The organism is Nocardioides pelophilus (assembly GCF_014180685.1).
Classification (GTDB): Bacteria; Actinomycetota; Actinomycetes; order Propionibacteriales; family Nocardioidaceae; genus Nocardioides; species Nocardioides pelophilus.
The window spans coordinates 1-40,508 of the sequence record NZ_JACEHF010000021.1 but is presented as its reverse complement, the minus strand read 5'-3'; the positions used below and the strand labels follow the sequence as shown (position 1 = coordinate 40,508).

Below are 40,508 nucleotides of genomic sequence, written 5' to 3'. Positions count from 1 at the left end.
GGTGATGTACGACGCCTCGTCGCTGGCGAGGAAGCAGACTGCGGCCGCGATGTCCTCGGGGAAGCCGACGCGGCGCACCGGGTTGGCCTCGGCGTTGAGGCGGCGGAACTCGTCGACGTCCATCTTGAGCCGGGCGGCCGTGGCGTCGGTCATCTCGGTGGCGATGAAGCCGGGCGCGACGGCGTTGGTGTTGATGCCGAACGGGCCGAGCTCGATGCCGAGGGTGCGGGTGAAGCCCTGCACGCCCATCTTGGCGGCCGAGTAGTTGGCCTGGCCGCGGTTGCCGAGGGCGGAGATGCTCGAGATGTTCACGATCTTGCCGTACTTCTGCTCGACGAAGTGCTTCTGAGCGGCCTTGGCCATCAGGAACGCACCCTTGAGGTGCACGTTCATGACCAGGTCCCAGTCCTCCTCGGTCATCTTGAAGAGCAGGTTGTCGCGGGTGATGCCGGCGTTGTTGACCAGCACGTGGATGCCGCCGAGGTCGGAGACGACCCGCTCGATGGCAGCGTCGACGGATCCGGCGTCGGCGACGTTGCAGCCCACCCCGATCGCCTTCGCGCCCGGGACCAGCGGCAGCTTGGCGGCGGCCTCTGAGGCGGCGGCCTCGTCGAGGTCGACGATCGCGACCGACGCGCCCTCCTCGGCGAACCGGGTGGCAGTGCCGAACCCGATCCCGCGCGCTGATCCGGTGATGACGGCGACCCGTCCATCGAAACGACCCATGGCTGTTCCTCGCTGTTCGTCTGCTCGCGGTGGCGACTCGACACCTTACGACCCCCGGCGGTCAGCCCCGAGCGAGGGTCCGGCGCAGCCGGTCGGCGTACTCGGTCGCCTCGCCGGCGGCGTACTTCGTGCGCGGCCAGAAGAAGCCCCGCAGGCCGTCGCCCTTCGTCCGGGGTACGACGTGGCAGTGCAGGTGGGGCACCGACTGGCTGACCACGTTGTTCATCGCCACGAAGCTGCCTTGCGCCCCCAGCCCGTCGACGACCGCGGACGCAAGCCGCTGGGCGGCCGCGAGGAAGCCGTCGCGCAGCTCCGCCGGCAGGTCGGGCAGGGTCACCACATGGGTGCGCGGCACCAGCAGCACGTGGCCCTTGAAGACCGGACGCCGGTCCAGGAACGCCATCAGGTCCGGCTCGACCAGCACGACGTCGGCCGGGGTGTCGCCCGCGACGATCTCGCAGAAGACACACCCGGCCATGTGCCGCACCCTAGTGGGAGGTCAGGACGCCCAGGCGTCGCGCGCGGCCACCGCGAGGTCGGGGTGGTCGCTGAACAACGCATCAACCCCTGCGTCGAGGAACGCCGTGATCTCGGCGGCCAGGTCGCCGTACGCGTTGGGGTCGGTGCCGATCCGGAAGTTGGTGGCCATGAACTGGTTCTCGGCTCGCAGGGTCCAGATCACGACCGGCAGCCCCGCGCGGTGCGCCCGGTCGACGACCTCGCTCGGCGCACCCGTCGCCCCGGTGGCGGCGTCGCGCGGCAGGATCCAGGACTTGTTCGGGGACAACCAGTCGGCGTACCTGGCGATCTGCTTGATGCCCTTCCGGGTGAGCATCGACGCGTAGGTGACGCCCTCGGCCCTGAGGTCCGCCGGACCACCCGACGCGTCGAGCAGCTGCACGAGCGGTGCCTCGGTGAGGCCGGCGAGCTCCTTCAGGTTGCCCACCTCGAACGACTGGATGGCGACCGCAGACCGGCGCTGGTCGAGGTCGAACTCCTCGAGTGTCGCGACCAGTGGCTCCTCCATCGAGAGGCCGATCGAGTCGAAGTACGTCGAGTGCTTGATCTCGGGCGCGACGCCGATCGTGCGCCCGGTCGCCGCCTCGAGCTCGTCGACCAACGTCAGCACCTCCTCGAGCGTCGGCACCTCGATTTGGCCGTCGAAGGCGGTGTTGTCCGGCCGGACCTGCGGTAGCCGTTCCTTCGCCCGCAGCGTCTTCAGCTCGGCGAGGGTGAAGTCCTCGGTGAACCAGCCCGTGACCTGGTTGCCGTCGATCGTCTTGGTCGTCCGGCGGTCGGCGAACTCCGGGTGGTCCGCGACGTCGGTGGTGCCGCTGATCTCGTTCTCGTGGCGGGCGACGAGGACACCGTCGCTGGTGGCGACCAGGTCGGGCTCGATGAAGTCGGCGCCCTGCTCGACAGCGAGCCGGTAGGCCGCCAGCGTGTGCTCGGGGCGGTAGCCGGATGCGCCGCGGTGCGCGAACACCAACGGCTCGTCGAGCTGCGCGATCGGGCGGGCGCCGAGCGGGGCCGATGCTGGGAAGGGAGTGGCGTCGGCGGGGATCGCTACCGGCGCGAGCGCCAGTGCGATGAGAGCGGAGGCGGCCACAAGGGCGCGCCGGGGCGAGGGACGGAGCCGAGATGTCATGGCGTCACCCGAGCACCTGCAGGTTGACCCTTGGCGAGCGCGGGATGAACGGCGACGAGCAGATACGGTGCGCTGTGCTGAAAATGATGACCGCTGCCGTGACGATGCTGGCGCTCGCCCTGACGGCGTGCTCGGACGACGGCGGTGGCGATCCAGGCTCGGAGCCCTCGACGATGGCCGACGGCGGCACCGATGACACCGCCAGCGCTCAGGAAGCGCTGACCGCTGCCGTCCGCGCGATGGATCAGGAGTCACTGGGGCTGCGTTACGAGATGCGCCTGGACGGAACGGCCGCGATCACCATCGACGGTGTCCAGGATCGCGACGGTGATTGGTCGGCGACGGCACGCTTCGACGACCCCTCCGACGCATCCGAACCGGCCGCGATGGACGCTCGATCTTCTGCCGGCTCGGTCTGGATGACGATGCGCTCGTGGCCCGCTCCCGACAACGGATGTTGGCTGGAGATCCCCAGGGGACAGACCCCGGTCGGCATCTCAGGTCTGCTGCCGGATGAGTTGGCCTACGCGCGCGTGCTCTCGGCACTTCACGCCCTCGACTTCGAGCCAGGTTCCACGACGGGGATCTCGGGTGAGATCGATCTGCGGGTGGCCCTATCGCTGGTCCAGAGCCAGGCCCTGGCAGAGGTCGAGATCGACCCCGCGCGCATCCGCGGCACCCGCGTGCCGGCCACCATCGAGCTCCGGGACGGACAGGTCGCGGAGGTGACGATGACGGGAGGCTCGCTTCTCGACACCTTCGGCCGGATACGCGCGCCATTGAGCGCGCAGGCTTACCAGGCGCTCAAGATCATCGACTACCAGGTCAGCTACACATCACCCGCAACCGACGCGGTCCTGCCTCCCCCCGCGGATGGCTTGGTCCTCACGCCCGCCGAGTCGGAGTCCCGGGCTGGCTGCCGGTAGGCGCACAACTTCTGCCGCACCCCGCTCCTGCTGCTCGACGTACGTTGGGTGCCATGCGCGTCGCGATCGTCGGAGGCCACGGCCAGATAGCCCGCCTGCTGCATCCGCTCCTCGTCGATGCCGGCCACTCACCCGTCGCGCTGGTGCGCAGCGAGCACTACCGCAACGACCTGGAGTCAGCCGGCGCAGAGATGCGGTTGCTCGACATCGAGCAGGAGGACGCGGCTGCGTTCGGTCGCGCGTTCGCCGGGTGCGACGCGGTGGTCTTCGCCGCGGGCGGCGGTCCGGACGGCAACAAGGAGCGCAAGCGGACCGTCGACCTCGAGGGGTCGCTGAAGTCCGCGGACGGCGCGCGACTCGCCGGGATCCGGCGATTCGTGCAGGTGTCGGCCATCGACGTCGACAACCCGCTCCCGCCGGACACGGGCGAGGTCTGGCAGGCGTACGTCGAGGCGAAGCGCGACGCCGATGCCGCGCTGCGCGCCACCGATCTCGACTGGACGATCATCCGGCCGGGCCGGCTCACCGACGAACCGCCGACCGGGCTGGTCGCCCTCGGGCCGGACGTCGCCCGCGCATCCGTGCCGCGGGCCGATGTCGCCGCGGTGCTCACGGCCGTGCTGGATCGCCCTGAGACCGTCGGCCGACAGTGGAACCTGGTGAGCGGCGACCTCACCGTCACCGAGGCGATCGACCGGGCCGTCGGCTAGTTCCGTCAGTTAGTTCTCCTCGAGCGGCTCGACCGAGCCGACCCGGAGCACCTTCACCTCGAGCTCCTCGATGACGAGCTTCTTGATCGTGCCCTCGCCCAGCGCCAGCCGCCCGATCGCGATCGCTCCGATGGCGACGGCACCGATGGCGAGGGCGCCGAGGGCGGCGGCACCGACCGCGCTCGCGCCGTACGCCGTCGCACCCATCGCGAGGCTGCCGCTGAACTTGGGCACGAGATCGATGTCGGGCTCCATGCGGCGATCCTTCCACGTCCGCCGGAAACGACAACGGAGCGGACTGCGTGAACCAGGTTCACGCAATCCGCTCCGGATTGCTGTGGAGCTGCGGGGAATCGAACCCCGGTCCTCGAGCGCCGAACCAGGTCTTCTCCGGGTGCAGTCAGCGATGTCGTCTTATCGGCCCCGGCGCTCGCACTGACACGTCGCCGACAGGCCTATTCGGGATTGAGTCCCGGCCGACCCTCCCGACGGAGGTCTGGCCAGCAAGTCTCCTAGTCGACGCCAGGATCAGGGACGGAGACGGATGCCCTGTCTGACGCTTCGATCACCGCTCAGGCGGCGAGAGCGAAGGACTGCTTGTTGTCGGCAGTTATTAGTTTCCAGCGATCGTTAACGAGATGACGCTGGCTCCTCGACCCGCTTCCCCTGGAACTAACGTCCCAAGTCGAAACCGATCAGCCCCTCTTGAGTTGTAGATCTCGAGACGGTGACCGGGTCTCGTGACGGTCGCTGCGCGACCTCCTCGACCACCGGCACTTCCTCGATCCCCGATGCTACCTGTGCAACCGCCAGAAGGCTCAATGGATTCCCAGCAGGCGCGCGCTGTTGTCCTAGCAGGCGGTGTCACTGGGTGATCGAGATCGTCCGGGTCGCCGGCGTACTGGTCCCCCCGTCGCCGTCGGTGAGGACGATCTGCACGGTCTTGGAGGAGGTCGGGGCGACCCCGTTGTGGCGGTAGGCGATGCTTCGCAGGATCCCCTCGACCTGGGGTCCGGTCGGGGCGTTGACGAAGAAGATCTCCAGCGGCTCGCTTCCACCGCCGCCGGCGAAGACACCGATGGTCACCGGGCCGTCCTTGATCGCGTTGCTGTTGACGGTGAGCTGACCCTGGCTGCGGACCGTCAGCTCGTCGGCGTCCTGGCCGCCGTCCACGACCGTCACCGTGAACGACCCGTTGCTGAAATCGGACGAGTCCGCGTCGAGGACCGTCCCCGTGGTCGTGAGGAACCGGTAGCCGGAGCCGATGGCGTACGACGCGGGATCGGTCTCGACCGAAGCGATCACCGGCGCGTTGTTGACCGGGACGACGGAGACCGCCCGGGTCGCGGGGAGGCTTGTGCCGCCATCGCCGTCGGCGAGGACGAACCGGATAGTGCGCGACGGACCGGGGTCGAGGCCGAGATGACGGAAGGTGACGTTGCGCAGGACCGCTTGGACGGCCGCGTCATCGGCGTTGCCGTTGAACGTGATGACCAGCGGCGTCGAGCCGTTGCCACCCGTGAAGAAGCCGACCGTCGTGCCCTGGTGGTCCACGGTGGAACCGACAGCGCCGACGATCTCCAGACGGTCGTCGGGCTCCGCACCGACCGGAAGGGAGACCGTCAACGAGCCTCCGTCGAAGTTGGGAGAGTCCGGGTCCCTCACGACCCCGTCCGCCGTGACGACTGCTGCGGGGTCGCCCTCGGTCCAGACGAGGGTCGTTTCCTCGACGTCGACGATCGCCGGAGCGTCGTTGCCGCGGATGATCGTGACCCCGCGGGTGACCGAGTCCCCGATCCCGCCGTCGCCGTCAGCCAGCAGGAATCGGACCGTCTTGGCGGCCTCGGGATCGTCCCCGACGTGACGGAACGTGATGTTGCGCAGCAGCGCCTGGACCGCGGCCGCGGTCGCATCGGCGTCGAGGGTGATCTCCAGGCCGACGAGGCCGTTGCCCCCCGAGAACGTCCCGATGACCACGCCGCCGAACGAGACGATGTTGCTGGACACCCCGATCTGACCCGCACCGGAGCCCTGGTCGCGGATCGACAGCTCGTCGTAATCCTGCCCGCCGCCCGGGATGTCGACCTGCAGGCTGCCGCCACCGAAGTCGGCCGAGTCGACGTCGGAGACGGTGCCGGTCGAGGTCACCACCACAGCCTCGCCGTTCTCGAAGTAGGAAAGACTGGTGCCCTCCAAGTCGGCGACGACCGGCGCGTCGTTGGCGCAGGTCACGGTCACCGCGACGGTCGCGGAGGCGCCTCCCGGGGTCAGCGCGTAGCTGAAGTCATCCGTGGGTGCCCCGTCGTTGCAGTACTCCGCGTCGGGCTCGTAGGTCACCGCTGCGCCACCGTCGGTGACCGTGACCGTCCCGCCGGCCGGCTGGGTGACCGACGCGACCGAAGGGGGCGTCGTCACATCGGCGTCGACGTCCGTGTCGTTGGCTCGGACGTCGATCGTGGTCGCCGAGCCGTCCTCCGCCACGGTCACGGCATCGTCGACGGCGACCGGCAGGTCGTCCTCGCACGTGACGGTCACGGTGACCGTCGCCGCGCTGCCGCCCGGGTAGAGCGTGTAGGTGAAGGTCTCGCGCGATGCCGGCGGTGACCCGTCGTTGCAGTAGTTGGCGTCCGGGCGGTAGGTGACCGACCCTGCCGACCGGACGACGGTGCCATCGGCTGGCTGCGTGACGGCGATGATCCGGATCGGCCCGCCATCGGCGTCGGTGTCGTTGGCAAGCACCGCGATGGTGGTGGCAGTCGCGTCCTCCTCGACGGTCGCGACGTCGTCCACGGCGACCGGGGACTCGCGATCGAGGACCCGTTCCCGTTCACAGTCGGGGTCGGCCACGTCGGGGAAGTCCACGTAGGCGAGCTCGTTGTCCCCGTCCCCGCAGGAGAGCGTGTCGACGAACACCGCACTGTCACGGTCGTTGAGGGTGTCGATGCCCGTGCCACCGAAGTGCTCGTCGTTCCCATCACCGCCGTAGGTCCTGTCGCTGTGCGCGTCGCCGTGCAGGTCATCGTCACCGGCCTCGCCGAAGAGGGTGTCGTTGCCGTCGCCGCCCCGAAGGACGTCGTTGCCGGCGCCGCCTACCAACCGGTCGTTGCCGCCCTGTCCCTGGATCGAGTCGGCGCCCGCCTGCCCCAACACCTCGTCCGGGCCGGTGCCCCCGGTCAGCACGTCGTTTCCGTCGCCACCGAGGATCCGGTCGAAACCGTCGCCTCCGCTGACGCTGTCCTTGCCGAGCCCACCGACCAGGAGGTCGTCGCCGCCGAGCCCGTTGATCTGGTCGTCACCGCCGAGACCGCAGATGACGTCGGCGCCGGACGTCCCGGTCAGGATGTTCGCGCCACCAGTGCCGATGATCGTGCAGGCACTCCCGTTCGGAGGCGGATCGGCGTGCGCGCCGCTTCCACCCACCCCAGCCAACAGCAGGGCCGCGGCGAGGACCTCGCCTGCCTTCAGCGCTCGTTGATACATCGCGGTGCTCCGCACGTCGGCCGCGCCGCCCCGAGTCGCCGGGGAATTCTCCAACCGATCGGACTCTGCCAGTCCGGAGGCGATCTCGTCCCCCGAATGGGCGAAAGAGCCGTCAGTCGGTCATCCCCTTCAAGCGCCGCCCGAGCTCGACCTGCTTCTCCCGGTCGAACTCTCGCTCGGAGAGCGCCTGCCGCTTGTCCCACGACTTCTTGCCCTTGGCGACGCCGATCTCGACCTTGGCCCGGCCCTTCACGAAGTAGAGGGACAGCGGGATGACGGTGTGCCCCTTCTCGCTGATCTTGCGCTCGATCTTGTCGATCTCGGCGCGGTTCAGCAGGAGCTTGCGCTTGCGGCGGGCGGCGTGGTTGGTCCAGGACCCTTGGGAGTACTCCGGGATGTGCACACCGTGGAGCCACGCCTCGCCCCCGTCGATGTCGACGAAGCCGTCGGTCAGGTTGGCGCGGCCGAGCCGCAGCGACTTCACCTCGGTGCCCTGCAGGACCAGGCCGGCCTCGTAGGTGTCCTCGACGTGGTAGTCGTGGCGCGCCTTCCTGTTGGACGCGACGATCTTGTGCTGCTCGCCCGCGTCCTTGGCAGCGTTCTTTCCCGACTTTCCGGCCATCCCGCCATTGTCCCAGGCCGCCGCAAGAGGTTTCCGGGGGTCTCGTGACGGTCGCTGCGCGACCTCCTCGACCAACGGCGGCGAGCCAGCTGCGCGACCACCTCGACCAACGGCGGGGAGCTAGCTGCGCGACCTCCTCGACCAACGGCGGCGAGCCTGGAGCGCGACCTCCTCGACCACCGGCGGCGAGCCAGCTGCGCGACCTCCTCGACCAACGACGGCGAGCTAGGGCTACAGGTAGTTCATGGGATCGACAGGCTCGCCGTTGCGCAGCACCGTGAAGTGCAGGTGGCAGCCGGTGGACCAGCCCGTGGAGCCGACGTACCCGACGACGTCGCCACGACCCACCCGCGCGCCCTCGGAGACGGCATAGGTGGAGAGGTGGTTGTAGACGAGGGTGAGGTTGGCGCCGTTGACCGTGCCGACCGAGAGGTAGAGGCGGTTGCCGTACACCTGGTCGTAGTAGGTGTTGATGACGGTGCCGGATCTCCCCGCCCACAGCGAGGCGCCGCAACCGGCGCCGAAGTCGGTGCCGTCGTGGAGGCCCCAGTAGCCGTAGATCGGGTGCGTGCGCCAGCCGTACGGCGAGGTGACGGGTCCGTTGACCGGCATTTGCAGGAGGCCACCGGTGGCACCGCTGTACGTCGGGCCGGGGTTCTGGTTGGCGAGCCTGATGATCTCGCGCCGGATGCGCGCCTCCCGCTGCTTGAGCCGCTGCAGGGCGGCCCGGTCGTGCTGGCGGGCGCGGACGGCTGCCTTGCGGGCGTCACGGGACCGGGCGACCAGCCGGGTCACCTCGGCCCGGGTGTTGCGAGCGTCGGTGTAGAGGCCGCGGACGGTCAGCAGGTTCTGGCGGGCCGCCTCCTTCTGGTCGGCGACGGCGTTGCGAGCCTCGCGGACCTCGTCCTTCCAGTCTGCGAGCGCGGCCTCGGCGGCCTCGAAGTCGACGAGCGCCTGGTCCTCGCGGCCGAGGATCATCGTCCCGGCGGTGCGGGCGACCAGCAGCTCCTGGATCGAGCCGGAGGAGGTGATCGCGTCCATCACCGCGAGATCGGTGTTGCCGCGCGTCTCCATGTCGAGGACCGTGTTGCGCAGCAGCTCGCGCTGCCGGTCGACCTCGTCCCGGGCGGCGCGGAGCTCGGCCGACACGCGGTCGAACCGGGCCTCGGCACGCACCAGCATGCGGGCGAGCCGGAGCCGCTCGGCACGCGCGTCCTGGAGGTCGGCGCGCACGCCCTGCAGCCGGCTGCGAGCGTCGTCGAGCCGCCCGACGGCGTGCTCCAGCCGCCGGACCGTGCGGGTGACCGCGCGGCTGGCCTCCTGGAGGTCGTCCTGGACCTGGTCGATCTGGTTCTCGACCTGGGCCTTCTGCTTCTTCAGGTCGTCCTCGTCGGCGTTCGCGAACGGGGCCGAGAAGCTCCCGATCGCGACGACGGCGACCGCCAGCGCGGCGACGCGCTGACTGCGGGAGGGGCGGAAGGATGGACGGGCAGGGTCGGAAGGGGCGCCGGGGAAGGAGCGCACGGTGCAACCAATCTTCGTTCGGGGAAGTGAACCCCTCGACCGTAGCCGCGCCAGATCAGACTTTGATGTATTTGCGGGTCAGCAGGAGTGTCGGAATCAGCGTGAGGGCCGGGCCCAGGATGGCGACGCCCGGCGGCACCGTGCCGATGAGCGACTCGACGTAGTCGTCCCACCCGATCCAGGGGAGGAACCCGATCGCGTCCGCGAGCCCGTCGAGGATCGCGAACTTGGTGAACGCGGCCAGCGCACCCGCTGCGAGCGCGACACCGACCGCGGCCGCGACCAACGCCTCGAGGAGGAACGGGAGCGCGATGTAGAGGGTCGACGCACCGACCAGGCGCATGATGCCGATCTCGCGCCGCCGGGCCATCGCGGCGAGCCGGATCGTGTTCGCCACCAGCAGCAGGGACGCGAACAGGAGCAGGCCGGAGCCGATCCACGAGCCGTACTTGAGGGAGTCGATGATCCCGAAGATCGGCTTGAGCTGCTCGCGCTGGTCCTGGATCGCGGCGACACCGTCGAGGCCCTTCACCGAGCTGATGACGCCCTCGGCCTCTTCCGGGTCCTTCAGCGTGATCCAGTACTGCGGCGGCCAGTCCTCGACGGTCAGGATCGGGTCCGGGCCTTCGAAGTACGGTTCGTACTGCGGGATCTCCTGGGCCTCCTCGAAGCCCTCGGCCTGCGACTGGAACTCGAACGACTCGACCTCCGAGCTGGCGTTCAGCGCCCGCTCGACCTCCTTGCGCTGCTCGTTCGTGACCGCGCCACTCCCGCAGTTGGCACTGCGGGAGGGGTCGTCGACAACGCAGAGGTTCAGCAGGATCTGGAGCTCGTTGCCGAGCGCCTCGGCCGTCTTGTCGGCCTGGCGCTGCAGGAGCATGCCGCAGCCGGCGAGCGTCAGCGACACGAAGAGGGTGAGGATCACGGCCACGTGCATCGACAGGTTGCGGCGCAGGCCGGAGCGAAGCTCGGTGAAGACGTAGCGGAGCTGCATGGCGGAAAGGGTCTCCTGGAGGTTCGGAGCGGGTGGCGGGCGGCGGGCGACGCTCGGGCTAGTGCTGGAAGCCGTAGCTTCCGGCCGCCTCGTCACGCACGACCTTGCCGTGCTCGAGCTCGACGACCCGCTTGCGGAACTGGTCGACGAGCCCGTGGTCGTGGGTCGCCATCACCACGGTCGTGCCCCGCTTGTTGATGTCCTCGAGCAGGTTCATGATCTCGACCGACGTCGACGGGTCGAGGTTGCCGGTCGGCTCGTCGGCGATGATGATCATTGGCCGGTTCACGAAGGCGCGCGCGATCGCGACCCGCTGCTGCTCACCGCCGGAGAGCTCGTCGGGCATCCGCGCACCCTTGTCCTTCAGCCCGACCACCTCGAGGGTCTCGGGGACCACCCGGTTGATCTCGCGGCGGGACTTGCCGATCACCTGGAGCGCGAACGCGACGTTCTCGGTCACGGTCTTGTTGGGGAGCAGCCGGAAGTCCTGGAACACGGTGCCGACCTGGCGGCGCAGCCTCGGGACCTTCCAACCGGCCATCCGGTTGATCTCCTTGCCTGCGACGTAGACCCGACCGCTGGTCGGGCGCAACTCGCGGAGCACGAGCCGGAGCGCGGTCGACTTGCCCGAACCGGACTGACCGACGAGGTAGACGAACTCACCCTTGTCGATGTCGACCGTCACCTGGTCGAGCGCCGGCCGACCGGGGCCGGGGTAGTTCTTGGTGACCTTCTCGAAGCGAATCACTGACCAGACGGTACGCGAGCGCGGCAACCCGGGATCGGACGGCACCCCGCCTCGGTGCGTCGGGCCCGGTCTATCGTGGCCGGGTGCTGGGGTCCCTGCGATGGTTGCTGCTCGCCATCGTGCTGACCGCACTGCCCGTCGCGGCGGGCGTCCTGGTGCTGGACGAGGAGGCACCGGTCGTGCCCGAGACCGCCGCGCCGCCGTCGTACACGTCGACCCCGCTCGCGGACTTCGACACCTCGGTGGTGGCGCTGGCCCGCGCCCCGTTCTGCGAACTGTTGCCGGAGGACGCTCTGTCCGAGGCGCTCGGCGGCGAGCCGGCGGCGATCACGACGTACGACAACGGCGAGCCGGCCGAGATCGCGCCCGGACTCACCGACGTGGCGCACGAGTACGGCTGCCGGATCGAGGGCCCCGGCACCGCCGAGGTGCGCGCCTGGTTGTTCGCCCCGCCGGTCCCCCGGTCCCGCGCCGTCGAGCTGGTCGAGGAGGCCGCGCAGCGACGGTCGTGCACCCGGCCGCCCCAGGCGCCGGCGTACGGCGCACCGAGCGTCACGCTGATGTGTCCCGCCGGCGACCGCCGGTGGGCGTCGTTCCGCGGCCTGTTCGGCGACGCCTGGCTGGCCTGCAGCCTGGCCGGTCCGGCGACCCTCAGCGACGTCGAGCTGCTGGACCGGGCCGGCCGCTGGTGCGTCGCCGTCGCCGAGGCCGCCACCGCGGGCTGACCCTCCCGGGGTCTCGTGACGGTTGCTGCGCAACCTCCTCGACCAACGGGGGTCGGTCGAGGGCCGCGGGCTGGCACTCGCGGGGTCTCGTGACGGTTGCTGCGCAACCTCCTCGACCAACGGGGGGGCGATTAGCGCGGGCTGGCACTCGCGGGGTCTCGTGACGGTTGCTGCGCAACCTCCTCGACCAACGGGGGGCGAGGACCGCGGGCTGACACTTCCGGGGTCTCGTGACGGTTGCTGCGCAACCTCCTCGACCAACGGGGGGGCGATTAGCGCGGGCTGGCACTCGCGGGGTCTCGTGACGGTTGCTGCGCAACCTCCTCGACCAACGGAGGTCGGTCGAGGACCGCGGGCTGACCCTCGGGGTCTCGTGACGGTTGCTGCGCAACCTCCTCGACCAACCGGGGGCGCGACCACGGTGGTCGAGGAAGTCGCGCAGCGACTGTCACGAGACCTCGGTCGCGAGCAGGGCGGCGAGCGCCCGGCAGCAGTGGCCGACCTCGTCCGCGAGGGGCGCCCGCTCGGGGGTGGGTGTGCCGGACCAGAGCAGCGCCCGGTCCTCGACGTACGCCGTCCATCCGTGCACGACCGGCACCGACGCCGGGTCGAGCGCGACGGCGTCGACCACCCTGCGGGCGACGGTCATCCGGTGCGACTCGACACCCTCTCCCCCGAGCGAGATCGCACCGCTGCCGAAGACCAGCGCGAGGTAGAACTCGCGACGCCGCTCGATCTGCGCGTAGAAGCGCTCGACGAACTGCCGCAGCGCGACGTCGGCCGCGGCGTCCGGGTCGGGCGAGATGTTGCGGAGCACCCGGCGCAGCGCGGCGCCGACGACGTGGTCGTAGTAGTCGGTCTTGGTCGGGAAGTAGTGGAAGAGCAGGCCGCGCGAGATGCCGGCCTCGGCGGCGACGGCGTCGAGGGAGAGGTCCTGGATCGGCTTCTCGACGAGCATCCGCAGGCCGATGCCGAGCAGCTGGCGACGCCGCTCGTCCTGGGACAGCCGGATGCGAGACACGTTATTGAGCATTGCTCAATAGTGTGCCATCGTCAACCCATGGACTTCGCACCCTCTCCCCGCGCAGCCGAGCTGACCGCGCTCGTCAAGGACTTCATCGAGACCGAGATCGAGCCGGTCGAGGTGGCCTACCACCAGGAGCTCCAGCGCCGGCGCGAGGCGGGCCAGGGCGAGCAGTGGCAGGAGCTCCCGCTGATGAAGGAGCTGCAGGCCAAGGCGCGCGAGCGCGGGCTGTGGAACCTCTTCCTCCCCGCCGGCCACGAGGGCCCGTACGCCGAGAGGTACGGCACCCTCGGCGGCGCCGGCCTCAGCAACGTCGACTACGCGCCGCTCGCCGAGCTGATGGGCCGCTCGTTCATCGCGCCGTACGTCTTCAACTGCAACGCGCCCGACACCGGCAACATGGAGGTGCTGCTCAAGTACGGCGACCAGGCGCAGCGCGACGAGTGGCTCGACCCGCTGCTCGACGGCCGGATCCGCAGCGCGTTCCTGATGACCGAGCCGGGCGTCGCCTCGTCCGACGCCACCAACATGGAGCTCACCGCGGTCGTCGACGGCGACGAGATCGTGCTCAACGGCCGCAAGTGGTTCTCCACCGGCGTCGGCCACCCGGACTGCGAGATCTACATCGTGATGGGCCTCACCGACCCCGAGGCCGACCGGCACCACCGGCACTCGATGGTGCTGGTCCCGCGCGACACCCCCGGGGTCAAGGTCGAGCGGATGCTCCCGACGATGGGGTTCCTCGACGAGCCGCACGGGCACGGCGAGGTCTCGCTGACCGACGTCCGGGTGCCGATCGGCAACTTCGTGTCCGGGCCCGGCGAAGCGTTCGCCATCGCGCAGGGACGGCTCGGCCCCGGCCGCGTCCACCACTGCATGCGGCTGATCGGCCTGGCCGAGAAGGCACTGGAGCTCGCCTGCCAGCGCGGCACCGACCGGGTCGCCTTCGGCAAGCCGCTGGTCAACCTCGGCGGCAACCGGGAGCGGGTCGCCCAGGCCCGGATCGCGATCGACTCCACCCGGCTGCTGGTGCTCAACGCGGCCTGGAAGCTCGACGTCGGCGGTCCGATGAACGCGATCAGCGAGGTCTCCCAGATCAAGGTGGCCGCGCCGCGGATGGCCCTCGACGTCATCGACTTCGCGATGCAGATCCACGGCGGCGGCGGCATGACCGACGACTTCCCGCTGGCTGCGGCGTGGACCGGCGCCCGGTCGCTGCGCTTCGCCGACGGTCCCGACGAGGTCCACCTCGGGCTCATCGCCCGCCTCGAGCTGATGAAGTACGGCGTCGCCCGATGACGCACCCCACGAAGAGCCGCCGGGTGCTGGTCACCGGCGGCGCCTCCGGGCTGGGCGCGGCGTTCGTCGCCGAGTTCCTGAAGCGCGGCGACCGGGTGCTGATCGGCGACCTGCAGCCGCCGGTCGATCCGGCGCTGGTCGCCGGCGCCGAGCAGGTCCGGCTCGACGTGACCTCGGACGAGGACTGGGCGTCCGCGCTGGCCTGGGTCGAGGAGGAGTGGGGCGGTCTCGACGTGCTCGTCAACAACGCCGGCATCGCCGCCGGCGGCCGGATCGACGTGATCGGCATCGACGAGTGGCAGCGGGTGATCGACATCAACCTGCTCGGCGTGGTCCGCGGCTGCCGTACCTTCGTGCCGATGATGAAGCAGCAGGGCAGCGGCCACATCGTCAACACGGCGTCGCTGGCCGGACTCGTGCACCCGCCGGTGATGGCGTCGTACACGGCGGTCAAGGCAGGCGTGGTCGCCCTCAGCGAGACCCTGTCCTACGAGCTCGGCCCGTACGGCATCAACGTCTCGGCCGTCTGCCCGGGCTTCGTCCGGACCCCGCTGGCCTCGTCGCTCGGCGGCAGTGACGCCGTGGCCGACAAGATCGCGGCCCGGCTGATCGCGAGGTCGCCGTACACCGCCGACCAGATCGCGACCGCGGTCATGGCCGGCATCGACAAGAAGATGATGGTGATCGTGCCCGACCGCGCGGCGCGGATCGCGGTGCGCACCAAGCGCTTGATGCGCCCCCTGTACGACCGTCAGCAGCGCGCCTTCGGCGCCCGTGTGTTCGCAATGACAGAAGGAAAAGCATGAGCAAGGGAACGATCCTGATCACCGGCGCCAGCTCGGGTCTCGGCGAGGAGATGGCGCGGCAGTTCGCGGCGCTGGGCTACGACCTCGCCCTCTGTGCGCGCCGCACCGAGCGGCTCGAGGCGCTGCGCGCCGAGCTCGCTGCCGAACACCCCGGGCAGACCGTGGCGATCAAGGCCCTGGACGTCACCGACGACGACGCGGTGTTCGCCGTGTTCAAGGAGTTCGCCGCCGAGCTCGGCACGATCGACCGCGTGATCATCAACGCCGGCCTGGGCAAGGGAGCGCCGATCGGCACCGGGCGGTACGACGCCAACCGGCAGACCGCGATGACCAACTTCGTCGCCGCGCTCGCCCAGTCCGAGGCCGCGATGGAGATCTTCCGCGCCCAGGGGCGGGGTCACCTGGTGATGATCTCGTCGGTCTCGGCCGTGCGCGGCATGCGCAAGACGCTCACGACGTACGCCGCCACCAAGGCGGGCGCCGCGGCCCTGGCCGAGGGCTTGCAGAACGAGAACGTGAAGGGCATCGACGTCTCGATCATCTATCCCGGCTACATCCGGTCGGAGATGAACGAGCAGGTCGCCCAGAAGACCAAGTTCATGGTCGACACCCGCACCGGGGTGAAGGCGATGGTCGCTGCGATCGAGAAGCGCAAGGCCAAGGCCTACGTGCCCGCCCTCCCCTGGGTCCCGCTCGGCCTGGCGATCAAGCACCTGCCGATGTCGGTGGTCCGGAGGCTCGTGTGACGGGGGCCGAGGTCACCGGCGCGCACGCGGTCCGCGAGGAGGACGCGTTCGACGTCGCCAGCGTCGAGGCGTGGCTGCAGGACAAGGTCCCGGGACGGATCGCGGAGGTCCGGCAGTTCAGCGGCGGCTCGTCGAACCTGACCTACCTGCTGCGCGTCGAGACCGACGGGTCGGGCGCGACGCGCGACCTGATCCTGCGCCGCCCGCCGGCCGGCACCAAGGCCGCGAGCGCGCACGACATGGGGCGCGAGCACCGGATCCAGGCGGCTCTCGCGCCGGTCTTCCCGTACGTCGCCTCGATGGTCGGCTACTGCGACGACCCTTCCGTGATCGGCTCGGAGTTCTACGTCATGGACCGCGTGGCAGGGCACATCCCGCGGCGCGAGCTGGGCCTCGACCTGCCGCCCGAGCAGGTGCGCCAGCTGTGCACCAACGTGCTCGACCTGCTCGTCGCCCTCCACTCCGTCGACCCCGCCGAGGCCGGCCTCGAGACGCTCGGCAAGGGCGAGGGGTACGTCGCGCGCCAGGTCGGTGGGTGGATCGCCCGCTTCGGCAAGGTGAAGACGTGGAACGTGCCGTCGTGGGGGCGGGTCATGAAGTGGCTGGACGAGAACCAGCCGGCCGACGTACGGACCTGTCTGATCCACAACGACTTCCGCCTCGATAACGTCGTCTTCGACGACGCTGACCCGACCAAGCCGGTCGCGCTGCTGGACTGGGAGATGGCCACGCTCGGCGACCCGCTGATGGACCTCGGCTCCGCGGTCTCGTACTGGGTCGAGGCGGGCGACGCCGGGCTCTACCAACGGTTCCGGATGCAGCCGTCGAACGAGCCGGGGATGCTCACCCGCAAGGAGGTCGTCGACTACTACTGCTCGCACACCGGGATCGAGCTGACCGACGAGGAGTGGGCGTTCTACGAGGTCTTCGGCCTGTTCCGGCTGGCGGTGATCCTGCAGCAGATCTACTACCGCTACGCGAAGAAGCAGACGACCAACCCGAAGTTCAAGAACTACTGGCTCGGGTCGCACGTGCTGCACCGTCGGGCCCGGGCGCTCATGCGAGAGGCCGGCGGACGGTGAACCAGTGAGGCTGATCTACCTGGTCCGGCACGGCCAGGCGTCGTTCGGGAAGCGCGACTACGACGCGCTCTCCGACCTCGGTCACGAGCAGTCGCGGCTCCTCGGCCGGGCGCTGGCCGTGCGCGAGATCGTGCCGGACGTCGTGATCCGCGGCGAGCTGAGGCGACACCGCGAGACCGCCGACGGGATCCTCGCCGGCATGTCGGACGTCGGGAACATCCGGCCGGTCCCGGTCGAGGTCGACCCGGGGTGGGACGAGTTCGACTTCGAGCACGTCGTCCAGGTGCACAAGCCGATGTACCGGTCGAGGGCGGTCATGCTGGCCGACCTGGTCCGCAGTCGCGCCCCCCGTGAGAAGTTCCAGGCGATCTTCGAGGACGCGACGGCGCGCTGGACGGGCGGCGAGTCCGACCACTCCTACCGCGAGTCGTTCCCGGCATTCACCGACCGGGTCCAGGCGGCCCTGCACGCGGCCGCCGCGCAGACGCCCGAGAAGGGCACCGCCGTCGTCGTCACCTCCGGCGGCCCGATCGGACTGGCGGTGTCGCACCTGCTGGCCGGCGACGCGTCCCTGTGGGTGCCGCTCAACAAGGCCGCGGTCAACTCGGCGGTCACGAAGGTGATCCACGGCCGGAGCGGGCTGACGCTGTCGTCGTACAACGACCACAGCCACGTCGAGCACGACCGCCGGCTGCTCAGCTATCGCTAACGGCCCCGGGGTCAGGGAGCGACGTTGAAGTTCCGGCGGAACACGTTGTCGGGATCCCAGGTGCGCTTGACCTGGCGCAGCCGCTCGAGGGTCTCGGTCGGCCAGATCGCGGCGATGTCGTCCTCGGTGTCGGAGCCCAGGAACCCGGCGTACGACCCGATGCCCTGATCGCCGATCGTCCGCCACACCGCGCGGGCATCGGCGATCTGGTCCTCCGGCGCGTCCGCGGGGAGGAAGCCCGCCGACACGACCAGCGCCTCGGCCCGGCGGTGGGCGAACGCGGTCTCGGCGGGGTCGACCCGGCCGAACGCGCCACCGAGGCTGCGCAGGAAGACGACGCGACCGCCCGCGGCGTACGCCGTCGCCATGGCATCGATGAGCGGCTCGTCGACCGTCTCGACCAGGGTGTTGCCGATGACCGGCAGCACGCCCTCCGGCGGGTGCGCCTCCTCGAGGATCTCGGCGTACGGCCGCTCGCTGACGTCGTCGGCGACCACCGTGCCGATCGATCGGAGCGGCTCGAGGGCAGTGGTGTCGCCGCCCGCCAGGCAGACGAACAGCATCGCGCCGGGCGGGAAGTCGCCGAACCCCGGCATCAGCACCAGCGTCGTGGTCAGCTCGTCGGGCGCCCCGGCCATGGCCGCGGCCCAGCCCTTCAGCAGCTGGGCCACGTCGTCGAGGGCGAACGCGATGGTGCCGAAGTGCACCGTCGCGACCGGCTGCGCCTGGAACTCGAACGCGGTGACCACCCCGAAGTTCCCCGCACCTCCGCGCAGCGCCCAGAACAGGTCGGCGTTCTCGGTCGGCGAGGCGCGGACGACGTCGCCGGCGGCAGTGACCACCTCGGCCGCGACCAGGCTGTCGATGGTCAGTCCGTGCTTGCGCACCATCCAGCCGATCCCGCCGGCCTGGGTCAGCCCGCCGACGCCGACCGAGACGGTGTCACCGGCCGTGATCGCGAGGCCGTGCTCCGCCAGCGCCGACGCGGCCGGGCCCCACTGCGCGCCCGCGCCGATCCGCACCCGGCCCTCGCCGATCAGCTCGACCCGGTCGAGCCCGGAGAGGTCGATGACGGCACCGCCGTCGATGTTGCCGAACCCCAGCGCGTTGTGGCCACCGCTGCGCACCGCCACCGGGAGTCCCTCGGCACGGGCGTGGCCGATGGACGCGGCCACCTCCGCGGGCGTCGTCGGACGCAGGACGACGGCAGGTTCCGCCACGCTGGTGATCGTGGTCCGCGCTTCGTCGTACCCGGCATCGCCAGGGTGGATGGCGATGTGCTCGATGCTCATTCCGGTCGTCCCTCCGTGTCACGTGGTGATGGCGGGTCGACCCTAGAACCTCAACCGCACTTGAGATCAAGCGGTTTTCCTCGAACCCCTGGCCTTTTGTCTACTTATTGACTAGACTTAGAAGATCAAGAGGTCAGGAGGCAGCGATGAGCGTCATGAACCACCACCGGGTCGGCCGCTGGCAGGACCGGTTCCCGCCCCGCGGGGCGTGGCGGGCGTCCGGGGCCCTGATCGCGTTCGCCTTGCTCGCCTCGCGCGACCTGGTGGGCGCCGTGGCCGTCATGGTCGCGTTCGCGGTCGCCGAGGTCGTCTACGACGCGGCGGACCGGAACCGCTGACGCCGAGCGGTCAGCTCAGCTCTCGGCCTTGTCCGCGCCGCGACGCCAGCGGATGCCGGCCTCGAGGAAGTCCTCGAGGTCACCGTCGAAGACGTTCTGCGGGTTGCCGCTCTCGTAGCCGGTGCGGAGGTCCTTGACGATCTGGTAGGGGTTCAGCACGTAGTTGCGCATCTGGTCGCCCCAGCTGGCCTGGACGTCGCCCTTGAGGTCCTTGATCTGGGCGGCCTCCTCGGCCTTCTTCAGCGCGAGCAGCTTGGCCTTGAGGACCACCATCGCGCTGGCCTTGTTCTGCAGCTGGCTCTTCTCGTTCTGGCAGCTGACGACCAGGCCGGTCGGGATGTGGGTCAGCCGGACCGCGGAGTCGGTGGTGTTGACCGACTGGCCGCCCGGGCCGCCCGAGCGGAACACGTCGACCCGGATGTCGTTCTCGTCGACCTCGATCTCGTCGGTCTGCTCGAGCACCGGGACGACCTCGACCGCGGCGAAGCTGGTCTGGCGGCGGCCCTGGTTGTCGAACGGGCTGATCCGCACCAGGCGGTGGGTGCCGGCCTCGACGGAGAGGGTGCCGTAGGCGTACGGCGCATGGATCGCGAACTCGGCCGACTTGATGCCCGCCTCCTCCGCGTAGGAGACGTCGAAGACCTCGACGGGATACTTGTTGCGCTCCGCCCAGCGGGTGTACATGCGCATCAGCATCTCGGCGAAGTCGGCGGCATCGACCCCGCCGGCGCCGGAGCGGATGGTCACGATGGCCTCGCGCTCGTCGTACTCACCGGAGAGCAGGGTGCGGATCTCGAGCGCCTCGACGGCCTTCTTGATCTTGCCGAGCTCCTTCTCGGACTCGGCGAGCGACTCCTGGTCGCCCTCCTCGTTGGCGAGCTCGACCATCAGCTCGAGGTCCTCGATGCGGGTCCGGAGCGCGTGGAACCGGTCGACCTCGCCCTGCAGCAGCGACAGCCGGCCCGTCACCCGGGCTGCGTTGGCCTGGTCGTCCCACAGGTCCGGAGCGGCCACCTGGACACCGAGATCGTCGATCTCACGCTGCATCGCGGGGATGTCGAGCACCTGCTCGATGGTGTGCATCGTCGCAGAGAGCTGCTTGATCTCGGTGTCGTACTCGGGGCCTGCCACAAGGACCAAGGTTACGGGGCGGACCGGGAGGCTGGCGAAACGCGACTCGGCGTCGGGCGCGGGATGACCAGCCCGAATCCGTCTCTCGGATGAAATCTGGAGATTTTGGTTTCTCCGGACCCCTCCACAAGGCATCCTGGGAGCCGACCCCGAGGTGAAAGATGACTCCCCGCCACCGCTTGCAGCCGGCAAAGGCCAGTAGCGCGGTGCGGCGCGCGGTCATCACGTCGGTCCTGTCGGCGCTCGCGGTCACCTCGGTGACCATCACCGCCGCTGCCGTCACGCTCGCCGACGAGGAGCCGAAGCGCAGGGCGCCGGTGGCGGCGCCGCCGGCCACGTCGACCACGACCGCCTCGGCCGAGGACGAGCTGCCCCTCGCCCCGCCTGCCGAGATCATCGACGCCCCGGTCGGGATCCCGGACATAGCGCTGGTGGCGGCCGACGGCCCGGTCCTCGGCGACATCCCGACGCCCGCGCTGGCGGCCTACCAGAAGGCCGAGGCCGTGCTGGCCAAGGCCGACAAGGCGTGCCGCCTCGACTGGACGCTGATCGCGGCTGTCGGCCAGGTCGTGACCGGCCACGGGGGCAAGGACGGCGGCGAGCTGACCCTGCGCGGCGTGATGAAGCCCCGGTACGCCGGCAAGCCGCTGCGCGGGCCGCAGGGCAAGCGACTCCCCGACAGCGACGCCGGACGGGTCGACGGCGACGAGCGGTTCGACCGTCCGGTCGGGCCGATGCAGCTGGCACCCTCCACCTGGGCGATCGTCGGGGTCGACGGCGACGGCGACGGCAGGCGCAACCCGCACGACGTCGACGACGCGGCGCTCGCCGTGTCCGTGCTCCTCTGCTCGGGCGACGGCGACCTGCGCAAGCGGGCCGGCCGGGTCGACGGCGTACGCCGGATCAACGACGACCGGAGCTTCATCGAGACCGTGCTCGCGGTCGACCGGGCCTACCGGACCCAGCTGACCGAGGCGTACGACGACGGCGCCACCGTCGTGCTCAACGTGCCGACCGACGTCCCGACCGACCTGCCCACGGACCTGCCCACGGATCTCCCGACGGACCTGGCCACCGACCTGCCGACCGAGCCGGGCGACCCGGCGACGATGCCGACCGATCCGGTCACCTGGGACCCGACGGAGCCGACGGACCCGACCGACCCGACCGACCCGACCGATCCGACCGATCCGACGGACCCGACCGATCCGACCGACCCGTGCCCGACCGATCCGCCCACGGATCCCGCGGACCCCACGGAGCCGTCGGACTCGCCCGACGCGAGCACGACACCCGACCCGAGCCCGAGCGACGCGCCCTCCGACGGACCGACCGAGGGCCCGGACGACGACGGGACCAGCGACCCGGGCGACCCCGGGTGCACCGACTCCTCGACCGTGACTCCCGAGCCGACCCTCGACGGGAACTAGAACACGTTCTATCGTGCGGGCATGGATCTCGCCGCGATCGAAGCCATCCGTCAGCTCAAGTACCGCTACTTCCGGGCGCTCGACCTCAAGGAGTGGGACGACTTCGGCGCATGCCTCGCGCCGAACATCACGGCCCGCTACGGCACCCAGGCGATGGGCGAGCCGCTGCACTTCGACACCCGCGACGAGGTCGTCGACTACATGTCGAAGAACCTCGGCCCCGGCATCATCACGGTCCACATCGCCAACCACCCCGTGATCGATGTCAGCGGCACCACCGCGACCGGCTCCTGGGCGTTCGAGGACACCGTGATCGTCCCCGACTTCAAGGTGATGATCCGCGGCGCCGGCTACTACCACGACGACTACACCCAGGACGCCGACGGCGGCTGGCAGATCTCCGGCACCCGCTACGAGCGGATCTACGAGGCGATGACCTCGCTCGACGACACCCCGAGCTTCAAGCTCCTCGCCAACCGCTGGGACCCGACCCTGAAGTAGGCGTCGCGCACGGTCCGTCGGCTGGTGGTCTAGTCCTGAAGGGCTAGGCCGACGCGCCGACCGGTGCAAAATGGAGCGATAGCCCTCAAACGCCCGTTCCGGGCATGAGACTGAGGCAGTCAATCGACCTCGCCCGGGGAAGTGTCGAAATGCCCAGAGTTCCAGCGCACCTGCGGACGTCCGCCGGGTGGTTGTTCGACATGGCTGTGTGCTGTGTCGGCCTCACCCTGTTCGCGGTCACCCTCGCCGGCGTGCACCCGGACGGGCTGTCGTTCTCGCTGCCGGTGCTGCTCGGCGTCCCGCTGATCGTGGTCGTCGCCCGGTTCCCGATGGTCGTCGACAACCGCGACGGTGGCATCGAGGTCGGCTTCGACTCGAGCATCCTGATGTTCCTGCTGTGCACCCTCGACCCCGAGGTCGCACTGTTCATCTGGTCGCTCGGCGTGCTGGTCACCCAGCTGACGACCAGCAAGCGGTGGACGTCGAAGGCGTTCAACATCGGCGTCGGCATCACGGCGGGCGCAGTGGCCGAGGGAGTCCTGCTCCTGGTCCGCGGCGACGGCACCGGCACGCCGCGCGAGCTCGTCGCGGTGATGCTCGCAGCGGTGGCCTACTTCGCGACCGACTACGTGACCTCGGCCGTGTCGGTGGCGATCGACTCCGGCACCGGCGTACGGCGTCACCTGTGGCAGCGGGGCACGCTGCTCGCGGTCGCCTGCTTCGTCCCCTTCGACACCCTCGGCTACCTCGCTGCGGTGGTGTACCGGTCCGAGCCGGCGTGGACGCTCATCCTCCTCGCCGTACCGCTGGTGACGCTGCTGATCGCCACCCGCGCGGTGACCCGGGGCCGCGAGAACGCGCGTCGGCTGACGGTCCTGTTCGCGGCCGCGGTGCGGGCGCAGACACTGCCCGACCGCGAGGCGGTCCTGGAGGCGCTGATCGACGACTCCCGCGAGCTGTTGCACCTCAAGCGGGTGGCCCTCCGCTCGACGCCGCCGGGCCGCTTGGAGATCGGCGCGGAGGTCAACGACGGTGACGCGACGCACTGGTTGGTGGCCAGGGCGATGGAGCGCGCGCGCTCGACGATCGCGGCGGACGAGGAGGCGCTGAAGGCGTTGGCAGCCGTCGCGTCCGACGCGTTCGCGCGGCTCGCCCTGACCGAGGAGACGGTGCACCTCGCCCGGCACGACCCCCTGACCGACCTGCCCAACCGCGGCATCCTGCTGGACCGCCTGACCCACGCCCAGACCCTCGCCCGTCGGCACGGCTCGCGCGTCGCGCTGCTCTTCATCGACCTCGACGGGTTCAAGCCCGTGAACGACCGCTACGGCCACGCCGCCGGCGACGCGGTGCTGGTCGGGCTGGCCAGCCGGCTGCAGTCGTGCGTGCGCGAGGCCGACACGGTCGCCCGCCTCGGCGGTGACGAGTTCGCGGTGCTGTTCGAGGACGCCGACGCCGTGGTGGTCGAGCTCGTCTGGGAGCGGATCCTCAGCGCGCTGGAGCAGGGGGTCGCCGTGACCGGACAGCTGCTCCGCCTGAGCGCCAGCGCGGGCATCGCGTGGGGTGGGGCGGACGACAACGCCGAGTCCCTGCTGCGCAAGGCCGACCTGGCCATGTACGAAGCCAAGGCGCGCGGCAAGGGTGCGGTCGTCGTCTACGAGGACTCGATCGGTCGCTCGCGGCTCGATCGCCTGATCATGGCCGACGACCTGAGACGTGCGGTCGCCAACCGCGAGATCGAGGTGGCCTACCAGCCGATCGTGGCCACGGGCACGGGAAGGATCGTCGGCGCCGAGGCCCTCGCCCGCTGGCGCCACAACGGCTCCCCGGTGTCACCGGAGCTGTTCATCGGCATCGCGGAGGACTCGGGGCTGATCGTCGAGCTGGGCGAGGTCATCCTCGCCAAGGTCGCAGCCGACGCCGCGGCGCTCCGCGCACTGGCCGGCAGCTCGGTCGGGATCGCGGTCAACATCTCCGCCCGACAGCTCCGCTCGCCCGGCTTCGTGGACAGCGTCGCGGCGACGGTGAAGGCGATGGGTGGCAGCGAGCTGACCCTGGAGATCACCGAACGCCAGGGCATCGACCTCGACACGGTGGTGCTCGAGCGGATGCGGGAGATCTCGTCCCTGGGCGTCCGGTTCGCCATCGACGACTTCGGGGTCGGGTTCTCCTCCATCAGCTATCTCGCCGACCTGCCGGTCCACGTCATCAAGGTCGACGCGTCGCTGTCGCAGTTCATCGACGCCGACGAGCGGTCGAAGGCGCTGCTCCGATCGGTCACCCTCATCGGCCAGTCCCTCGGACTGGAGGTGGTGGTCGAGGGGATCGAGCGCCAGACCCAGCTGGACGTGCTCCGCGAGCACACCGACGCCCAGTACGTGCAGGGCTACCTGCTCTACCGTCCGATGCCCCTGCCCGGTCTGCTGGCGGCGGTGCGCGACGACCGGGCAGCAGCCGGGCTCGCCCCGGTCTCCTAGGCGCTTCCGGCCGCGCGGGGTCGGCTCACTCCTCCTTGGTGCGGAGGGCTGCGTCCCGCTCCTCCTTGGTGCGCGTCGGGTCGACCCGCTCCTCCTTGGTGCGGCCGTCGTCGACGACCCGCTGCTGCTCGACCGTGGTGGACGAGGCGACGTCGGCGTCGGCTGCGTGCGCACCGGTCGCGGTCAGCGATGCGAGGCCGAACGCGACCACTGCGATCGACCGGGTGATCCGTCGTTGCATGCTCATGTGAGTCCCTCCAGGTGTTGCGTCGTGCCCGAAGGGCACGGGGACCCCTCCCGAGTCCACCTCAACACGATAGTGCGCGAGCGCCCCCGCGTCCCCGGTTCGGCTCAGGAGGGCGCATCCCCCCGCTCGAAGCGCCCACCCGGCCACCAGCGCCGAAACCGACACGTTCCTCTCCAAGGTGCGCTCCGCTGGCATCAGGTGCCGGTGGAGCGCCCCTTTAGGGCTGGGCTGTCCTACCTCACCTCCGGCCGTACGACGGCCGAGCCCGTCGCCCTCACGGTCGGTCGCTCGGGGCCGCCGGGCAGCGTGAGCGGCAGGTCGACCGGAGCGACGATCTCGACCAGGACCGCGTCGGCGCGGACGTCGACGGAGACGCGCAGGCCGGGGTGCGCGTCGTACGCACCGCCGGCGCGGAGGTAGGCGCGCACGGCGGCACGGGCGACGTCGGCGCTCAGGTGCAGGTCGCGCTCACCGAGCCCGCCGCGGTAGGCCTCGCCGCCCTCGGCCGCGGCGTCGGCGGCGTACAGGGCGGCGCCGTCGGCGAGCGAGTCAAGGCTCTGCCGCTTCAGGTAGGCCGCGCCGGCGTCGACGACGACCACGACCAGCAGCAGGACGACGACGGCGAAGCCGATGATGATCACGCTCGTCTGGCCGCGCTCGTCGCGGCGCCGGTCAGCTCTGCGGCCGGCTCCGCGGTCAGTCACCGCCGACCTCCTGGTAGCGGCCGATCGGCACCGTGTGCGTGGCGCTCAGCGCGAAGCGGGGCTCGCCGCCGCCGAGCACGTCCGGCAGCAGCGGCAGCTCGACGCTGGAGCGGATCCTGACGGTGATCACCGAGGTGCCGTTGTGGCAGTCGTGGGGGTACGGCGTGCACGTGACGGTCACCTGCAACGGCGCGTCGGCGAGGCCCTGGTCGGCGAGCGCGCGGCGGGCGACGTCCTCGGCGGCCCGGTGTCCGGACGCGTCGTCGGGCGCCAGGGCGTAGGCCCGTCCGGCAGCCCGGGCGGCCGCGGTCACGCCGAACGCACCCTGCTGCACCTGGGAGACCGACAGCACGATCCAGAGCAACGGCACGAGCAGCAGGATCCCGAGCCAGACCAGCTCGACGATCGCGCTGCCGCGGTCGTCCCGGCGGGTCACCCCGGGGCCTCCTCCACAGCCCGACCGGACACCGAGAACCGCACGCCGGGGCCGGCGAGCCCGAGCGCCGGCACCTCGGCGGTGACGGTGATGACGACGCCCGGCAGCCCGTCCACCGACGCCTGCGCGACCGACACCTGCTCCGCGAACCTGCCCGCGATCGCGTCGGCGATCTGGGACCGGGTGCGCGCGACACCGTCGGCCGGTCCGCGATCGGCCGTTGCGGCATAGCGGGCGCCCTCCGAGGCCGCCGCCGCCAACGTGGCCCGGACGTGGAGCACCAGCGCGACCTGCAGCAGGCCGACCACCAACGGCGTCAGCACGACGACCACCAGCACGAAGTCGACGCCGGCCGCCCCGCGCTGTGGCCGCGCGGGTCGGGTCATTGCACCGAGCCGAGTGCGTTGCGCAGCATCCGGCCGAGCTGGTCCTCGGCGACTGCCCAGATGACGCCGACGATGCCGACCGACATCACCGTCACGAGCACCCAACCGGGCACGTCGCCCCGGTCGTCACGCGGCTGCAGCCGCACCGAGCACCACACCCAGAGGTGGAGGAGTGGGTCCATGAGAGTTCCTTCCCGAGCGGAATCAGCGGTGGGGTCAGGGGGCCGTCAGCGACAGGCCGATCAGTCCGGGCCAGAAGGCGAAGAGCACGGTCACCGGGAGCACGATGAAGACGACGGGCACCATCATCAGGATCTCCCGCCGCGAGGCCTGCTCGATGAGCTCGCGCCGACCGGCTTCGCGGACGTCGCCGGCCTGCGCGTGCAGCACCTCGGTGAGCGGGGTGCCGCGCTCGACGGCGACCGCGACCCCGTGCGCGAAGCGGGCGACGATCGGCACGCCGGTGGTCGCTGCCAGCCGGTCGAACGCGTCGGCGACCGGCTCCCCGGTGCGGATCCTCGCGAGCACGGCGCCGAGGTCGGTCGACAGCGCTCCCTGCGACCGGCGGACGACCCGGTCGAGCGCCGACACCGGCCCCTCCCCCGCCGCGACAGCGAGCGCCAGCAGCTCGGCGATGGTCGGGAACTCGGCGACGATCGCGCGTTCGCGCTTGCGCACCTGGGCGGTCAGGTGCTGGTCGCGGGCGAGCACCCCCGACCCGAAGCCGGCCGCACAGAGCAGGACCAGGGGCAGCGGGTTGCCGGGATTCGCGACCGCGCTGAGGACGCCGTACGCAGCGGTCAGGGCGAAGCCGGTCAGTCCCCACAGCACCTGCTCCACCCGGAAGTCGTGCAGGGTCTGGTCGAGGCCGGCCCGGGACAGGCGACGGCGCACCGAGGGCGCGCCGCCCAGCACCCGCTCGACCACGTCGGCAGCGGACCGCAGCAGCGGAGCCAGCAGCGCGACCAGCGCGGAGCGAGGAGCGTCGGGAGCAGAGGAGTGACCGGGGTACGACGTCGTCAGGTCGCGCACGTAGGGCAGCACCCGGGCCTCGAGCTGCGGCCGGCGCAGGACCAGCACGCGGGCCACCACCAGGGCCAGCCCGACCGCTGCCGTGCCGCCGAGCACCCCGCCCCAGACCGCGGCGGTCACGACAGGATCCGCCGCTCGGTGGGAAGCCGGCCGATCCGCATCATCACGCGGTACGCGAACACGCACGCGGCGGCGCCGCACACCAGCACGATCGCCCCGGTGGCGGACCGGTAGCGGGTGATCACCTCGGTCTGGAACGACATCAGGAGCAGCACCAGCCACGGCGCGGCGACCGCGAGCCGGGCGCCGTTGACGGTCCAGGACTGCCGCGCCTCGAGCTCGGAGCGGGTGCGCAGGTCGTCGCGCAGGTAGGCGGACAGGTTGCGCAGCAGGCGCCCGAGCTCGCCGCCGCCGACCTCGCGGGCGACCCGCAGCCCCTCGACCACGCGATCGCCGACCGGGTCGGCGAGCCGCGCCTTCAACCGGTCCAGGCAGTCGCCGAACCGTCCGGACACCTGGTAGTCGAGGGCGAACGCATCGAACGCCGGTCGGAGCGGCTCCGGACCGCGCACCGCGAGCGCCGCCACCGCATCCGGGAGCGACATGCCCGCGCGTACGGCGGACGCGAGGTCGTCGACCGCCTCCGGCCACACCTCGGCGAACTCCCGGCGCCGGCGCCGCCCACGACCGGACACCACCGCGATCGGGAGGTACGCCGCCAGCGCCCCGACGACGATCGCCAGCGGCGCCGTACGCGAGATGGCCAGCACCACCGCGCAGGCGCCGACGCCCGTCGCGCCGCACAGCAGCAGCATCGAGCGGGGCGAGACCCCGCTCATGCCTGCTTCTGCCAGCATCCGCTCGAGCCGGCCGGGTGACGACGCCGGCGCCGGAGCGCGCGGCGTCGCGAACGCCGACCAGATCAGGAGGGCGCCGAGCCCGACCCCGAGACCGACGAGCGCGCCCACGTCACTCGGCTTCCTGCAGGAGCCGGCGTACGTCGACGCCGACCCGTTCGTACTGCGCGACTCTCGGCGGCATCCCGATCCCCCGTCGCAACCGGCCGTCACGGAGCTCGAAGACGGGCTCGGTCTCGATGATGTCCTGCTCGATCCGTCCGGGCACGGCGACGATCTCGGTGACCCGGCGGGTCCCGCGGTGGTCGACCTCGAGGTGGACGACCAGGTCGACGGACGACGCAACCGTCGGCACGACGAACCGGGCGGAGATGTTCTCGCCCGCCAGCAGCGGGAGCGTGCACGCCTTGGTGAGCGCCTCTCGAGCGCTGTTGGCGTGGATGGTGCACAGCCCCGGCAGCCCGCTGTTGAGCGCCAGGAGCAGGTCGAGCGCCTCCTCGGCCCGGACCTCGCCGACGATGATCCGGCTCGGCCGCATCCGCAGCGACTCCTTGATCAGGTCGCGCAGCCGGATCTCGCCGGTGCCCTCGAGGCCGACCTGGCGGGTCTGCAGCGCGACCCAGTCGGGGTGCGGGAACCGGATCTCGAAGACCTCCTCGACCGAGATCACCCGCTCTCCGCCCGGGATCGCCGCCGCCAGGCAGTTGAGCATCGTGGTCTTGCCGGCCTGGGTGCCGCCGCTGACCAAGACGTTGAGGCCCGCCCGGATCGAGGCCTCGAGGAAGAGCGCCGCCGACGGGGTGAGGCTCTGCAGGTCGACCAGCTCCGAGAGCCGCGACGCCCGCACCACGAACTTGCGGATGTTGACGGCCGAGAAGCCGCGGCTGATGCCGTGCAGGACCACGTGGAGGCGGTGGCCCTGCGGGAGCATGGCGTCGACGAAAGGGCGGCTCAGGTCGACCCGGCGGCCGGTGGTCTTGAGCATCCGCTCGACCAGCTCGGACACCTGGGCATCGGTCAGCATCAGGTTGGTCAGCTCGTGGCGACCGTTGCGCGCGACGAACACCCGGTCGGGGCTGTTGATCCACACCTCCTCGACGGTCGGGTCGTCGAGCAGCGGCTGCAGCGGGCCGAAGCCCGAGACCCGGGCGACCAGGTCGGCGACCACGCCGTCGGCGTCGGCGACCGGCGCGACGACGCCGGTGAGGCTGCGGTCGTCGTGCTCGCGGACCAGGGTCTCGGCGAGCCGGCGTACGGCGGCCACCTCGCGCTGCGGGTCGAGCCCGTCACGGCGTACGGCGGCGCGGAGCGCCTCGTCGAGGTGGCCGACGACGTCGTCCTGCGTGCGCAGCACCGCAACGGGCGGCGGCTGGGCGGGCTGCAGCATGGCCATGGCGACTCTCCCGAGAATGAGATCCGGCGGCTCCCGAACAGTAGAGGAACCCGCCTGGCCTTGGCGAGAGTCGTTCCGCGGCGGCTGTGGAGAGCCGGTCTCAGGCCTCCGCGTCGGTGTCGCGCGCGGCAGGCTCGTCCGCCGCGGCGTCGACCTCGTCCCCACTGTCAGCAACGCGGTCGACCCCGCGGTCGACCCCGTGGTCATCCCACTCGTCGTCCCACTCGTCGGCCCACTGGTCAGCGGAGTGGCCGACGGGATGCAGGATCCGCGCGGGCGCGTGGGCGATGGTCGAACCGAGGTCGCCCAACGAGCGCCACAGCCGGTCGCCGTTGCCACGCAGGACCGCCTCCTCGCGGGCGAGGAGCACGAGCGCGGCCGCCACCATGGCCGTGACGATCAGGGCGCCCGTCATCGCGCGCCTCCGTCGCGCACAGGACAGTTCATGGCCACCCCATCGGCAGGCCGGTGCGCCGACGTGAGCGAAACCCGCCTTCGATCTCGCGGGGCGATCTCGCGGGCGCCTTGCGGAGCCTAGGAAGCGCGGTCCGAGACCCCCGGCATGCTCACCCGGCCGTGGCGCACGACCCGCTGCTCGCCGCGGGCGACGACCTTGTAGAACTCCCGGGCCGGGCCGCGCATCAGCGGCGACGCGCTGAAGAACGGCAGCCGCTGGTGCGCCGTGCGGCTCGCGAGCGTGATCGCCTGGTAGCGCGCCTCGTCGATCAGCGACCACTCGAGCTCGAACAGGTCGCGGACCTTCGGCGGCAGGCCGCCGATCACGATCGTGTGCAACGTGGAGAAGACCGGGCGGACCGGCAGCGGAGCGGGGTTGGGGACCTTGCCGCCGGAGAGGTACTGGCCGACCAGCTTGGCCTCCTCGGTGACGTAGGGCTCGTCCGAGGCGAGGAAGCCGTCGAACCGGGCCCGGAAGTCGGCGTAGTCGCGCGGCGCGGCGGAGCTCGGCATCCCGAACAGCTCGGCCCAGGTCACGAAGTCCTCGAAGAGCGCCTGCCGCTCGCGGTCCTTGAGCCGCCGGACCAGGCGGTCGTGCTGCACCTCGACCGCATCGAGCGTGAAGGCGGCCGTCCACCACATCAGCCCCGGGTCGTAGGCGTCGTACGGCGCCCCGGCCGGGTGTCGCGGGCCGGCGGACTCCTCGATCGTGCCGTTGACCGTGTCGTGCCGCTTGCGGGTGAAGGCGAGCGCCCGGTCCGCCTCGGCCTTGGTGCCGAGGAACACGGTCTCGAACAGCCGCGCCGTCAGCGCCAGCCGGGTGAACGGGAGGTCGCGGCTCATCGTGCTCTGCGCCGTCCCCTGGAACAGCCGCGGATGGGTCGCCCCGATGGTCAGCGCCCGCTGACCGTAGGTCAGCGACACCGCCCGCTGGTTGAGAACCCGATAGGCCATCGAGCTCTTCGGGAAGTAGCCGGTCATGTCACCGAGTATGGGCCAGCACCCCATCGGTCGGTCACGCCGCGCCCCGGCCGCAAGGTTCAGCGCGCGAGCGCGGCCTCCCACTGGGCGGGGCTCTCGACCGTCAGGCCGATCTCGCCGCGCGTGGTCTCGACGACGAGCACGGGCTGGCCGTTCCACTGCCCCTTGAACCCCCGCTGCATCCGGGTGCCGGTGACGTCGGCGACCGGCAACGAGATCGCCTTGCCGAGGAGAGGGCGGACGGCGAGCGCGTGCGGCGTCAGCACGATCCAGCTGGTGTTGCGGGTGCTGGGGAACGAACCGGTGCCGCCGCGGTACTGGCCGAGCTCCGGTCCGACCACCGCGTCCGGGAACGAGGCCCGGACGTCGGCGCCGGCGTTCTGGGCGTGGCGCCGGAACGCCCAGATGGCGACCACGATGGTCGCGATGATCGACGCGCCCCCGACGACGACGAGGGCGACCACCAGGGCGATGTCCACGGAGGCATTGTGCACCGGGTGAGGGGCCGCGCGTTGTGGGGACGCGCGACCCCTCGGCACGGGGCCCGAGCCGTCACGGCTGGTCGCTCCCGATCGTCCTGGACGCGGTTCGACGGCGCAGGAGAATCCGGAGTCCGCTCGGACAAATTCCGTCGCCGGCGGCCGGGTTCAGAGCAGACGTCGTACGGCGTCGCGCAGCGCCTGCTCCGGGTCGACGCCGCTCGCGCGGGCCTCGGCGACGACCGCGAGCAGACGGTCCCCGATCACGTCGCTCGCCGCTGATCGAGGCGCGACCGGCTCGCTCGCCGCTGATCCAGGCACGACCGGCTCACTCGCCGCTGGCCGAGGCGCGACCGGCTCACTCGCCGCTGATCCAGGCACGACCGGCTCGCTCGCCGCTGGCCGAGGCGCGACCGGCTCTCTCGCCGCTGGCCGAGGCACGACCGGCTCTCTCGCCGCTGGTTGAGGTGCGAGCGAAGCGAGCCTCGAAACCAAGGCCTCGGAGTCAGCCCGGCCCAGCCGGTCGAGCACCTTGTCGGCGTACAACAGCGCGGGCAGCCCTGGCGGCAGTCCGTCGGTGATCCGGTCGCGCTTCTTCTCCGTCGCCTTGATCGACTCCCAGACCTCGGTGACCGAGGCCGCATCGGGCGGCGTGTCGGCCGAGCCGGCGTCGGGTCCGTAGACGTGCGGGTTGCGGCGCCGCATCTTGGCGGTGATGTCGCGGGCGACGTCACCGAGGTCGAACTCCCCCGCCTGCTCGGCGATCACGGCGTGGAAGACGACCTGGAGGAGCAGGTCGCCGAGCTCCTCGCGAAGGTGGGCCCAGTCACCGGTGCGGTCACCGATGTCGATGGCCTCGAGCGTCTCGTGCGTCTCCTCGAGCAGGTAGCGCGCGAGTGACCGGTGGGTCTGCTCCTGCTTCCACGGGCACTCCGCCCGCAGCCGTCGCATGACCGCGACGAACTCGGCGAGCGCGTCGTCGGCAGGCGTCTCCATGACCGCGTCGGGTCAGCCCACGGGGATCGGGGGCGGCGCGGCCTCCGGGTCCGGACGCTGTCCGCAGATCTCGTCGTCCGGGAGGTCCTGGAGCGTCTCCGCCGTCGGAGCAGCGTCATCGAGCGCGGCCTCGTCGCTCACCGGGACCGACAGCTGGCCGCCGGCCGGGACGAACTCGGCGCCGTCGAGCCGTACGTCGAACCGCGGGTTGATCGTGATGTCGTAGTCGCCGGGGTCGGGGGCCTCCCCCTCGAGCGCCTCGGCGAGCGCTGAGGAGTAGACGAAGGCGTCGACGTAGGCCCGGAGCGGGTCGCGGTCGTCCTCGTCGACGTCGTCCCAGCCGGGCGCGAGCTCGAGACCGGCGTCGGGCGCGTTCACGTCGACGTCGCGGTCCTCGGCGAACTCCGCCTCCAGCAGCGAGGACACCCACGCCTGGAGGATCTGCGCCTGCGCGAACTCACGGCTGGTCGCCGACGCGTTCGGGTCGGCCGCCTGGAGCGTGCACAGCCCGTCGGTGACCGCGGTCAGGTCGTCGAGCGTGATCTCGGCGTCCTCGACCTGCGCTGCGAGGCCCGGGTGCGGTCCGTCGGCACCGATGACGGTGTTGGCGCAACCGGTGGCCGCCACGGCCAGACCGAGCGTCACCGCGGTGGCCGACAGGGTCCGTCCGACCTTGTTCACACTCGACTCCCCATCTACTCAACTCGTCGGGTCGATCACGGCGTCGATCACACCGCGGGCCCATTCAAGCAGGGCGACGCCTTCGATCGGGCGCCCGGTGGCCCCCGGAGTGCCGGGACGCGGGACGAGCAGGGTGTCGACCTGCGACTTGACGATCGACTTGGGGTAGAGCCGCCCCAGCCGGACCACCCGCGAGTCCGGAAGGACGACCGGCGCGAACCTGAGGTTCTTGCCCATGGTGGTGATCTCCTTGAGCCCCGCCTGGCGTGCGCGGGCCCGGAACCGCGCGACCAGCATCAGCGCGACGACGGGCATCGGCGGTTCGCCGTACCGGTCGAGGAGCTCTTCGTTGATCTCGTCGACGTCGGCGTCGGAGCGGACCTCGGCCAACCGTCGGTACATCTCCAGTCGGAGCCGCTCGCTCGGGATGTAGTCGTGGGGCAGGTGGGCGTCGATCGGGAGCTCGATCCGGATCTCGTCGAGCTGCTCGGGGCCCTCGTCGTCGCGGAAGTCGCGCACCGCCTCGCCCACGAGCCGGACGTAGAGGTCGAAGCCGACGTCGGCGATGTGTCCGGACTGCTCGCCCCCGAGCAGGTTGCCGGCGCCGCGGATCTCGAGGTCCTTCATCGCGATCGCCATGCCGCCGCCCAGGTCGGAGTGCTGGGCCAGCGTCGCCAACCGCTCGTGCGCGGTCTCGGTGAGGGGCTTCTCGGTCGGGTAGAGGAAGTAGGCGTAGGCCCGCTCCCGGCTCCGGCCGACCCGGCCGCGCAGCTGGTGCAGCTGGCTCAGGCCCAGGGTGTCGGCGCGCTCGATGATCATCGTGTTGGCGTTGGACACGTCGAGACCGGACTCGACGATGGTGGTGCACACCAGGACGTCGAACCGCTTCTCCCAGAAGTCGAGCATCACCTGCTCCAGCTGGTGCTCCCCCATCTGGCCGTGGGCGGTGGCGACCCGCGCCTCCGGCACCAGCTCGCGCAGCTTGGCGGCCGCCTTATCGATCGACTGCACCCGGTTGTGGATGTAGAAGACCTGGCCGTCGCGCAGCAGCTCGCGGCGTACGGCGGCGACGACCTGCCGGTCCTCGTAGCCGCCGACGTAGGTGAGCACCGGGTGTCGCTCCTCCGGCGGGGTGGTGATCGTCGACATCTCGCGGATGCCGGTGATCGCCATCTCGAGCGTCCGCGGGATCGGCGTGGCGCTCATGCTGAGCACGTCGACCGACGTGCGCATCCGCTTCATCTGCTCCTTGTGCTCGACGCCGAACCGCTGCTCCTCGTCGACGATGATCAGCCCGAGGTCCTTGAACCGGATGTCCGGGTTGAGCAGGCGGTGGGTGCCGACGACGATGTCGACGGTGCCGTCGAGCATGCCCTCGGCGACCTCGGCCGCCTCCTTGTCGGTCTGGAAGCGGCTGAGCGCCCGGATCTTCAGCGGGAAGCCGCTCATCCGCTCGGTGAACGTCGACAGGTGCTGGCTCACCAGCAGCGTGGTCGGCACCAGCACGGCGACCTGCTTGCCGTCCTGCACCGCCTTGAACGCCGCGCGGACGGCGATCTCGGTCTTGCCATAGCCGACGTCGCCGCAGACCAGTCGGTCCATCGGGACGGTGCGCTCCATGTCGCCCTTGACCTCGTCGACGGTCGTGAGCTGGTCGGGCGTCTCGTGGAACGGGAACGCGTCCTCGAGCTCGCGCTGCCACGGGCTGTCCGGCCCGAACGCGTGGCCCTTCGTGGCCTGGCGTGCGGCGTACAGCTTGATCAGCTCGGCCGCGATCTCGCGGACCGCCTTGCGGGCGCGGTTCTTGCGCTTGGTCCAGTCGCCACCGCCGAGCCGGTCGAGGCTGGGCTGCTCGCCACCGACGTACCTGGTGACCTGGTCGAGGGTGTCGGCGGGCACGAACAACCGGTCGGGTGGCGCGCCCCGCTTGCTCGCGCCGTACTCGAGGACGAGGTACTCCCTCGTCGCACCGTGGACCTCGCGCTGCTTCATCTCCACGAAGCGCCCGACGCCGTGCTGCTCGTGGACGACGTAGTCGCCGGCCTTGAGCTCGAGCGGGTCGATCTGTCGCTTGCGGCGGGTCGGCATCGCGCGCATGTCGCGGGTCGAGGCCTTCTGGCCGACGATGTCCTCGCCGGTCAGGAGCACCAGCCGTGCGGCGTCGGCCGTGTCCATGGCGAGCCCGTGGGCCAGGTTGCCGCAGGTCACGGTGACCACGTCGGGGTCCGGCGCGCTGCCGGCCGGCAGGTCGTCGACCAGCCGTCCCGGGACGTCGCGCTCCCCCAGCGCCTCGACCATCCGCTGCGCCGGGCCGTGACCGGAGTGGACGACCACCACCGTGTGTCCGTCGGCCCGCCACCGCGCGATGTCGGCGAACGCCTTCTCGACATCACCCCGGTAGGGCTCGGTGGCGCGCGCCGCGATGCGTCGTACCTGAACTTCCGGCCCTGATTGGTCCGAATTCGGGGCCGAAAGTTCAGGTACGTCGGCCTCCCCGAGGCCGAACGGGGAGAACGTCCACCAGGACTGGTCGCGGCCGAGGGCGTGGGAACGGACGTCGGCCAGCTCGCGGTACGACGCCGCCTGCAGGTCGATCGGGGCCTGGCCGCCGCCCGCGGCTGCTGCCCAGGAGGCGACCAGGAACTCCTCGCTGGTCGCCACCAGGTCGTGGGCACGGGCGCGGGCGCGCTCCGGGTCGAGCACCAGCACCTGGGTGTCGTCGGGCATCAGGTCGACGAGCAGCTCGAGCTCGTCGACGAGCGCCGGGATCAGCGCCTCCATGCCCTCGACCGCGATGCCCTCGGCCAGCTTGTCGGTGATCTCGCGCAGCTCGGGATGGTCGCGGCCCAGGTCGGCGGCGCGGGCGCGCACCTCGTCGGTGAGCAGCAGCTCGCGGCACGGCGGCGCCCACAGCCGCTCCTGGGTCTTGATGGTCCGCTGGTCGGCGACTGCGAACGACCGGATCTCCTCGACCTCGTCGCCCCAGAACTCCACCCGCAGCGGGTGTTCTTCGGTCGGCGGGAAGACGTCGACGATGCCGCCGCGCACCGCGAACTCGCCGCGCCGCTCGACCAGGTCGACCCGGGAGTACGCCGCACCCACCAGACCGGCGACCACCTCCTCGAGGTCGGCCGCCTCGCCAGCGGCGAGCTCGACGGGCGTCAGGTCGCCCAGGCCCTTGACCTGGGGCTGCAGGATCGACCGCACCGGGGCCACCACGACCGACAAGGGGCCTGTGCCGGACTCGCTGCCCGGGTGGCACAGCCGTCGCAGCACCGCCAGCCGGCGCCCGACGGTGTCGCTGCCGGGGCTCAGCCGTTCGTGCGGGAGGGTCTCCCAGCTCGGGTAGTAGCCGATCGTCTCGGGGTCCAGCAGGTCTCCCAGCTCGGCCACCAGCTGCTCGGCCTCGCGGGTCGTGGCCGTGACCGCGAGCACCGGCCGCCCGGCGCGGGCCAGACCCGTCACCAGGAACGGTCGCAGCGGCTCCGGGCCGGTCAGCTCGTGGGTGGCGACGCGACCGTCGGCTGCATCGGCCATCGCGGCCGCGAGCCCGGGATCGGCGAGGACGACGTCGGCAAGGCCGGCGAGGACGGTAGTCACGGGGCAGGGGGCCTCACTTCCAGGCGAGGGACAGCACGATTGCCCCCGGTGCACACAGCACCGGGGGTACGGCGTACGAGGCTACCCGGGGCCGACGACAGCGCTCACGCCGTGGGGTCGAGCACCCGCCCGAGGAAGAGCGGCGTGCCGTGCTCGACGTCGTGGATGACGTAGAGGAACGGCCGGTCGACGTGGAACGGCTCGGTCTGCGGCAGCGAGGTCAGGTGCGCCACGACGGCCGTCGCCGCGGCGGCCTCCGTGCCCTCCTCGTCGACGGCGATGAAGCCCTGGTGGAGCACGGCCGCGATCGAGAGGTCGAGGTCCTCGTCGGTCATCGGCCGGAAGTCGGCGGCCACCGGGTCGAACGCGGTCGGCATGCCGAGCTCCTTGAGCGGGTCTGCGAGCGCGGCGCTGGTGCGGTAGCTCCACCTCGGCAGCCGTACGTCGAGCTTGGTGCTGCGGCCGTCGGCCACGAGGTCCGGCAGCCCGCCGGCCGCGACCAGCTCCTCGACGGCGGCGAGCCGCCCCTCGTCGGGCAGCACGATGGTCATCGCCAACCGGCGACCGGCGTACAGCAGCCGGGCCGCCCGCCAGCCGTCCCCGCTCGACAGCCGGCCGTCGACCTCCGGGCCGCTCATGAGGTCGACCTCGACGGCGCTGCCGTCAGCGAGGTGGAACTGCCCGGGCGCGGTCAGCTGCTTCTCGAACGGCACTTCCCACGGCGCCTTCAGGTAGATCGCGTTGACGAGCACCAGCCTGGTCATCGCATCCAGCACGCCCTCGGGGATCAGGTCCTCGATCCGGTCGTGGGTCTGCTCCTCGACCCAGGTGTTGATGAGCTCGCGCGCGTCCTCGAACGCGGTCGCGAAGTCGACGGTGCGCATGCCGGCGCCGTACTGCTCGGCGAGCAGGTCGAGGAACGCCTGCTCCCAGCCCACGTCGCGCTGCCCGAACAGCTGGTTGGCCGCATCGAGCGCCACGTCGGCCGAGCTGCCGTCGGCTCGCTCCTGCCGGCCGGCCAGACCTTCGACGTACGACGAGAGCGCGTTGATCCCGGCGTGGAACCGGTCGTCGGCGCCGAGCACGGTGCGCATCTCCTCGGCGGTGGTGCCGCCGGCGCCGGCGAGGGTCATGCCGAGCGCGACCGCGATGGAGTACGGCGAGAGCACCAGGTTGTCGTCGGCCGGCAGGGCGCCGTACACGCCTCCCGCGAAGCGGTGCATCGCTGCGACCACGTCGGGAATCGCCTCCGGGTCGCCGGGCGTCCGTTCCGCGTCAGAGCCGACCAGATCGAGCTCGCCACCCTCGGTCACGTCACCACCTCCTCGCCCGTTGTCGTCCTCGCCACATGCGGCCAGCAGCGGTTGGGCCAGCGCAGCAAGCATGGCAAGGCGGATCGCGTCCCTGCGAGTGATCATGCCTGTGTGACGTCGTCGGACCTCCCCAGGTTCCCTCCGCGCAGTCCTACGACGCCGAGTCGGCGCTTGTCGACAAGAGCCGACTCGGCGAGGTGGACCTGGGTCAGTCGGACTCGGCGGCCGCGAGCTGGGCCTTCCACTCGCGGAAGGCCTCCTCGGTGCGGCCCTTGCGCCAGTAGCCGGAGATCGAGACGTCGTTGCGCGGCACGCCGCGCTCGCGGAAGAGGTAGGGCCGGATCTCGTGCATGACCGCCTGTGCCTCGCCGTGCACGAACGCGTGCACCCGCCCCGATCGCCACGGCAGCGCGCGGACCGCCTCGGCCAGGCCGGGTTGGGCCGGGTCGGACCGGTAGAGCCAGGTGACCTCGAGCCGGTCGGGCGCGGCGAGGGGCTGGACGTGGGTGGCGGCATCGACCTCGATCACGACGTATCCCTCGGCGTCGTCCGGCAGTGCCGCCAGCGACTGCCGGATCGCGGGGATCGCGGCCTCGTCGCCGGCGAAGAGATGCCAGTCGACCGTCGGGTCGGGCGAGTACGCGCCGTTCGGGCCGCGCACCGAGATGGTGTCGCCCGGCAGCGCGGTGGACGCCCACGGACCGGCGATCCCCTCGGTGCCGTGCACCACGAAGTCGATCGCGAGCGTGCCCTCGACCGGGTCCGGGTCGATCACCGTGTAGGTGCGCATGGTGGGTCGCTGCCCCTGCTCCAGGAGCGCGGGGTCGCCGAAGATCAGCTTGACGTAGCGGTCGGTGTGGTCGACGCCCACGAAGGCCGACAGGTCGTCACCGCGGAAGTGGAGCCGGACCATGCCGGGGCTCAGCTGTTGGCTGGCGGTCACGGTCAGGAGGGTGATCGGTTGGGCCACGCCGTCGAGCGTAGCTACGACCCGAACCGGCGCTCGCGGAGGGCGTAGGCACGGATCGCACGCAGGAAGTCGACCCGGCGGAAGTCGGGCCAGTAGGCCTCGCAGAAGTAGAACTCCGACTTCGCGCTCTGCCAGAGCAGGAAGCCACCCAGCCGCTGCTCGCCGGAGGTGCGGATCACCAGGTCCGGGTCCGGCTGGCCCTTCGTGTAGAGGTGGTCGGCGATGTGCTCGACGTCGATGATCCCGGCGAGCTCCTCGAGCGAGGTGCCCTTGGCGGCGTGCTCCTGGAGAAGGGACCGTACGGCGTCCGCGATCTCGCGGCGGGCGCCGTACCCGACGGCGACGNCGCGGCCGGCAGCAGGTCGAGCGCGCCGACCGGGTTCAGCCGCCAGCGGCGCTGGTCGGCGAGGCTGTCGACAGCCTCCTCGATGATCTCGAGCAGCTGCTCGAGCTCCTGCGGCGGGCGGTTGAGGTTGTCGGTCGACAGCAGCCACAGCGTGACCACCTCGATGCCGATCTCCTCGCACCAGGTCAGGAGCGGCTCGATGTTGGCCGCGCCCGCGCGGTGGCCGTGGGCGGTGTCGCGGCCGACGGCCTTGGCCCAACGACGGTTGCCGTCGAGCATGACGCCGACGTGCTTGGGAAGGTTGTCGGGCATCTTCCGGAGGACCCGACGCTCGTACGCGGGATAGAGCACCCGGCGCACGCCCCGCTTCCAGTCGACCACGCACCGATCGTAGCGATTGGAACGATTGGTTCGATGTTCTTCCTCCGCGGTTGGAGGGACTGACACGATGGGCCCTGCGGGGGAGGCAGACCTGACGCCGACCTGACGCAGAACAGACTCTGAGAGGAACCGACGATGACCGCCGCAGCCTGGCACCCGGACCCCACTGGCCGACACGAGCTCCGCTACTGGGATGGATCCCAGTGGACCGAGCATGTCTCCGACGGCGGCGTGCAGTCGGTCGCTCCGCTCGCCCCGCCGGAGGAGCCGACCGCCGGCGCCGGCGCCGGCGCCGGCTCCATGGCCGGCGGG

General features: G+C 71.1%; 41 protein-coding genes, 1 other RNA gene and 1 pseudogene. 13 read left to right on the top strand and 30 right to left on the bottom strand.

What is annotated here, in order from left to right; translation table 11 throughout:
* The 3 genes from H0488_RS06630 to H0488_RS06620 all read right to left on the bottom strand — a co-directional run.
* Positions 1-726: SDR family NAD(P)-dependent oxidoreductase (locus tag H0488_RS06630; protein ID WP_183098495.1), on the bottom strand; the 726-nt coding region annotated here is incomplete at its 3' end.
* 61 nt (positions 727-787) lie between these two features.
* Entirely contained in the window at positions 788-1,204 is a 417-nt protein-coding gene (locus H0488_RS06625; protein WP_183098494.1) for an HIT family protein, read from the bottom strand.
* 21 nt (positions 1,205-1,225) lie between these two features.
* The gene (locus H0488_RS06620) at positions 1,226-2,374 is read right to left on the bottom strand and encodes a glycerophosphodiester phosphodiesterase (protein WP_183098493.1); all 1,149 of its coding nucleotides are present in this window, start codon (positions 2,372-2,374) and stop codon (positions 1,226-1,228) included.
* Between the two features lie 44 nt (positions 2,375-2,418).
* On the opposite strand from H0488_RS06620, the gene H0488_RS06615 reads away from it, so the two are divergent.
* Complete coding sequence (locus H0488_RS06615; protein WP_183098492.1) at positions 2,419-3,300, top strand: hypothetical protein; 882 nt, start codon at positions 2,419-2,421, stop codon at positions 3,298-3,300.
* A gap of 53 nt (positions 3,301-3,353) precedes the next feature.
* Positions 3,354-4,010, top strand: coding sequence for an SDR family oxidoreductase (locus H0488_RS06610; protein WP_183098491.1), 657 nt, complete (start codon positions 3,354-3,356; stop codon positions 4,008-4,010).
* A 9-nt stretch (positions 4,011-4,019) separates the two neighbouring features.
* Here H0488_RS06610 and H0488_RS06605 read toward each other — a convergent pair whose 3' ends face one another.
* From H0488_RS06605 to ftsE, 7 genes are all read right to left on the bottom strand, one after another.
* Positions 4,020-4,265, bottom strand: coding sequence for a hypothetical protein (locus H0488_RS06605; RefSeq protein ID WP_183098490.1), 246 nt, complete (start codon positions 4,263-4,265; stop codon positions 4,020-4,022).
* 80 nt (positions 4,266-4,345) lie between these two features.
* Positions 4,346-4,713: a transfer-messenger RNA gene (gene ssrA / locus H0488_RS06600) on the bottom strand.
* A 161-nt stretch (positions 4,714-4,874) separates the two neighbouring features.
* Positions 4,875-7,490: a cadherin-like domain-containing protein gene (locus tag H0488_RS06595; RefSeq protein ID WP_183098489.1), complete on the bottom strand. Its 2,616-nt coding sequence runs from the start codon at positions 7,488-7,490 to the stop codon at positions 4,875-4,877.
* Positions 7,491-7,602: 112 nt separating this feature from the next.
* A complete protein-coding gene (gene smpB / locus H0488_RS06590) occupies positions 7,603-8,112 on the bottom strand; it encodes an SsrA-binding protein SmpB (protein ID WP_183098488.1) in 510 nt (169 codons plus the stop codon).
* 231 nt (positions 8,113-8,343) lie between these two features.
* Positions 8,344-9,636, bottom strand: a complete 1,293-nt coding sequence (locus tag H0488_RS24955) for a M23 family metallopeptidase (RefSeq protein WP_183098487.1) — start codon at positions 9,634-9,636, stop codon at positions 8,344-8,346.
* A 55-nt stretch (positions 9,637-9,691) separates the two neighbouring features.
* Positions 9,692-10,630 (bottom strand): permease-like cell division protein FtsX, encoded by a 939-nt coding sequence (gene ftsX, locus H0488_RS06580; RefSeq protein ID WP_183098486.1) that lies wholly within the window; start codon positions 10,628-10,630, stop codon positions 9,692-9,694.
* 58 nt (positions 10,631-10,688) lie between these two features.
* Positions 10,689-11,378, bottom strand: a complete 690-nt coding sequence (gene ftsE / locus H0488_RS06575) for a cell division ATP-binding protein FtsE (protein ID WP_183098485.1) — start codon at positions 11,376-11,378, stop codon at positions 10,689-10,691.
* A gap of 83 nt (positions 11,379-11,461) precedes the next feature.
* On the opposite strand from ftsE, the gene H0488_RS06570 reads away from it, so the two are divergent.
* Positions 11,462-12,103 carry a hypothetical protein gene (locus H0488_RS06570; RefSeq protein ID WP_183098484.1) on the top strand — a complete coding sequence of 214 codons (642 nt, stop codon included), beginning with the start codon at positions 11,462-11,464 and terminating at the stop codon, positions 12,101-12,103.
* 448 nt (positions 12,104-12,551) lie between these two features.
* Here H0488_RS06570 and H0488_RS06565 read toward each other — a convergent pair whose 3' ends face one another.
* Positions 12,552-13,124, bottom strand: coding sequence for a TetR/AcrR family transcriptional regulator (locus H0488_RS06565; RefSeq protein WP_220794265.1), 573 nt, complete (start codon positions 13,122-13,124; stop codon positions 12,552-12,554).
* A gap of 39 nt (positions 13,125-13,163) precedes the next feature.
* On the opposite strand from H0488_RS06565, the gene H0488_RS06560 reads away from it, so the two are divergent.
* From H0488_RS06560 to H0488_RS06540, 5 genes are read left to right on the top strand one after another with little or no spacing between them, the layout of a single operon-like run.
* A complete protein-coding gene (locus H0488_RS06560; RefSeq protein WP_183098483.1) occupies positions 13,164-14,426 on the top strand; it encodes an acyl-CoA dehydrogenase family protein in 1,263 nt (420 codons plus the stop codon).
* Positions 14,423-15,232, top strand: a complete 810-nt coding sequence (locus tag H0488_RS06555; RefSeq protein ID WP_183098482.1) for an SDR family NAD(P)-dependent oxidoreductase — start codon at positions 14,423-14,425, stop codon at positions 15,230-15,232. The genes H0488_RS06560 and H0488_RS06555 overlap by 4 nt, the downstream gene beginning before the upstream one ends.
* Positions 15,229-15,978, top strand: coding sequence for an SDR family oxidoreductase (locus H0488_RS06550; RefSeq protein WP_183098481.1), 750 nt, complete (start codon positions 15,229-15,231; stop codon positions 15,976-15,978). Before H0488_RS06555 ends, H0488_RS06550 begins: the two co-directional genes overlap by 4 nt.
* Positions 15,975-17,060, top strand: coding sequence for a phosphotransferase family protein (locus tag H0488_RS06545; protein WP_183098480.1), 1,086 nt, complete (start codon positions 15,975-15,977; stop codon positions 17,058-17,060). The genes H0488_RS06550 and H0488_RS06545 overlap by 4 nt, the downstream gene beginning before the upstream one ends.
* A 4-nt stretch (positions 17,061-17,064) precedes the next feature.
* Positions 17,065-17,769 (top strand): histidine phosphatase family protein, encoded by a 705-nt coding sequence (locus H0488_RS06540; RefSeq protein ID WP_183098479.1) that lies wholly within the window; start codon positions 17,065-17,067, stop codon positions 17,767-17,769.
* Positions 17,770-17,780: 11 nt separating this feature from the next.
* Here H0488_RS06540 and H0488_RS06535 read toward each other — a convergent pair whose 3' ends face one another.
* Complete coding sequence (locus tag H0488_RS06535) at positions 17,781-19,061, bottom strand: FAD-binding oxidoreductase (protein WP_183098498.1); 1,281 nt, start codon at positions 19,059-19,061, stop codon at positions 17,781-17,783.
* Between the two features lie 146 nt (positions 19,062-19,207).
* Here H0488_RS06535 and H0488_RS06530 point away from each other — a divergent pair, with 146 nt between their 5' ends.
* Positions 19,208-19,399, top strand: coding sequence for a hypothetical protein (locus H0488_RS06530; protein ID WP_183098478.1), 192 nt, complete (start codon positions 19,208-19,210; stop codon positions 19,397-19,399).
* Between the two features lie 15 nt (positions 19,400-19,414).
* Here the strand turns inward: H0488_RS06530 and prfB are convergent, their stop codons facing one another.
* Positions 19,415-20,530 carry a peptide chain release factor 2 gene (gene prfB / locus H0488_RS06525; RefSeq protein WP_183098477.1) on the bottom strand — a complete coding sequence of 372 codons (1,116 nt, stop codon included), beginning with the start codon at positions 20,528-20,530 and terminating at the stop codon, positions 19,415-19,417.
* A 206-nt stretch (positions 20,531-20,736) separates the two neighbouring features.
* Here prfB and H0488_RS06520 point away from each other — a divergent pair, with 206 nt between their 5' ends.
* The 3 genes from H0488_RS06520 (at position 20,737) to H0488_RS06510 (ending at position 24,938) form a co-directional block, all read left to right on the top strand.
* Complete coding sequence (locus H0488_RS06520; RefSeq protein WP_183098476.1) at positions 20,737-21,960, top strand: lysozyme family protein; 1,224 nt, start codon at positions 20,737-20,739, stop codon at positions 21,958-21,960.
* A 21-nt stretch (positions 21,961-21,981) separates the two neighbouring features.
* Positions 21,982-22,461: a nuclear transport factor 2 family protein gene (locus H0488_RS06515; RefSeq protein WP_183098475.1), complete on the top strand. Its 480-nt coding sequence runs from the start codon at positions 21,982-21,984 to the stop codon at positions 22,459-22,461.
* A gap of 200 nt (positions 22,462-22,661) precedes the next feature.
* Positions 22,662-24,938, top strand: a complete 2,277-nt coding sequence (locus H0488_RS06510) for a putative bifunctional diguanylate cyclase/phosphodiesterase (protein ID WP_183098474.1) — start codon at positions 22,662-22,664, stop codon at positions 24,936-24,938.
* Between the two features lie 25 nt (positions 24,939-24,963).
* Here H0488_RS06510 and H0488_RS06505 read toward each other — a convergent pair whose 3' ends face one another.
* The 17 genes and pseudogenes from H0488_RS06505 to H0488_RS06425 form a co-directional block, all read right to left on the bottom strand.
* A complete protein-coding gene (locus H0488_RS06505) occupies positions 24,964-25,185 on the bottom strand; it encodes a hypothetical protein (protein WP_183098473.1) in 222 nt (73 codons plus the stop codon).
* Between the two features lie 233 nt (positions 25,186-25,418).
* Positions 25,419-25,889, bottom strand: coding sequence for a pilus assembly protein TadG-related protein (locus H0488_RS06500; protein ID WP_183098472.1), 471 nt, complete (start codon positions 25,887-25,889; stop codon positions 25,419-25,421).
* On the bottom strand, positions 25,882-26,325 hold the full coding sequence (locus tag H0488_RS06495; RefSeq protein WP_183098471.1) for a hypothetical protein: 444 nt from the start codon (positions 26,323-26,325) through the stop codon (positions 25,882-25,884). Before H0488_RS06495 ends, H0488_RS06500 begins: the two co-directional genes overlap by 8 nt.
* Entirely contained in the window at positions 26,322-26,711 is a 390-nt protein-coding gene (locus tag H0488_RS06490) for a TadE/TadG family type IV pilus assembly protein (protein WP_183098470.1), read from the bottom strand. The genes H0488_RS06495 and H0488_RS06490 overlap by 4 nt, the downstream gene beginning before the upstream one ends.
* Positions 26,708-26,893 carry a hypothetical protein gene (locus H0488_RS06485; protein WP_183098469.1) on the bottom strand — a complete coding sequence of 62 codons (186 nt, stop codon included), beginning with the start codon at positions 26,891-26,893 and terminating at the stop codon, positions 26,708-26,710. Before H0488_RS06485 ends, H0488_RS06490 begins: the two co-directional genes overlap by 4 nt.
* 34 nt (positions 26,894-26,927) lie before the next feature.
* The gene (locus H0488_RS06480; protein ID WP_183098468.1) at positions 26,928-27,863 is read right to left on the bottom strand and encodes a type II secretion system F family protein; all 936 of its coding nucleotides are present in this window, start codon (positions 27,861-27,863) and stop codon (positions 26,928-26,930) included.
* Positions 27,860-28,711, bottom strand: coding sequence for a type II secretion system F family protein (locus tag H0488_RS06475; RefSeq protein ID WP_183098467.1), 852 nt, complete (start codon positions 28,709-28,711; stop codon positions 27,860-27,862). Before H0488_RS06475 ends, H0488_RS06480 begins: the two co-directional genes overlap by 4 nt.
* Position 28,712: 1 nt before the next feature.
* Positions 28,713-29,993, bottom strand: a complete 1,281-nt coding sequence (locus tag H0488_RS06470; RefSeq protein WP_246371538.1) for a TadA family conjugal transfer-associated ATPase — start codon at positions 29,991-29,993, stop codon at positions 28,713-28,715.
* A 100-nt stretch (positions 29,994-30,093) separates the two neighbouring features.
* Positions 30,094-30,408 (bottom strand): hypothetical protein, encoded by a 315-nt coding sequence (locus H0488_RS06465; protein WP_183098466.1) that lies wholly within the window; start codon positions 30,406-30,408, stop codon positions 30,094-30,096.
* Positions 30,409-30,527: 119 nt separating this feature from the next.
* A complete protein-coding gene (locus H0488_RS06460) occupies positions 30,528-31,430 on the bottom strand; it encodes an oxygenase MpaB family protein (RefSeq protein WP_183098465.1) in 903 nt (300 codons plus the stop codon).
* Between the two features lie 59 nt (positions 31,431-31,489).
* Positions 31,490-31,909 carry a hypothetical protein gene (locus tag H0488_RS06455; protein ID WP_183098464.1) on the bottom strand — a complete coding sequence of 140 codons (420 nt, stop codon included), beginning with the start codon at positions 31,907-31,909 and terminating at the stop codon, positions 31,490-31,492.
* A gap of 168 nt (positions 31,910-32,077) precedes the next feature.
* Positions 32,078-32,905 (bottom strand): MazG nucleotide pyrophosphohydrolase domain-containing protein, encoded by an 828-nt coding sequence (locus tag H0488_RS06450; RefSeq protein ID WP_183098463.1) that lies wholly within the window; start codon positions 32,903-32,905, stop codon positions 32,078-32,080.
* A gap of 12 nt (positions 32,906-32,917) precedes the next feature.
* The gene (locus H0488_RS06445; RefSeq protein ID WP_183098462.1) at positions 32,918-33,586 is read right to left on the bottom strand and encodes a hypothetical protein; all 669 of its coding nucleotides are present in this window, start codon (positions 33,584-33,586) and stop codon (positions 32,918-32,920) included.
* An 18-nt stretch (positions 33,587-33,604) separates the two neighbouring features.
* Positions 33,605-37,123, bottom strand: coding sequence for a transcription-repair coupling factor (mfd, locus tag H0488_RS06440; RefSeq protein ID WP_183098496.1), 3,519 nt, complete (start codon positions 37,121-37,123; stop codon positions 33,605-33,607).
* A 167-nt stretch (positions 37,124-37,290) separates the two neighbouring features.
* Positions 37,291-38,604 (bottom strand): serpin family protein, encoded by a 1,314-nt coding sequence (locus H0488_RS06435; protein WP_183098461.1) that lies wholly within the window; start codon positions 38,602-38,604, stop codon positions 37,291-37,293.
* Positions 38,605-38,707: 103 nt separating this feature from the next.
* Positions 38,708-39,469, bottom strand: coding sequence for a siderophore-interacting protein (locus H0488_RS06430; RefSeq protein ID WP_183098460.1), 762 nt, complete (start codon positions 39,467-39,469; stop codon positions 38,708-38,710).
* Between the two features lie 14 nt (positions 39,470-39,483).
* Positions 39,484-40,196: pseudogene (locus H0488_RS06425) on the bottom strand (undecaprenyl diphosphate synthase family protein).
* A gap of 135 nt (positions 40,197-40,331) precedes the next feature.
* On the opposite strand from H0488_RS06425, the gene H0488_RS06420 reads away from it, so the two are divergent.
* Positions 40,332-40,508 (top strand): DUF2510 domain-containing protein (locus H0488_RS06420; protein ID WP_183098459.1); only part of this gene is annotated, 177 nt, incomplete at its 3' end.

Coding starts and splice junctions, on each gene's coding strand:
- H0488_RS06625 (WP_183098494.1), bottom strand. CDS start 1,204: ATGGCCGGGTGTGTCTTCTGCGAGATCGTCGCGGGCGACACCCCGGCC.
- H0488_RS06620 (WP_183098493.1), bottom strand. CDS start 2,374: ATGACATCTCGGCTCCGTCCCTCGCCCCGGCGCGCCCTTGTGGCCGCC.
- H0488_RS06615 (WP_183098492.1), top strand. CDS start 2,419: ATGAACGGCGACGAGCAGATACGGTGCGCTGTGCTGAAAATGATGACC.
- H0488_RS06610 (WP_183098491.1), top strand. CDS start 3,354: ATGCGCGTCGCGATCGTCGGAGGCCACGGCCAGATAGCCCGCCTGCTG.
- H0488_RS06605 (WP_183098490.1), bottom strand. CDS start 4,265: ATGGAGCCCGACATCGATCTCGTGCCCAAGTTCAGCGGCAGCCTCGCG.
- H0488_RS06595 (WP_183098489.1), bottom strand. CDS start 7,490: ATGTATCAACGAGCGCTGAAGGCAGGCGAGGTCCTCGCCGCGGCCCTG.
- smpB (WP_183098488.1), bottom strand. CDS start 8,112: ATGGCCGGAAAGTCGGGAAAGAACGCTGCCAAGGACGCGGGCGAGCAG.
- ftsX (WP_183098486.1), bottom strand. CDS start 10,630: ATGCAGCTCCGCTACGTCTTCACCGAGCTTCGCTCCGGCCTGCGCCGC.
- H0488_RS06560 (WP_183098483.1), top strand. CDS start 13,164: ATGGACTTCGCACCCTCTCCCCGCGCAGCCGAGCTGACCGCGCTCGTC.
- H0488_RS06555 (WP_183098482.1), top strand. CDS start 14,423: ATGACGCACCCCACGAAGAGCCGCCGGGTGCTGGTCACCGGCGGCGCC.
- H0488_RS06550 (WP_183098481.1), top strand. CDS start 15,229: ATGAGCAAGGGAACGATCCTGATCACCGGCGCCAGCTCGGGTCTCGGC.
- H0488_RS06535 (WP_183098498.1), bottom strand. CDS start 19,061: ATGAGCATCGAGCACATCGCCATCCACCCTGGCGATGCCGGGTACGAC.
- H0488_RS06530 (WP_183098478.1), top strand. CDS start 19,208: ATGAGCGTCATGAACCACCACCGGGTCGGCCGCTGGCAGGACCGGTTC.
- H0488_RS06515 (WP_183098475.1), top strand. CDS start 21,982: ATGGATCTCGCCGCGATCGAAGCCATCCGTCAGCTCAAGTACCGCTAC.
- H0488_RS06510 (WP_183098474.1), top strand. CDS start 22,662: ATGGCTGTGTGCTGTGTCGGCCTCACCCTGTTCGCGGTCACCCTCGCC.
- H0488_RS06505 (WP_183098473.1), bottom strand. CDS start 25,185: ATGAGCATGCAACGACGGATCACCCGGTCGATCGCAGTGGTCGCGTTC.
- H0488_RS06490 (WP_183098470.1), bottom strand. CDS start 26,711: ATGACCCGACCCGCGCGGCCACAGCGCGGGGCGGCCGGCGTCGACTTC.
- H0488_RS06485 (WP_183098469.1), bottom strand. CDS start 26,893: ATGGACCCACTCCTCCACCTCTGGGTGTGGTGCTCGGTGCGGCTGCAG.
- H0488_RS06470 (WP_246371538.1), bottom strand. CDS start 29,993: ATGGCCATGCTGCAGCCCGCCCAGCCGCCGCCCGTTGCGGTGCTGCGC.
- H0488_RS06465 (WP_183098466.1), bottom strand. CDS start 30,408: ATGACGGGCGCCCTGATCGTCACGGCCATGGTGGCGGCCGCGCTCGTG.
- H0488_RS06460 (WP_183098465.1), bottom strand. CDS start 31,430: ATGACCGGCTACTTCCCGAAGAGCTCGATGGCCTATCGGGTTCTCAAC.
- H0488_RS06450 (WP_183098463.1), bottom strand. CDS start 32,905: ATGGAGACGCCTGCCGACGACGCGCTCGCCGAGTTCGTCGCGGTCATG.
- mfd (WP_183098496.1), bottom strand. CDS start 37,123: ATGGCCGATGCAGCCGACGGTCGCGTCGCCACCCACGAGCTGACCGGC.
- H0488_RS06435 (WP_183098461.1), bottom strand. CDS start 38,604: ATGATCACTCGCAGGGACGCGATCCGCCTTGCCATGCTTGCTGCGCTG.